We start from the raw sequence: 57,671 nt of genomic DNA, 5'->3' as shown, positions 1-57,671 counted from the left end.
GGGCGCGGAACCACCTGTGTGTATTTCGCAGCGAGCGAGCCGCCGATCGAAGGGCCGTATCTCGTGGTCAACGGCGAAGGGCGAGGGCGGATCAACAGTCTGCTGTGTCCGAGTAATCTCTCGGAGCACTATGCCCCGCGGGGCGAGAGCCTCGTCGCGGTCAACGTGCACGGCGCGGAGCACAACCCGGATGCGCTCGAGACCGATCTGCGTCGCGAGCTGATCGGCTGGTTCGGCGATCAGGTCCTCGCGTGGAAGCGCTTGGCGGTCTGTCGGCTGCCGCGTGCCTTGCCGGTTCAGTCGCCGCCCGTCCCCTATCCGGGTGCCGTGCGGCTGCGTCAATCCACGTGGCTCTGGACCTGCGGCGAGTATCGATCGGCGCCCTCGATCCAGTGGGCGTTGCACTCGGGGCGTCGGGCCGGAGAGGAGATCGCGAGCAGTCTGCTCGGCGGTCGCGCGGGAGATGTGGTCGGGCAGCCGGATCCCGCTCCGTGCACCACGAGCCTACCCTCGGCTGATCCCTGAGAGGCGGATTGTGCTCATGCTCGCGTTCGGGCGCAGCTCTGCCGCCGGACTTCGCCCGGACGGGTTCAGACCCTACCGAAAGAAGGGGCTCTGTCGGCAAGAAAACCCAAGATCCTGAACGGGTTGCACCTATGCGGCTGATCTCCTATCGTAGCCGCTCACGAGAACAATCATCCACCTGGAGTTTGGAGTATGAGCTCTCCCTTTCTGCGTGCGCTGGCTTTTTCACTGGCTTTCTCGGGCACCTTGGCCGTCACCCCTTCGGTCCTCGCCAGCACCTCCGATACGGAGGCGGAGGCGGCGCCGGATTTGGAGCTCGGTCAACGCCTGCATCGCCAGTGTGCGCTTTGCCACGGCCAGTATTCGCAGGGCATTCTGGGCGGAAAATATCCGCGTCTCGCCGGTTTGCCTGACTATTATCTGGTCAAGAGCCTGACCGACTATCGCGACGGCGTGCGCGAGCATGCGGCCATGACGGTGGTGGGCGGCCTGCGCACCCTATCGGACTCTGATCTGGCGAGTCTGTCGGCCTACATCGCGAGCATCGATCTGGATGCTGTCCATCCGCTCGATGTCCCGACCCCGGAAGGTGCGGACGTCGAGAATGGCGAAGAGATCTTTCAGAGCGACTGCAAGACCTGCCACGGACGCAAAGCCGAAGGGAACAAGCGTAAGGAAAGCCCCAAGCTCGCCGGCCAGTACGACGGCTATCTCTTCCGCCAGATCGAGAAGTTCAAGGCCGGCAAGCGGATGCACGCCAACGATCCGGACGACGAGACCTTCGTGGATTACAGCGATCAGGACATCCTCGATATCATCGGCTTCGTGACCACGGTCGACGACAAGAACTGAACGCCGAGTCGGACACATCCATAAGAATATCTTGAGGATACAAGAATGAAACATCTGAGCCTTGTCGTTGCACTCACCCTTCTCGCGTCCATGCCGCTGATTGCGGCCGAGGACGCTTCCCCCGAGATCCGCGTGTCGGACGTCGAGCACACCGTGCTCAAGGTCGGGCTGGCGCCCGGCGTAACCGCCGATGCCGCGGGCGAGGCCATGCTGTCGAAGGCGGTCGAGCTCAATATGCGCCTGGTCGCGCATCTCAATGTCGGGCAGGAGGTCGGAAATCGCGGCATCGATTCGATGCGCTTGGAGATCTTCGAGTTCTGCAATCCGGAAGACGCGGTCAAGATGGCGAGATTCAACACCATCTTTGCGGCCTACATGCCGTGCAGCATCGCGCTCGTGGAGGACAACGACGGCCGGATGTGGTTGCAGATGCTCAACCTGGACATGCTGATCAGCGCCTACGATCTGCCGCCCGAGCTTCAGGCACTGGCACTCGGCATCAACGGTCAGATGCTAGACATCATCACCGCCGGCGCCACCGGGGAATTCTGATCCACCGCTTGTCGGGTCAGGGCAACCTGACTCGACGATATCCCATCCAAGGTCGAAGCAGATACTGCATCCCCGCGACCCCCAACGCGACAGCGCCGAGCACGGCCAGGGGCATTGCAGCCGCGTGGTATCCCGCATCGTCGAAAAGCAACGTGGCCGCCGGAATCACGGCCAAGCTCACGACGGCGACATGAACCCATAGATTCGTTGCCGGCCCCGGCCACCGGGCTGCAAGTACGGCACCGAGCCAGGCCGCGAGTGCCCCCCCGAACACGCCGGCCGCCACATCGACCGGCCAGTGCACGCCGACCGCCACCCGGCTCAAACCGGCAAGCACGGCCAGCGCCAGGAACAGCGCCCGCAGCGCCGTCCAGCGTGTGTAGTAGATCAAGACCCCGAAAAAGACGGCTGCCGTCACGCTGTGACCCGACGGAAAGCTCGCGCGGGTGTGGCTCGGCCCGATGAGATTGAAGGCATCGGCTGCGAGCATGCCCGGCGGACGCGTGGTGTCGAACAGCGCCTTGAACCCTCGGCTGTAGGCTGCCGCGATCAGCGCCGCGAGCACCAGCGCCCACAAGACCCTCGGGTAGCGCAGCGCGAAGAGCAGCGCCAAGGCGAAGGGGACACGCTCGTCGCCGAGCACCGTCAAACACTGCCAAAGCCAGTCGGGGTATGCTGCCGTGGCGGCGTTGATCCGAATGAAACCGGCGTCGTACCCGACGGCAAGATAAAGGGTCAGGCCGACGATCAGGCAGACCAACGCCCAGCGCGACAACCAGACCGCGCCGCTCGGCGACCTGAACGGCGTTCGGTCGGCTCCCGTGACCAAACGCTCGCGAAGGGCGTGTTTCCAGAATGTGTAGAAATCAGTGCGCATCGTCATCGTCCGGGTTGAGTGCCGACGGCGCTCTTGTCGTCCGCTCGGCCCATGCGCACCAAGGCGACCGGACCTCGGCGATAGACGAGGTCGCGCTGCAGGCCGGGGAAATCAGTCGCCAAGGCGTCGAGCTTGTCGACACGCAGGAAGACCAGCTCGCCGGGCAAGGGCGGGCGATTCGGCGTGACGGCATCGCGATAGACGCTGAAGCTCGGCATGGAGGTGCGGTAGACCACGGTCGGGAGGTCCAGCTCTTTTGCCAGCAGCCCGGCCTCCTTCACGGGTGCCTGCATCACCTCGAAGACGCGCGGGACCAGGACGCCGTAGACCACCAGTGTTTGGATCACCCCGGCGAGAATCAGCCGCTGCCACAGCGGCGGGCGCGACCACAGCAGCAGACCGATCAGCGCGGCCAGACCGGCGAGCATGGCGCCCAGATAGTCGAGTCCCAGGACCCCGCGGGCCTCTTGGAACATGGCGATCTCATGCGCCCTGTCCGCTTGGGACTCGATCAGACCTATTACCCCGGGCAGCACCGCTAGAAGGCCGAGTAAGATCAGCGGCGGCGCGAAGGCAAGCCAGCGACCTTTCAGCAGATCGCGATGTTTGGCCATCAGGATGAACAGCGGCGTGGCCCCGTAGAGCAGGTAATGCGGCAGCTTGGTCCCCGAGAATGAGAAGAAGACGAAGACGGTGGCGAACCAGATCCAGAGGAAGCGCTCGAGCGGATCCGACCAAGCGGCACGCAGGCCCGGCAAGAGACGCAGGAACCAGCCGGTGAAGGGCAGCAGGATGATCGGCAGCATCACCAGGTAATAACCGGGAAACCCGGCATGGCCGTGCATGGCATCGCCGAAGCGCCCGGCGTTGTGCTCCAGGAAGAAGCTGCGGAAGAATCCCGGCCCGTCGTCGAGATAAACCGCGAGATACCAGGGCAGGGCGACGAGAACGAAGACCAGCCATCCCTTCGGCGCGAAGGCCGCCTGCGCCCAGCGACCCAGCGCGCGTTGCGACCCGAAGAAGAGCAGGCTGACCAGCACCGGGAAGAAGACCGCGACCGGCCCCTTGGTCAAGAAGCCAAGCCCCATCCAGAGGAAGGCACGCAGCACGAAGCGCCGGTTGGTTGCGGGGTTCGGGTCCAGGTAATAGCGATAGATCTCGAAGAAGGCGAGGGCGATGAAGAGGTTGAGCACCGCATCGGCGACCGCCCCCTTGGCGATCACCGAGACCTGCAGACTCAAGGCCATCACCAGCCCGGCGACAACCGCGCTCTCGCGATCCAGTCGTTCCCGTACGAAGCTCCAGACCGCGAGCACCCAGAGGGTTGCGGCCAGCGCCGAAGGCAGACGCAGCGCCAGCTCGTTGAACCCGAACGCCTGCGCCGAGGCCGCCTGCAGCCAGTAAATGAGGACCGGCTTGTCGTAGCGCGGCTCCCCGTCCTTGTGGGGCGTGATGAAGTTGCCGCTCGCGAGCATCTCGCGGGTCGCCTCGGTGAAGGCGCCTTCGTCCAGATCGTAGAGCGGCACCGCGCCCAACTGCCAGTAGAAGCTCAGGAGTACGACCGCGACGAGCAGCCAGGGCGAGGTCAGGATGCGCCCGAGTATCCCGCTCGGGCCGCGATCGGCGATGGTTTGGCTCATGCCGAGTGCCTCCAATCCGCGTGCTCGGGATCCGATTGCCAGCGAATCCGGTGGTGCGTGTGCTCGCCCGAGGCGTAGAAGGTGCGCGTCATCAGCTCGGCGAGCACCCCGGTGGTCAGAAACTGGATCGAGACGACCAGGAAGAGGATGGCTACGAAGAGCATCGGGCGTGTCCCGATGTGCTGTCCGAGCCCGAATTTCACCCAGAGCATGTCGGCCATCAGGATGCTCCCGACCACGCCGAAGAGGATCCCGATGGAGCCGAAGAAGTGCCCCGGTCGCGATCCGAACCGCAGGAAGAAAAAGGCCGAAAGGAGGTCCAGCAGCACCCGAAAGGTGCGCGAGATCCCGTACTTGGACGTCCCGAAGCGGCGCGCCTGATGGGCGACCTCAGTCTCGCCGATGCGCTCCGGCGCCGTGACGCCGGCGACCCAGACCGGGATGAAGCGGTGCATCTCCCCGAGCAGGGTGACCTCCTTGATCACCTCGGCGCGATAGACCTTGAGGCTGCAGCCGTAGTCGTGCAGCGCCACACCCGTGACCTTGCCGATCAGTGCGTTGGCGATCTTCGAGGGCAGCTTGCGCATGACCAGCGCATCCTGGCGCTGACGACGCCAGCCCTGCAGGAGATCCAGGTCGCGTGCGAGCAGCTCCTCGACCATGCGCGGGATGTCGGCGGGGTCGTTCTGCAGATCGCCGTCCAGGGTCGCGATCAGCTCGCCGCGGGCCGCGTCGAAGCCGGCCTGCATGGCCGCGGTCTGGCCGAAGTTGCGCCTCAGTCGGATCACCCGAACGTGTGGGCCATAGCGCTCGCCGACTTCACGCAGACGCTCGCCCGTGCCGTCGCGGCTGCCGTCGTCGACACAGATTAGCTCCCAGGCGCCCCGGTAGCCGGCAAGTCCCTCATGGACCCGCGACAACATGGGCTCGACGTTGTCGATCTCCTGATACATGGGGATGACGACGGAGAGCGACGGATAGTCCGTCGTGGGCTGTCCGGTCGCGTTCGCCGCCACAGGCGCCGGTTCAATCGCGGTGTTCATGTGAGCTCCAAATGGTCACAGCCAGCACATTCCAAGCCCCGAAAAAGCCCGTGACGCGTAGGATGGGTAGAGCGCAGCGAAACCCATCGTCCACGCTCCGACACCTCGGTTCCGGCAGGGGTAGAGCGCAGCGAAACCCATCGTTTACGCTCTGGACTCCAGGCTGTCGCGCAGGAAGCGGAACAGCTTGCGCGGTGCGTCGGGGCGGCCGCGCTCCTGATCGCGCTGTGCGGCGCGGATCAGCGTGCGCAGCTGCTGGCGGTCGACATCCGGGCACTCATCGATGAATTCGCTCAACGCACCCTCTTCGTCGGCAATGAGCCGTTCGCGCCAGCGCTCAAGCGCATGCAGGTGCGCCGCTGCCTCGCGCTCGCGATCCTCCGCCTGGTCGACCAAGGCATGCACGGCGGCCATGTCTTCGCGTTCCAACAGGTTGGCGATGCGCTTCCAGTGGCGACCGCGGGCGCGGATATCCTTGATCCGGGGTGTCTCGTCCAAGGCGGCCCAGGTCGCAGCGCTCAGGTTCAGACGCTCCAGCTCGGCCCGCGGCATCCCGGCCATGCGCTCGGCCAGGGCCTGCAGGGCCAGCTTCTCGCGTTTGAGCTGGCTCTTGCTCGGGCCGCGCTCTTCGTCCTGAAAGTCGTCTTCATCGTCGTCGATCGTATCGTTCATCCCGAAATCCAAATAGGCGGTTCGACAGTCTTCATGCGGCAGGCTCCAGATGTTCGAGGATCAATTGCGCGGAGCGGTTGCCTCGGTAGTCGTTGACATCCAATCGGTAGGCGAGACGCACGGCGCCGCCGGCCTCCGAGATCTGCTCGCCCAGGTTGAAGCCGATGGCCTCGATCGGCCCATCCTCGGCCGCGGGTCCGGCGAGACGGAGCTTTAGGTGACGCTCGCCCACCAGGCGTGCGCTCAAGACGTCGAAGGTGCCGTCGAAGCGGGGTTCCGGGAAGCCCTTGCCCCAAGGGCCGGCCACGCGCAGTGTCTCGGCGGTCTCCAGGTTCATGAGCCGCTGCGGAAGCGCACCGTCGGATGCGATCTCCGGCTGGGGCGGCCGATCGCCGACCACCGTGCGCACGGCCTCCGCAAAGGCCTCGCGGAACCGCGACAAGGCCTCCGGGCGAATGCTCAACCCCGCGGCCATCGCATGCCCGCCGAAGCGCTCGATCAGGCCTGGATCCTGCCGATCCACCAGTGCGATCAGGTCTCGGACATGGACCCCTTCGATCGATCGCGCCGAGCCTCGCAGAAATCCGTCGCCGCCGTTCGCAAAGGCGATCACGGGACGATGATACCGCTCGCGGATCCGCGCCGCGACGATCCCCGAGACGCCTTGATGCCAATCCTCGCCGAACAGGCAGAGTCCGGGCGGCAGTACGGCGCCGTCCAGACAGAGCCCCGCGAGGGAGGATTCGGCGGCGTCCTTCATCTCGCCCTCGATCTCGCGGCGTCGTCGGTTCAGCGCGTCGAGACGCGCGGCAAGATCCGCTGCGACCTGCGGGTCGTCGGTCAGGAGGCATTCCACTCCGACCGACATGTCCTCGATCCGCCCGGCGGCGTTGAGGCGGGGCGCGGCGACGAAGGCCAGATCGGTGGCCGTCGCCCGGCTCGAGTCCCGGCCGCCGATCGTCAGCAGTGCGCGCACGCCTGGACTGCATCGCCCGGCGCGGATGCGTCTGAGGCCCTGCTCGACCAGGATCCGGTTGTTGCGGTCCAGGGTAACCACGTCTGCGACCGTGCCCAAGGCGACCAGGTCCAGCAGGTCGGCGAGGTTGGGCTCGGCTCGCCCTGCACCGAACCAGCCTTGCTCGCGCAGACGTGCGCGCGCGGCGACCAGGAGATAAAAGACGACGCCCACACCGGCCAGGTGCTTGCTCGGAAAGGCGCAGCCCGGCTGATTGGGGTTGACGATGGCTGCGGCGTCCGGGAGCCGCTCGCCGGGCAGATGATGATCCGTCACCAGGACCGGGATGCCCAGCTCCGCCGCTCGCGCAACCCCGGTGAGACTGGCGATGCCGTTGTCGACCGTGATCAGCAGATCCGGTCGGCGCGGAGCAGCGGCGTCGACCACCGCTGGACTCAGTCCGTAGCCGAACGCGAACCGGCTCGGGATCAGATAGGAGACCTGTGTTGCGCCCAGGCTGCGCAGACCCCGGACCGCCAAGGCGCCGCCGGTCGCACCGTCCGCGTCGTAGTCCGAGACGATCAGCAGATGGCCGCCGCCCCGGATGTGGTGCACCAGCAGATCGACCGCTTCATCGATGCCGCGCAGCGCGCTTGCTGGGTGGAGCGCCGAGAGCCCAGGGGACGGCTCTTCTGCGCCATCCAGACCGCGATTCGAATAGAGTCTGGAGAGCAGCTCGGCCGGCGTGCGGGCGGCGGCGAGCACCGCGGCGCTCGTCGCGCGTCGAATCACGGGGCGGGACATCAGTCCAACACCGGCATAGGGACATGCAGCGCCGCGACGACAGCACGCAGCAGCTCGATCTCCGTCCGGTTGATCCCGGCCTGCTTCAGGGCCGCGATCAGTGCACGCAGCAGGCGCTGCTTCTCGTCCATGCGCAGGCGATCGAGCCGGGCGAGCGCACGGTCGAGCCGATCCGGCCAGTCCTCCGGTGCGATCGGGGCCAATTCGCGCGGACGCATCCCGAGCGACGCCAGTCCGACGGCGAAGGCGGTCCGCGCGGCGCGCTGATCCGGGTTGCCGTGAACCGCCAGGATGACCAGCAGATCGCGGATCTCGTCCTCGCAGCCGGAGAGGCGCGCCGTTCCGGCGCTGTGCGCATCGCTCGGGGTGATGGTGTCTTGGATCTGCTGCGCGAGCAGACGTGCAAGAACATACTCGAAGACATCGATCCGCCCGTCGGCATGGATCAGCCGATCGAGCAGCGCCATCAGGCGCGTCAGCTCGGTCTGCGGACGACGGCGCAGGGTCGGGAAGGCGATCTCGAGCAGCGGGATGCGCAGGTCTGCAGCGAGGCTCGGTACTGCGGAAAGGAGCGTGCTCACCTGACGCTCGCTCTCGCTGCCGAGCGTCTCGGCGACCATCAAGAGCTGGCGCTCGCGGATCTCGGGGTCCGGGTCGATCAGGAGATAGCAGGCGACCGTCATCACCCACTCGGTGGAGCGGGCGGCGCGCGCGAGCGGCTCCGGGATGGCCCGGTTCAGTCGAGCCGCCACCTGGATCCGTGCCGTATCGGGCCGCCCGATTGCGCCGACGATACGATCCGCATCGAGGTTCGACGGGCTCTGTCGACCTTCGATGGCAGGCCGGGACTCGGCGATCGACGCGACGATGCCGGCCTCGCTCGGCGCCTCCGGGGGCTGCATCGCCCGCATCGTCTCCAGCTCCGCGGGGTCGAAACCCGGCTCGATCGCCCGAATGCGATCGGCGATCGGCGGATGCGTGGCCAAGAGGCGACGCGTCAGCCCGGCTGCGAAGAGCATGTGCCCGATCTCCTCGCTGTCGGCCGCAAGCGCAGACCCGGCCGGCGCCGAGCCGATCTTTTTCAGGGCGCCCGCGATCCCCTCTGGCTCGCGGGTGAACTGAACGGCCGAGGCGTCGGCCAGGAACTCGCGTTGACGCGACACCGACGCCCGGATCAGCCGGCCGAAGAAAAGCCCGATATAGCCGGTGGCGACCAGGGCGAGGCCGATCATGGCGATCGCGGCGGTGTGCTTGCTGGTTTGGCCATGCCGCACCGAGAGCATGAGTCGGCCGATGATGGCGAGCACCAGGATCCCGAACAGGATCCCGATCAGCCGGATGTTGAGCCGCATATCGCCGTTGAGGATATGCGAGAACTCGTGTGCCACGACGCCCTGCAGCTCCGAGCGGCTCAGCGTCCGCAACGCGCCCCGGGTGACCGCGATCGCCGCATCGGCAGGCGAATAGCCCGCGGCAAAGGCGTTGATGCCGTCTTCCTGCTCCAATACATAGATCTGGGGCACCGGAACACCCGATGCGATGGCCATCTCCTCGACCACGTTGCGCAACCGCTGCAGCTGCGGATCCGTCGTGTCGGCATTCACCATCACACCGCCGAGCCCGCGCGCGACCGCCCCGCCGCCGTTGCGTAGGGTGAGGATGCGAAAGAGGCTGGCGAGGCCGATGGCGCCCGCGGTCAGCAGGGAGACCCAGATGAGCAGCGGGAGGCTCTCGCGAGCCAGAGTCCACGAGAACTCAGGCGAGACACCGAGACCGTCCGGATCCGAGCCGAACCCCAGGAACGCGAGGGCGACCAGGTCGACCACCGCCACGATGCTGACGACGGCGAGCACGAAGAGCACCACGAGGAGATGCGTACGCCGACGGGCTCGGTCCTGATGCGCGAAGAAGTCCAATTAAACTGCGTCCTTAACGTTCATGCGGGGTTTTCATTCGAGTTCGGTCTCGGAGGCTCTCTGCCGGCGTCGGCGCGGACGCAGTTTAAGTATATAAAAAATATAAAAATATTCTAAACCGCGCTCTGCCGTGGTTATGGGTCGCGGCGAGGTCGTTCCCGACCGCAACCCTTCCATAGACGCTCAAGCGCGGTTTAGAAGGCGACTGTGACGGCCTCGCGTTTCTCCGGCGCCTCAATCTCCAGCAACTGTGCGGCCGTGAATCCGAAGCGCTGGGCGATCAGATTGTTCGGGAAGACCTCGCGCAGGGTGTTGTAGCCCATGACGGCATCGTTGAAGGCTTGGCGCGCGAAGGCGACCCGGTTCTCGGTGCTGACCAGCTCCTCGGAGAGCTGCATCATGTTCTGATTGGCCTTGAGGTCGGGGTAGGCCTCGGAGAGCGCGAACAGCTTACCGAGTGCGCCGGCCACGCCCATCTCCGCTTGGGCCAGCATCGCCACCGCGGCGCCGTCGCTCGGATCGGCCGCGACCTGCTTGAGGCTGCCGACCGCTTGGTTGCGGGCCTGGATGACGGCTTCGAGGGTCTCGCGCTCGTGGGTCATGTAGCGCTCGGCGACCTTGACCAGATTCGGGATCAGGTCGTAGCGGCGCGTGAGCTGAACGTCGATCTGAGCAAAGGCGTTCTTGTAGCGATTGCGTCCGGCAACCAGACGGTTGTAGATGACGACGACGAGAATCGCGGCGAGCAGGATCAGGCCAAGCAGTGTCCATCCCATCGGTGTTCTCCCACGCTGATGACTGTCCCCCGAGCCCGACAGTCGCCGGGTCCGGTCTCCGGCCGAGGCCGGCGCGCGGCCTTCGGCAATGCGGCGGAAGGCTAACATACTCCCGCTGGGCAAGCAGGGGCGGGCACCTGAAGATCGACCCTGTCGCGCAGTGCGGACCGATCCGCCGTGTCGTGTCGGCTTGCCGATGCGGGTCGAGGGAGTACCATTGGCGTCCGTGCGGCAAGGGTGAATACCTTGATTCACGCGGATGGGTAGTGTTGAGGATGGGTTTCGCTGCGCTCTACCCATCCTACAGATTTCCGTTGTTTTTGAATCTTTCCTGAGGAGCTCCCCTCTTGCTTGAAATGATGTATGCCGGCGGTTGGTTGATGGTGCCGATCCTCGCCTGCTCGATCATCGCCACCGCCGTCGTGATCGAGCGTGGCTGGACGCTGCGCCGCTCGCGGATCATGCCGGCGAATCTGGTCACCCGGATCTGGGAGTGGCACCGTCGGGGCGAGCTCACGGATGCGCGGATCGAGGAGATTCGCACCGGCTCCCCGCTCGGGCGGCTGCTCGCGTCCGGACTCATCAACCGTAACCACTCGCGCGAGATCATGAAGGAGGCGATCGAGGATACCGGTCGTCAGGTGGTCGCCGAGCTGGAGCGCTTCCTGAGCAGCTTGGGTACGATCGCCTCGGTTGCGCCGCTGTTGGGCCTTTTGGGCACCGTTCTCGGTATGATCGACGTCTTCGGCGTCATCATGGACGCCGGTGTCGGCAACGCCGCCATGCTCGCGGGCGGGATCTCCAAGGCGTTGATCACGACGGCCGCCGGTCTTTCGGTGGCCATCCCGGCGCTGATGTTCCATCGCTTCTTCGACAACAAGGTCGCACGGCTCGCACTTGAGATGGAGGAGCAGTCGCTGCGCCTGGTGGAGGTCATGAAGGGCGAGCGCGAGGCCGGCGAGGTCTCCGCGTGAATCTGCGTCCGCACCGTCGCGACCCGGCCGACATCAACCTCACCCCGTTGATCGATGTCGTCTTTCTCCTGCTGATCTTCTTTATGGTCTCCACCACCTTCAAGGACGAGGCGCGGCTGCGCGTGCAGCTGCCGGAGGCGCAAGGCGAGGAGATCCCGGCCGAGGAGCCCGAGATGATCCGGCTCGTCATCGATCGGACCGGGTCCTTCAATGTCGACGATCGGGCCGTGCGCGATCGCGAGACCGAGACCCTAGTCGAGGTCTTGAAGGAACGTCTCGGTGAGCGCGAGCCTTTGCCCGTGCTGATCCAGGCCGATGCACAGACGCCGCATCAGGCGGTGATGACGGCGCTCGATGCGGCCAGTCAGGCCGGTCTGGTGCAGATCGCCTTCGCGGCGACCCGTGTCCCGCAGGCCGATTCCGAATCGGACCCGCCGTCGGCCGGCTTATCCGCCGGGCCATCCAAAGCAGAGGTTGCGGAATGACCGATGACGCATCCCGCCCCGAGGTCGAGGCCGGTCCCATCTACCGCCGGCTGCTCGGCTACGTCAAACCCTATTGGCGGATGTTCAGCGTTTCGATCGTCGCCATGATCGCCTTCGCGGCGACCGAGCCGCTCTTCGCGGCCATGATGCAGCCGCTGATCGACGGCAGCTTCGTGGATCGCAACGAGGAGATCGTGCGGCTCATGCCGTTCGTGTTGGTGGTACTCTTCGTGTTTCGCGGGATCGCCGGCTTCATCAACAACTACTGTCTGAGCTGGGTCGGGCGGCGCGTGGTTGCGGATCTGCGCCAACAGATGTTCGAGCATCTACTGCGTGCCCCGACCCGCTATTACGACAACCAGGGCTCGGGACACATCCTCGCGAAGCTCACCTACAACGTCGAAAACGTCGCCACGGCGGCCACCTCCGCCATCACCACCCTGGTTCGCGACGGCTTCACGGTCATCGGCCTGATGGCCTACATGCTCTATCTGAACGCCGCACTCTCGGCGATCTTTCTGGTGATCGGCCCGCTCATGGCGGGCGCGGTCAAGTACGCGACCAAGCGTTTTCGCCGCCACAGCCGGCGCATCCAAGACCGCGTCGGCGCCCTGACCCAGGTTGCCCAGGAGGCGATCGAGGCCCATCGGGTGGTCAAGGCGTTCGGCGGCCAGCCGCTCGAGGCGCGACGCTTCAGCGCCATCAACGAGAAGACCCGCTCGCTGCAGATGAAGATGATCGCCACCGAGGCGGCGAGCGTGCCCTTGGTTCAGCTGATCTCGGCCGTGGCGATCGCCGTCATCGTCTATCTCTCGACCATGCAGGGGCTGAAGGAAGACATCTCGGTCGGCACCTTCATGTCCTTCGTGGTCGCCATGGGTTTGCTCCTGCCGCCGGTGAAGCGTCTGACCTCGGTCAACGCCCATCTGCAGCGCGGCATCATCGCCGCCCAGAGCCTGTTCGAGCTGTTGGATGCGGAGGAGGAGCGCGATCAGGGACGTCGGACGTTGGAGCGCGCCGAGGGGCGCGTCGAGTACCGCGGCGTCACCCATGTCTATTCGCCCGACAAGCCGCCGGCGATCCGGGATCTCGACCTCGTTATCGCTCCGGGCGAGCGGGTCGCGTTGGTCGGGCGCTCCGGCAGCGGTAAAAGCACGGTCGCGAGCCTGCTCCCGCGCTTCTACGACGCAACCGCGGGCGAGATCCTGATCGACGGCATCCCGATCGGCGAGCTGACCTTGGCGAGTCTGCGCGCCCAGATCTCGCTGGTCAGTCAGGACGTGGTGCTCTTCAACGACAGCATCGCCAACAACATCGCCTATGGTCAGGCCGCACCGCCGAGCCGCGAGACCCTTGAGCGCGTCGCCGTGAATGCCCACGCGCTCGACTTCATCCAGGCGATGCCCGAGGGTTTCGACACGCGTATCGGCGATCGCGGCGTCATGCTCTCGGGCGGGCAGCGTCAGCGGCTCGCGATCGCGCGTGCGATGCTCAAGGATGCCCCGATCCTGATCCTGGACGAGGCGACCTCCGCACTCGACACCGAGTCCGAGCGCCATATCCAGGCCGCCCTGCAGGAGTTGATGGCGAACCGCACGACCCTGATGATCGCCCATCGTCTCTCCACCATCGAGAACGCCGACCGCATCCTGGTGATGGACAACGGACAGGTCGTCGAGCAGGGCACCCACGCCGAATTGCTGGCGCAGGACGGCTACTACGCCCGCCTGCACCGCCTGCAATTCCACGATGCCGGCGAGCCCCCGGCAGCGACGTAGGTTGTGCCGACGTCAGGAAGCACAACCCGCTCGGCAGTGCGTTGTGCCTCGCACGGCTCGGCACAACCTACGGTGCCGGCACGGGCTGCGGTTTCACGATGCCCACGCGCCCCCCGCCCCGTAGGTTGTGCTGACGCCGGGAAGCACAACCCGCTCGGCGCCGCGTCGAGCCTCCCGCGCCTCGACACAATCAAGCGGTCGGGCGGATCGAGGTGATGGACCCGAACCCGATCTGGTACGGCCGCCATCCGCTCGGCGTCATCCTCGCGCCGCTCTCCTGGCTCTACTGTTTGGTGGTCCAACTGCGTCGCCTGGGCTATCGCAAGGGCTGGCTCGCGAGCCGGCTCCTGCCGGTGCCCGTGGTGGTGGTCGGCAATCTCACCGTCGGCGGGACCGGCAAGACCCCGGCCGTTCTGAAGCTCGCGGAGCTGCTGCGGGCGCGCGGTTGGCGTCCAGGGATTATCACGAGAGGCTACCGTGGACGGGGCTCGATCACGCCGCGCCGGGTTCCTCCGGACGGTGAGCCCGCCGATTTCGGCGACGAGCCGGTGCTGCTGGCGCGTCGCAGCGGCTGTCCCGTCGTCGCCGGACCGGATCGCGTTGCCGCCGGTGCGCTCGCACTGTCCGGGGGCGACGTGGACATCCTGCTCGCCGACGACGGACTCCAACACTATCGGTTGGCGCGAGACATCGAGATTGCGGTCGTCGACGGCGCGCGCGGTTTGGGCAACGGGCGCTGCCTGCCCGCGGGGCCGTTGCGCGAGCCGCGCGGGCGTCTGACCACCGTCGATCTGGTGCTGACCAACGGTGACGGCGCGGGTGACGCCATGGGCGGCGGTTACCGCATGCGTTTGATTCCGGGTGCGGCGGTCAATCTCCGTGACCCCGCCGTCTCAAGGCCGATCGCCGACTTCATCGGGCGGCCCGTCTTCGCGGTCGCCGCGATCGGCAACCCCGAGCGCTTTTTCGCCATGCTTCGCGGTCTGGGTCTCGAGGTCGAAGGCCGCGTCTATCCGGATCACTATCCCTTCGCACCGTCTGATCTTATGGCTTGGCCGGCCGGCCCGGTGCTCATGACCGAGAAGGACGCGGTGAAGTGCGCTCGCTTCGCCAGCGAGGATCACTGGTTTCTGCCCGTGGAGGCCGAGCTGGATACGGCCTTCGTCGAGGCATTCTTTCGCACGCTGGAGGCACGGACCCATGTCTGATCGAACGATGTCCGATCAATCCGGAGGATTCAAGGTCGTCATCCCCGCGCGCTACGGCTCGACGCGGCTACCCGGCAAACCGCTCATAGCGATCGCCGGCAAGCCGATGATCCAACATGTCGTGGAACGCGCGCGAGAAAGTGCCGCCGAGGAAATCCTGGTCGCAACCGACGACCGGCGGATCGCCGAGGTCTGTCGCGGCTTCGGAGCCGAGGTGGTGATGACCGGAAGCGAGCACCGCAGCGGATCCGAGCGCATCACCGAGGTCATCGAGCTGCGCGGCTGGGACGACGACGTGGTGGTGGTCAACCTGCAGGGCGACGAGCCGGCGATGCCGGCGGCCTTGCTGGATCAGGTCGCGACCGACCTGGCCGGCATCGCCGATCTCGGCATGTCCACGCTGGCCGCGCGGATCTCCGAGCGCGCGACCCTCTTCGATCCACACGTGGTGAAGGTGGTCACGGACGCCCGAGGCTACGCGCTCTATTTCTCCCGCGCCCCGATGCCCTGGCACCGCGACGAGTTTCTCGCCGATCACGCCGAGTTGCCGACATCGGTCGCCTTTCTCCGTCACATCGGGCTCTATGCCTACCGCGTCGGCTTCCTCAAACGCTATTTGGCTTGGGCGCCGTCGCCTTTGGAGGTGGCGGAGTCGCTCGAACAGCTGCGCGTGCTCTGGCACGGCGAGCGTATCCATGTGGCGATCGCCACCGCCGAGCCGGGGCCGGGTGTGGATACGGCCTCCGATCTGTTGAGGGCCGAGCGGCATCTAGCCTAAACCGCGTCCTCTGCCCGGCGGGTCGTGTGGTGGTGGGCGATGCCTTTGCGCACAGATCGGCGTTGGCGTTGGCGCGGTTTTGATGTGAGAGTCTCGATTCGACGATCTTCGGGGACTCCCTGTCCGTTTGGCCGGACTGCGCTTCTTGACCGTGACTCAGGCACGGAGCGTCGATTGGAGGCATTCCAGGAGGTCTTGCATCTCGAGCGTGATTTCCCCTTCGACCGGGTCTAGGATTCGGACCTGCAGGATCGCGTTGGCGCGATGGCTGGCGCGGCCGTATTGGTCCATCTGGATCGGAGGTCGGGCGAGATCCGATTCCAGCACCGCGAGTCCCTCCTCGGGCAGGATGTCGATCAGGCGCCAGACCTGCCCGACGTGCTCGCAACGATGACCGAGCAGCGATCTGAGCTGTTGCAGCAACGCGGTATCGATTGCGTGGGTCTTTGCCATGTCGGCTCCTGCTGTTGAACGTGCGAGCACGCAACACCTGCGCGCTCCCGAATACACCAACATGGCAGTCGAAAAGGGAATTTTCATCCGGGCAAAAAAAACCCCGCTGACGCGGGGCGAATCACCACTGAGGAGGTCAGAGAACGAAACCGAAGGACGGAAGCGTCGTCTTAATCCCACTAATGCAGAACGGATGCCAATTTTCTGTTTCGAGCCTTGATCTCATCGAAACAATAGGTTACGAAGACGCAAGCCGGTGGCGTCGATGATGGGAGCCCAAGCATGCACAGGTTTCAGACGGTCGAAGGCCCCTGTCGCACCGCAACGGTGCGATATTCGCGACAAACGGCCTGTCTCTTTGTCGTCATCGCAACACTGTGGATGGCCATTCCGGTCGCTGCCGAGACGGACACGGCACGCGTGCAGGGGATTCAGGCGCAGCGGGCCGCCGCCGGTTGGTTGAGATTGCAGCAGGATCAACGAGCGGCGAGACAACAGACCGGCCCGCTGTCGCCGTCCGAGGCGGCGCGGCAGCAGTCGCTTGAGTGGAACGAGGCGATCCGTTATCGCGAGCTTCTTCAGCAACAAAATCGCGCACTCCACTCGGCCCGTCGGCAGGATCGGCTGGTGCCCCGTGGCGGGGCAGACGGCATGCCGGACGTTCGGGCCGGTCAGATCCGTATGCAGGGACAGTTGATGGAGTTGGAGGCGCAACAACAGAGCCAGCGGCTGCAGATGCAGATGGATCGGGCGCGCCGCAGTCAACCGGCGTCGGGGCGGATCGGCCGGGGTTCGAACAGCCGATAAGGCACGGGCCACGTTCATCTCGACTGCGCATGCGCGGAGGAACCGAAAGGGTTGTAGGTGCGAATTTATTCGCACACACGCCGGTTTCCCCGCGAGGCGCTCGGAGACGCCACCACCTAGGCTGTGCGAATAAATTCGCACCTACACGCCGGTCGTTCTTTTCTCGGACATGCCCTTAATTATCGGGCCGCGCATCCCCGGTGTGTCTGTAACACTCCTCGGATTCGTACCACATGACGTTGATGATGCCGAAGGCGAGGGCCAGCAGCACACCCAGGAGCCAAGCGAAATACCACATGGGATCGTCCTCTCGGTGATCGATGCTCATTGTCCGGGGTCGCCCGCGACGACCTCGGACCCCGACGTTTCTCGATGAACCCCTTAAACCGCGCACGGTGCGGTATGCGTCATTTGTCGGAATGGCTTGGCCGCGCCGGCTCCGACGACTATCGGAGCCGGCGCGGTTTAAAGCATTGAAAGTTTTCCCTTCTAAACCGCGTCTCGCTGGGATCGAGGATATCTGCGCAGCCAAACGCACAATGAAAACGACGCAAATCGCTCTGGACGCGGTTTAGTACGCCAAATGCTCCTGTTCCCGGATCTCCTCCACCGTCACCCGCCGCCACATCTTGGTATAGGTCCAAGTGGTGTAGGCCAGGATCAGCGGGATGAAGATGACCGCGGCCCAGAACATGACCGTCAGGGTCAGATGGCTGGAAACGGCATCCCAAACGATCAGGCTGCTGTTGGGATCGGTCCGCGAGGGCAGGATGAAGGGGAAGAGGCTCACCCCGGCGGTCACGATAATGCCGGTGATCGCCAGGCTGCCGCTCACCAGACCCCAGCCCGGACGATCGGCGGCGGCGAGCTTCATCGTCGCCCAGAGACCCGCGAAGCCGAGCACCGGGAAGAGCAGCGTCCAAGGATGGGTGCCGTAGTTGGCCAGCCAGGCCCAGGAATCCGCGACGACCTCCTTGGTCAGCGGGTTGGGTGTCGCATCGAGCGCGGGCATGGAGACCACCTTGAAGCCGTCGATGCCGATGATCAGCCAGATCCCGGCGAGCGCAAAGACCGCCATGCTGATCAGTGCGAAGATCCGAGCCGCTGCCTTTGCCCGCGAAGCGATCGGCTCTGCCGCCCGGATTTGAAGCCAGACCGCGCCGTGCATCGTCAGCATCGCCACGCTCAGGACGCCCGCCAACAGCGCGAACGGATGGAAGAGGCCGAAGAAGCTGCCGGTGTAGAAGGATCTGAGCATATCGTCGAGATGGAAGGGCACGCCGAGCAATAGATTGCCGAAGGCGACGCCGAAGACCAACGCCGGCACGACCCCGCCGATGAAGAGCCCCCAATCCCAGGCGCTGCGCCAGCGCGGATCGGCGATCTTGCTGCGGTAGTCGAAGCCGACCGGCCGGAAGAAGAGTGCGAAGAGCGCGAGCAGCATCGCAAAGTAGAACCCCGAAAAGGCGGTGGCATACACCAGCGGCCAGGCGGCGAAGATGGCGCCGCCGGCGGTGATCAGCCAGACCTGGTTGCCGTCCCAGTGCGGGCCGATGGTGTTGATGATGACGCGTCGCTCATCGTCGGTCTTGCCCAGGAAGGGCAGGAGTGCGCCGACGCCCATGTCCATTCCGTCGGTCACGGCGAAGCCGATCAAGAGCACGCCGACCAGCACCCACCAGATGAACTTCAGGACTTCGTAGTCGATGATCATGATCGGTCCCCTAGTCTTGCCGTTTCTGCGGTGCGAGCGCGGGTGCCGGACCGCCTGCGGTGGTTGAGCGGGACGCCGTGGCCGCCTCTTCATGGTGGTAGCGGCCCGTATGCAGCGAGCTGGGCCCCTGCCGCCCGAACTTGAACATCAAATACATCTCGATGATCAGGAGCACCGTGTAGAAGAGGATGAAGGCCGAGAGACTGATGATGAGGTCGCTCGGTGCCAGGCTCGAGGCGGCGATACTGGTGGGAAGGACCTCGCCGATCGCCCAAGGCTGACGGCCGAACTCGGCGACGAACCAGCCCGTCTCTGCCGCGATCCAGGGCACCGGGATGCTCCAGAGGAAGAGGCGCAGCAGCCAGCGTTTCTCTTGGATGACGCGTTTGGCGTTGAAGTAGAAGCCCAACAGCATCAAGGCGAGCATCCAGAACCCGGCCGCGACCATCACCCGGAAGCTCCAGAAGAGCGGCGCGACCTCGGGGATCGAGTCCTTGACCGCCATGCGGATCTGTTCTTCGGTCGCTTGACTCGGGTCGTCGATATAGCGCTTGAGCAGGAGCCCGTAGCCGAGATCGTCCTTGTGGTCCTCGAAGACCGCGCGGTTCTCCGGCGTGTCCTGATTCCCGCGCAGGCGCTGCAGATACTCGTAGGCGATCATGCCGCTGCGGATGCGGATCTCGTGGTCCACCATCAGGTCCTTCAGTCCCTTCACCTGGGTGTCGAGCGAGCGCGTAGCGATCAACCCCAAGAGCCAGGGGATCTTGACCGCCCCGTGGGTTTCCTCGTCCTCGTTGCTCGGGAAGCCGATGATCGTAAAGCCGGCCGGAGCCGGCTCGGAATGCCATTCCGCCTCGATCGCCGCGAGCTTCACCTTCTGCACGTCGCCGACCTCGTAGCCGGATTCGTCGCCGAGCAGGATGACCGAGAGGATGCCCGCCAAACCGAAGCCGATCGCGACCGAGAAGGAGCGCTTGGCGAAGGCCAGATCCCGCCCCTTGAGCATGTACCAGGAGCTGATGCCGAGCACGAACATGGATGCGGTCACGTAGCCGGCGGCCACCGTGTGCACGAACTTGACCTGCGCAACCGGGTTGAGCACGACATCCATGAAGTTGGTCATCTCCATGCGCATCGTCTCGTAGCTGAACTCGGCACCGACCGGGTTCTGCATCCAGCCGTTGGCGACCAGGATCCAGAGCGCCGAGAGGTTGGACGCCAGCGCCATCAGGAAGGTGACGGTCAGATGCTGGCGTTTGGACAAGCGCTCCCAGCCCAGAAAGAACAGACCGATGAAGGTCGATTCCAGGAAGAAGGCCATCAGGCCCTCGATGGCGAGTGGTGCGCCGAAGACGTCGCCGACATAGTGGCTGTAGTAGGCCCAGTTGGTCCCGAACTGGAACTCCATGGTCAGCCCGGTGGTGACGCCCAACGCGAAGTTGATGCCGAAGAGCTTGCCCCAGAACTTGGTCATGTCCCGGTAGATCTCGCGTCCGGTCATAACGTAGACGCTCTCCATGATCACCAGGATCCAGGCGAGGCCGAGTGTGAGGGGCACGAAGAGGAAGTGGTACATCGCGGTCATGGCGAATTGCCACCGCGAGAGCTCGATCATGGTGCTGTCAAGCATGGCGATCTTCCCGAGGTTGGAGATCAGGAACGGCAAGGAGGGCTGTCGGGTGCCGGGCAGGGTGTCGGCGATCGGGGAGATCGCCGACGGTCCGGATCAGGCTGGCCCGCCGGTCGGAAGTGCTTAGGCTAGGCCGGTCGTCACATGGCGGAAATGACGAATCGCAACCTGCTCTTCGGGAAAATTATCGCGTGCTCGAGGAGGCGATGCGGCCGGCGTCAATCGTGATGGTGTGCGCCTTCACCGGCCCCATGGTCATGGGTGTGCGGAGCCGCTGCGGGCAGCGGTTGTCCGGCGAGGATGGCCGACACGGCCTGCAGCGGGTCGGTCGCGCTGGTGGTGTAGACCTGGATTCCGTGGCGGGCCATCCGCTGGAGGAAGCCGGTTCCGGCACCCTGGGTGACGATCCCGTTGAGCTTGAGCTCGAACAGCGGGTGATCGTCGCCGTGATAGTCGTGCAGGGACAGCTCCATCGGCAGATCGAGCCGATCGACCTCGGTCGGATTGCCGTCGGCGTTTGCCTCGTAGACGATGAAGCGACGGCTCTTGCCGGCGTGTCCGGTGATGGTTCGGAAGTTCTGGCTGGTGACGGCGATACGCATGGATTTGCCGGTATTCAGAACGGCGAAGACGCTTCGATTGGTCATGGATTTCGGATCTCGTAGGGGGTGTTTGATTGGGTACCCTGCCGTGGGACTTAGGCCGGGGCCGCCTCTGTCTGACGCAGACGCAACGCCCAGTCCTCCATTGCCGCGTTCGCTACGGGCATGGGCGATTCAATGAAGGTGATCACGAAGCCGTCGTCGGTCTCCGCGATACCGATCGAGCGGGGACGCATGGCGAGTGCCTGCGGGTTCGGCAATGTGATGCCGAAGCAGAAGACTAGATTCTTGGCCGCTCGGATGCCTTCGCCGACGCGTCCGTCCGGCAGTGATCGGGTGTGTCGGAGGTGATCGAACTCCGCGATGAATACGGCCGACGGGTGTGCCTCGATGCAGGCCCTGAAATAACCGCAGACGCCGTCGACCGAGTCGAACGGTGTCTCCTCGCGGCCGATTTCCAACACGTAGACCGGAAACGACTCCTGCAGCACGGTCTGTTTCATGATCTGCCCTTCCCGGTCTCGGTCAAGCGGCGGTGCGGTACCGCGGAATAGGCCATCTTGGGGAGGAGCGGGGCTCGGGGCATTGAAATCGGTCAACCCGGCTGAACCGCGTCCGGGGCACGTCTCGAGCCGATTCGCGGGAGATGCCGAAGGATGATGCCAAGAGGGTCGGCGGGGCCGCGGTTCAGGATAATAAAATGAATTAATCTCTTGAAACGCATCTCTCGCGGCGCTCTCGGGTGTGCGCGATTCCGAGCCTGACCGAGAACGCGGCATATCGCACCGGACGCGTTTCAACCCTCCGCGATGCGCTTGAGGTTGGGGATGTCGAGCAAAAAGCGGTTGGGGTCGGTTTCGACCAGAAGGCTCTGGCGTTTGAACTCGGCGATGGTGCGGCTGGCGGTCTCGGTGGTGATGCCGAGCATGGCGCCCATGTCCTCGCGGCTGAACAATTGGCAGGCGCTGCTCTCGCGATCGCGCACCAAGCGCAGCAAGAGCCGGGCGATGCGCTGACGGGCGGATCCGGTGGAGAGCTCGGTGAGCCAGGCGTCGGCCTCGTTCAAGGCGCGTTGCCAGCGTGAGATCAGCTCACGGTGCAGATCCGGATTGTTGCAGCCCAGGTCGCGCACCAATCGGGCGGGGAAGCGGCAGACCTCGGTCGGCTGAAGGGCTATGGCGTCGTGCTGGTAGGTCCCGCCCTCGAGCATGGCCTCCAGGCCCAAGACGTCGGTGGTACGCGCGATCCGCACGATCCGCTGACTCCCGTCCGGGAGATACTGAACCAATTTCAGGACACCGGTTCGCACGGTGAACATGTGGTCTGCAGCGTCGCCCGTGCGGTAGAGACTGGTGCCGGGTTTCAAGGTGAATTGGTCGATCGGGTCGTGGATCTGCTCGAAATCCGATTCGGCCAGTCCCGCGAAGAGGACCGAGGTGCGAAGCGAGCAGTTGAGGCAGTCCGCCTCGCCGGACCAGGCTTCCCGCAGCGTGACACTTTTGACCATTGGGCTCGTCTGAATCTCGTCGTTCGGGGCGCCTGAAGCGCCTGATGGCCCAGTGTAGCCCATCGAACCGACGAGATCATTTCGCGCGCGGGGTTGCGCATCGTCGTCGCCCTCTCTAACGTGAGCCACCGGTGCTCGCCCGTCCGCCGCGCGCCGTCACTCACACGTCCTCTTCGACCAGGTATCCCGATGACCTTGCTCAGCCTCGACTCCGTCGCCCTCTCCTATGGCTTGCCGCCGCTTTTGGAGGACGTCTCCTTCAGCATCGAGCGAGGAGAGCGGATCTGTCTGATCGGCCGCAACGGCGCCGGCAAGTCGACCTTGCTGCGGATCATCGACGGGGAGATTCAGGCCGACTCCGGTCAGATCCGCGCGGCCGCGGGGCTGAAGGTGGCGCGCCTCACACAGGAGATCCCGCGCGGGGAAGAGGGCAGCGTCTTCGAGGTCGTCTCCGCCGGTCTGGGCGATCTCGGGGTGCTTCTGAGCGACTACTTCAAGCTCTCCCACGGCCTGGGTAGCGACCCGAGCGAAGAGGATCTGACCCGTCTGGCGCGGGTCCAGCAACAATTGGAGGACGGCGGCGGTTGGGCGATCGAGCAACGCACCGAGCGCGTCATCTCGCGGCTGGGGCTCGATGCCGAGGCGCGTTTCGCGGCGCTCTCGGGCGGTCTGCAACGGCGCGTCTTGCTTGCCCGCGCCCTGGTGATCGAGCCCGATCTGCTGTTGCTCGACGAGCCGACCAACCATCTGGACATCGATGCGATCGATTGGCTCGAAGACTTCCTGATCGACTTTCCGGGCTCTCTGCTCTTCGTGACCCATGATCGACGTTTCCTGCAGCGGGTCGCGACGCGGATCCTGGAGCTCGATCGCGGGCGGATCACCGACTGGCCCGGAGACTACGCCAACTATCTGCGGCGTCGCGAGGAGCGCCTGCATGCCGAGGCACAGGCCGCGGCGCAGTTCGACCGCAAGCTCGCCGAGGAGGAGGTCTGGATCCGCCAAGGCATCAAGGCGCGACGCACCCGCAACGAAGGCCGCGTGCGCGCGCTCGAATCCATGCGCCGCGAACGGCTCGAGCGGCGCGAGCTTCAGGGCACTGCGCGTCTGCGCCTGAGCGAGGCGGATCGCTCCGGCAAGCTGGTGGTCGAGGCCGAGGAGATCGGCTTCGCCTGGGGCGACACCCCGGTGATCCGTGACTTCAGCACCCTGATCCTGCGCGGCGACAAGATCGGCATCATCGGCCCGAACGGCGCCGGCAAGAGCACTTTGCTGAAGCTGCTGCTCGGCGATCTGGAGCCGCAGAGCGGGACGATTCGGCGCGGGACCAACCTGCAGGTCGCCTATTTCGATCAACTGCGCGCCCAGCTCGACCTGGATAGGAGCGTCCAGGACAACGTCGCGGGCGGCAGCGACAAGATCGAGGTCGACGGCCAGAGCCGTCATGTCCTCTCCTATCTCAAGGACTTTCTCTTTACCCCGGAGCGCGCGCGGCAGCCGGTCAAGGCGCTGTCCGGAGGCGAGCGTAATCGCCTGCTGCTGGCCAAGCTCTTCACACGCCCCGCCAATCTGCTGGTGCTCGACGAGCCGACCAATGACCTGGATACCGAGACACTCGAGCTGCTCGAAGACCTGCTGGTCGAGTTCCAGGGCACCCTCTTGCTGGTCTCCCACGACCGGGCACTGCTCGACAATGTCGCCACCAGCACACTGGTCTTCGAGGGCGAAGGGCGGGTCCGCGAGTATGTCGGCGGATACGAGGACTGGGTGCGTCAACGCGATCCGCGGCGCTCGGGCGAGTTCAAGACCAAACCGGCGGACCCCGCGACACAGCCGTCATCCCCCGCGGGCGGGACGAATCAGCCCAAGGCTGCACCCAAGGGCGAGAAGCTGAGCTTCAAAGAGGCGCGCGAGCTCGCCGAGCTGCCGGCGCGCATCGAGACGCTGGAGGGCGCGCAAGCCGAGCTGCACGCACGCCTGGCCGATCCGGCCTTCTATCAGGCCGCCCGCGAGGAGGTCGCTGCGGTCAAGGCGCGTCTGGAGGCGTTGGAGTCCGAGCTCGAGACCGCCTACGCGCGCTGGGAGGCGCTCGAGGCGCGGCGCTGATCCGGCGGGAGCGAAGGACGTACATGCGCAGCCGGACCGAGCGCCGGACCGCCGGACGGCGCGTTTGTCGCCGTCCGCGTCCTGAACTAACATCGCCGTTTGCTCCGGGTCGGCTCGCTGCCGGTTTCCGCTTGTCACCTGCGCTCGGTATGAGTCATTTGAACCGCGTCAGGCACGGTTTTCTCGGTCTCATCAAGCGGTCGTTTCCCGCCAAACATCGTTTGTCACTCAGGACGCGGTTCAATCCATGAAGTTCAAGGTCGATGAATTCCGCAGCTGGAAGCACAAGTGCATCACGCTGCTCGGGATGTCGGGGGTGGGCAAGACCTATCTCTCCGAGATGTTGCGCCGCAACGACTGGTTCCACTACTCCGGCGACTACCGGATCGGGACGCGTTATCTCAACGAGCACATCCTCGACCTGGTCAAAGCGCACGCGATGCGCGATCCCTTCCTGCGCGATCTCCTGCGCCACGATTGGGTCGCCATCCACAACAATATCAAGATCAAGGATCTGGGGCCGGTCCTGAGCTTCGTCGGCAAGCTCGGGAACCCCGAGCGCGGGGGGCTGCCGCTCGGCGAGTTCAACCGTCGCCAGGCGCTGTATCGCGAGGCGGAGATCGCGGCCATGATGGATGTGCCCGATTTCGTGCGAAAGGCGCAGGAGATCTACAGCTATCCGCATCTGATCAACGACGTCGGCGGGAGTCTCTGCGAGCTCGACGAGCCGCGAGTCATCGATCTGCTCGCCAAGCACAGCCTGATCCTCTACATCCGGGTCCCGGAGGCGGACGAGATCAAGCTCATTCAACGCGCACAGGCCGATCCCAAGCCGCTCTATTACCGCCCCGACTTCCTGCGTGCCGCGCTGAAGGACTATTTGTCGGTCCATGGTCTCGATTATGTCGCGCAGGTGGACCCGGACGATTTCACGCGCTGGGTCTTCCCGCGCCTCTTCCATTCGCGGGTGCCGCGTTACGAAGCGATCGCAAGGCCTCACGGCTACACGGTCTCGTCCGAGGATGTCGCGCGGGTGCGCGACGAGCAGGATTTTCTGCAGCTGATCGAATCGGCGATCGGACAGGCCGAGACGCCGGTCTTCGATCCCGAGATGCAGTAACCCGAACGACAGGACCGACCCCATGCCGATCGTCGCCCACAATGACCTGCCTACGTTCGAGCGTCTGCGCGAAGAGGGCCACAAGATCCTCGAGCCCGATCACGCGATTCAGCAGGATATCCGGGAGCTGCACATCGGCCTGCTGAACATGATGCCGGATGCCGCACTTGCGGCGACCGAGAGACAGTTCTTCCGCCTGATCGGTCAGAGCAATCAGATCGCGCAGTTCTACGTCCATCCCTTCACGCTCGACGCGCTCGATCGCGGCCCCATCACCCGGGAGTACGTCGAGCGCTACTACGAGCCGTTCGAGAAGATTCGTGCCGAGGGCCTGGACGCCTTGGTGATCACCGGGGCCAATGTCATGGGCCCGGACCTCGCGAGTCAGACCTTCTGGGAGCCGCTGATCGAGGTGGTCGACTGGGCCTACCACAACGTCAGCTCGACACTCTGCTCCTGCCTGGCGACCCATGCGGTGTTGCAGTTTCGCTACGGTCAGCGGCGCCGTCCGCTGGGCGAGAAGCGCTGGGGTGTCTACGTCCATCGCGTGATCGATCGCAGCCATCCCTTGGTGAGCAGTGTGAATACGCGCTTCGACGTGCCGCACTCGCGTTTCAACGAGATCGGTCGCGACCAGTTCGATGCGGCCGGCCTGCACATCCTGGCCGAAAGCGAGGAGGCCGGCGTTCATCTCGCGGTTAGCCCGGACGGCTTCCGCCAGGTGTTTTTCCAGGGTCATCCCGAGTACGACATCATCTCGCTGCTCAAGGAGTACAAGCGCGAGGTCAATCGTTTCGCCTCCGGAGAGCGCGATCAATACCCGCCTGTCCCCGAGAACTATTTCGGCGTTCAGTCGCGCGCCATTTTGGACGAGCACCGCGAGCGAATCCTCGATGCACTCGATCAGGGTCGCGAGCTGCCCGCCTTCCCCGAGCAGCACATCGTCGGCAGGCTCGACAACACCTGGCACGACAGCGGCGAAGGTGTGCTCGGCAACTGGATGGGATTGATCTATCAGGTCACCCACAACGACCGCAGGCTTCCCTTCATGTCGCACGTGGACCCCGACGATCCGCTTGCGCTCAGTTGGCGTCGACCCCGCGGCTAATATAGCGAGCGCACGTGTCGACGGTGGTTTTTCGCCACCGACGCGCGAACGGAACCCGATCGCGGGGCGTTTGATTGTCTCCGCGTTGCATCTCGACAACAGATGCGTCCTCCTGTTTTGAAAGATACCACTGATCGGCTCGATGACTTTTTTAACCCCCATGATCGATTTGGCGAAAAAAAGCCTGTTGCCTGGTTGTCGTTTGTTGCATTTTGATACTAAACTCAGCACATGAGATGCAGTGCGTGACGAAAAGGAAACAGTTGTTGTCTGCATGTTCCCTTTCGTTGCCGAGCGGGCAGCTCAACCGACTCTCCGGGGCGGGATGATCGGCATCCAAACAACAGATTCCACTGAGAAAAACATGTTCGAGCAAACCGAAAACGCAATCCGCTACAAATGGGATCCCAGGACCTACACCGGGTTCAAGCTGCGTTACGACGCCGAGGGTGCGGCCAAGGGCGGGCATTGCTGCTTCCACGTCGAGGACTGGACCTTCCGCAGTATCACGAACGAGTGGCCGTGCGAGGACCTCGACGAGGCACTGGAAGTGCTGAATCACTTCTTCGCGATCGACGTCATCCAAGAGCGCGAGCGTCTGGCCTCGTGGCTCCCGGTGACGCTGGCCGAAGCGGCCTAGCCCGCGACGTCGTTCGCGCCGGGCTCCGGCTCTCGTCGGGCTCGTCAAGACTCGCACCCTCGGGGCGACCGCCCCGGGGGTGCGAGCGCTCGTTTGCAGTGGATCGGGTTTCCGTCTCTCCTTCTTCCTACGCATTCAAAAGCAAGCGTCTCGATCGCCCCGTTTTCCGCCTACTACCGCTCCGTTCGGCGGGCTCCTGCTTGTTCCGGTCTCCCATTTCCCGGGTTGGCATCAAGTTTGAAAGATAGACAGCCGCAATATTAGAATGCGGTAATCGTCTGGCCCACTACCTCGCTCTTAAAGGTGCTCACATGCAGGATCCCATTGCTCACTCCGACAGCACGGTCGGGCGAGTCGAGGTCAAGGAAACCACCTGCTACATGTGTGCGTGCCGGTGCGGTATCAGGGTTCACATGCGGGACGGCGAGGTCCGCTATATCGACGGTAATCCCAACCACCCCCTGAACAAAGGGGTGATCTGCGCCAAGGGCAGCTCCGGGATCATGAAGCAGTACTCGCCCGGTCGCATCACCAAACCGCTGCGCCGCAAGGCGGGGGCGGAGCGGGGTACCTCCGAGTTCGAGTCGATCTCCTGGGACGAAGCCTTCCAGATGCTCGAGGAGCGTCTCGGGCGCCTGCGTGCGGAGGATCCGAAGAAGTTTGCGCTCTTCACCGGTCGCGATCAGATGCAGGCCCTCACGGGTCTCTTCGCCAAACAGTTCGGCACCCCGAACTACGCCGCTCACGGCGGCTTCTGCTCGGTCAACATGGCCGCGGGGCTGATCTATACCATCGGCGGCTCCTTCTGGGAGTTCGGCGGACCGGATCTGGATCGCGCCAAGCTCTTCGTGATGATCGGCACCGCCGAGGATCACCATTCCAACCCGCTGAAGATCGCCATCTCCGAGTTCAAACGACGCGGCGGCCGCTTCATCTCGGTCAATCCGATCCGCACCGGCTATTCGGCCATCGCAGACGAGTGGGTGCCGATCAAGCCCGGCACCGACGGTGCGCTGCTGATGGCGATCTCCCACGAGATCCTCAAGCAGGGTCTGTTCGATCGCGATTTCCTGGTTCGCTATACCAATTCCGCGGAGCTGGTCATCGATGCCCCGGCTCGCGACGATCACGGTCTCTTTTATCGTGCCGAGATGCACGTGGAAGAAGGCTGCTTCGATCCGGAGAACAAACTCTGGTGGGACCGCAACCTCGACGGCCCCATCAGCACCCATACACCGGGTGCGGATCCGCGCCTGATGGGCAGCTACAAGCTCGACATGGACGGCGGGATCCCGGTCAAACCGGCGTTCCAATTGCTCAAGGAGCGGCTCGAACCCTGCACGCCCGAGTGGGCCGCCGAGATCACCGGCATTCCGGCCGACACCATCCGTCGCCTTGCGCACGAGATGGGCGTCACCGCGCGCGATCAGAAGATCGAGCTGCCGATCCCCTGGACCGATTGCTGGGACGTCGAGCACCCGTCGGTGACCGGCAACCCGGTCGCCTTTCATGCGATGCGCGGGATGGCCGCCCATTCCAACGGTTTCCAGACCATCCGTGCGCTCGGCGTGCTCATGACCCTGCTCGGCACCATCGATCGGCCCGGCGGTTTCCGCCACAAGGCGCCCTTTCCGCGCCCGATTCCGCCCTGCGCCAAACCGCCCCACGGCCCCGAGGCCGTCCAGCCGAACACGCCGCTCGACGGCATGCCGCTCGGTTGGCCCGCCAAGCCCGAGGATCTCTTCGTCGACGCCGACGGCGGACCGGTGCGCATCGACAAGGCCTTCTCCTGGGAGTATCCGCTCTCGGTGCACGGGCTGATGCATAACGTCATCACCAACGCCTGGCGCGGCGACCCCTATCCGATCGACACCCTGTTCCTCTTCATGGCCAACATGGCGTGGAACTCCTCCATGAACACCAGCGAAACACGCAAGATGCTGGTGGACAAGGATGTCGAGGGGAAATACAAGATCCCCTTCATCGTCGTCTGCGACACCTTCGCCTCCGAGACCGTCGCCTTCGCCGATCTGGTGCTTCCGGATACCAGCTATCTGGAGCGCCACGACGCGCTCTCGATGCTTGACCGCCCGATCTCCGAGTTCGATGGTCCGGTCGACGCGGTTCGCATCCCGGTGCTGCCGCCGAAAGGCGACTGCAAGCCCTTCCAGGACGTGCTGATCGAGCTGGGATCGCGCCTGAAGCTGCCGGCCTTTGTCACCGCCGAGGGCGAGCGCAAGTACCGCGACTATCCCGACTTCATCGTCAATTACGAGACATCGCCCGGCTCGGGCATCGGCTTTCTGGCCGGCTGGCGCGGCAAGGACGGCGATCAGGTGCTCAAGGGCGAGCCCAATCCCAAGCAGTGGGAGATGTATGCCAAGAACGGCTGCGTTTTCCATCACGAGCTGCCGCCCAGCTACCAGTACATGCGCAACTGGAACAAGGGCTACCTTCACTGGGCGCGGGCGCACGGCATGATCCGTTATGCCGAGCCCATCACGATCCATCTCTATTCCGAGGTCCTGCAGAAGTTCCGGTTGGCCGCGCAGGGCAAGTGGCCCGGACGCCAGCCGCCGGATCGGCTGCGCGAGCGTGTCGAAACCTATTTCGACCCCTTGCCCTTCTTCCATCGTCCACTGGAAGATCAATTGGTCGACACAGTGCGCTTTCCGTTGAACGCACTGACCCAGCGTCCGATGGCCATGTATCACAGTTGGGACAGCCAGAACGCCTGGCTGCGTCAGATCCACAGCCACAACTATCTCTTCGTCAATCCGCTCGTGGGCAAGAAGCACGGCTTCGGCGACGGCGACTGGATCTGGGTGGAGTCGACGCTGAGCAAGGTGCGCTGCATGTGTCGCTTCTCCGAGGCGGTCGAGCCCGGCACGGTCTGGACCTGGAACGCGATCGGCAAGGCCAACGGCGCCTGGGGGCTCGGGAGCAACGCGGACGAGTCGCGCAAGGGCTTCCTGCTGAACCATCTGATCGCCGAGGAGCTGCCGCCCAGCGAGGCCGGCGATCATCTCTCCAACTCGGATCCGGTGACGGGTCAGGCTGCCTGGTTCGACGTGCGAGTTCGTGTCTACAAGGCAGGCCCCGACGAGCCGCGGGTGACCTCACCCCAGTTCGATGCCATGCCGCGCCTGCCCGGACAGGAGAAGCAGCGCGGCAAGTGGCAGGCCTACATGGCCGGCGTGTTCGGGAAGAAGTAGCTTCGGCCCTCAGCGGTCGGTTCCGGGCCCGGCGATGATATGCATCGTCGGCTCGCAAGCCGACGACCGATCCCGCGGCTGACGGCCGACAACGGAGAGAATTAGACATGACTCAACTTGCCCTGGTGATCGACCTGAACGTCTGCGTCGGTTGCCATGCCTGCGTGACGTCCTGCAAGGAGTGGAACACCTCCGGCTGGGCAGGCACGATGGTGGACCAGAACCCCTATGACGGCAGTCCGACCGGGACCTTCTTCAATCGGGTGCAGACCTTCGAGGTCGGCGTCTTCCCGAATACCGAGACGGTCCATTTCCCCAAGAGCTGCCTGCACTGCGAGGAGCCGCCTTGCGTCCCGGTCTGCCCGACCGGTGCCTCGCACAAACGGGCCGACAACGGCATCGTGCTGGTCGATTACGACAAGTGCATCGGCTGCAAGTATTGCGCTTGGGCCTGCCCCTACGGCGCGCGCGAGCTCGACGAGCAGCAGAAGGTGATGAAGAAATGCACCCTCTGTATCGATCGCATCACGGATGCCACGCTGTCCGAGCGCGATCGCCAGCCGGCTTGCGTGCTGGCCTGCCCGACCAGTGCCCGACTCTACGGCGACGTCCATGACCCGGACTCGGAGGTCTCGGTGGCGATCCGCGAGCGCGGCGGCTATCAGCTGATGCCCGAATGGGGTACCAAGCCGGCCAATCATTATCTGCCGCGTCAGAAGAACCGGATGTACATCAGTCCGGATGAGCTGACGCGTGTCGACAACCCGTTGCGCAAAGAGGATCTCACCACCTACACGGGCGAGGAGACCTTGGACGACGTGGCCTGGTAAGGATGCCGGACCCGGATCAAGCTCACTCGCCGACGCGACATTCGTTATAGGACAAAGGGATCCACCCATGCACCCCGCATTCTCCGTCATCTTTCTGACCACGCTGCTCGGTGCCGGTCAGGGTCTGTTTTTGGCCATGTTTACCGGTCAACTCTATGCGATTGCCCGGTTCCTCCCGGTGCAGGAGGACCAGTTCTATGCGATCGGCAGTCTGGTTGCCCTCTGGTTGCTCGTGGTCGGTCTCGGCGCCTCCTTCTTTCATCTCGGGCGTCCCGAGCGGGCCTGGCGCTCGGCCGCCATGTGGCGGACCTCTTGGTTGTCGCGCGAGGTCATCATCCTGCCGATCCTGATGGCGCTCGTGTTTGCCTACAGCGTCGCGCACTTGATGCATTGGACGCAGCCTTGGTTCCGCATCGGCGAGGTGCTCGGCGTCGATGCGACGCTGCTCTTGGGCTTGCTCGGGACGATCGCCTCCTTCGCACTCTTCGTCTCGACCGCCATGATCTATGCGAGCGTCAAGTTCCTCCAGGAATGGCACTCGACCTTCACCGTCGCCAACTTCACCCTCCTGGGTCTGGCCTCCGGGTTCATGCTGGCCGCCGCCTACTCGGCCTACCTCGGCAATCCCTTGGTGTCCTTTTTCGGCACCTGGGCCGTGGTGCTGACCTTGGGCGCACTGGTCTCGCGTGTCGCCCATCTCAGACGCAACGCCAGGCTCAAGCACAAGAGCACAGTGCAGACCGCTATCGGCGTGCGCCACACCGCCGTCGTGCAGAAGGCGCAGGGGGCGATGGGAGGCAGCTTCAATACGCGCGAGTTCTTCCACGGGCGCAGTCCCGAGACCGTTCGGCTCGTGCGCAACCTTTTTCTGATCTTGGTTTTCCCGATGCCGATCCTCTTGATCTCCGGCGCCTACCTGATCGAATCCACGACCTTGCCGATCCTTGCCTTCGTGATCCAGTACATCGGGCTCCTCGCCGAGCGCTGGTACTTCTTCGCCGAGGCCAAGCATCCGCAAAATCTCTACTACCAGAGCATCTCCTGACCGGCGAGCCGGTTCGGCGCTGCCCTGCGGTTCGGCAACTTAAACCGCGCCCGGCGCGGTATGCGATGTTTTTGGATGGGATCGGCTCCGGCAGACTTGACAACCGTTGGAGTCTGCGCGGTTTAAGATATTAAAAGATATATTATTTTAAACCGCGCCACCGCTAAGGGCCGTCGTTGCACCAAACGTCGAGCTCACTCGAAGATGAGCATCTCGCTCTGGGCGCGGTTTAGAGCCAGCGTTTGATGCGGAAGAACACCAGCATTCCCATGGCCAGGATCAGCATCAGCCCCAAGAGGCCGAAGTAGGCCCAGTGCCACGCAAGCTCCGGCATGTACTCGAAGTTCATGCCGTAGATGCCGGCCAGGAAGGTGAGCGGGATGAAGATGGTCGCCGTGATGGTCAAGACCTTCATCACCTCGTTCGTGCGATAGCTGATGCCCGAGAGATAGAGGTCGAGCATCCCCGAGATGATGTCGCGAAAGGTCTCGACCGTGTCGACGACCTGGACGGTGTGGTCGTAGACATCCCGCAGGAAGACCCGTGTGGTCTCGTCGACCAGCTTCGAATCCCCTCGCTGCAGACTGCCGATCAGCTCGCGTAACGGCCAGACCGACTTACGGAGCTGAATCATTTCACGCTTGAAGTTGTGGATCGACTCCAGGGTATTGGTGCCCGGGACGGCGAAGAGCTCCTGCTCGAGATCTTCGATGTCGTCGCCGATGCTCTCCAGCGTGGTGAAGTAGCGGTCGACCACGACATCGATCAGCGCATAGGCCAGATAATCCGGTCCCATCGCACGGCCACGAACCTTGCCGCTCCTCAATCGATCGCGAACGGCGTCGAAGATCGGACCGCTCTTCTCTTGGAACGAGAGCACGAAGGTCGGTCCCAGGATCAGGCTGACTTGCTCGACCCGGAATCCACCCTCCTTTTCGTAGAAGGGAATCTTCAGCACCAGAAACAGGTAGTCGCCGTAGTCCTCCAGTTTCGGCCTGTGATCGCTGTTGAGGATGTCTTCGAGCACCAAGGGATGAAGGCCGAAACAGGCGCCGAGGGTCTCGATGTGCTCGACGGCATGGATCCCGTTGATGTTGACCCAGGAGACCCCTCGAGCCTTGGCGAATCCGCAGCAGCGGTCGACCTCGCGGACGCCGAAAGTGACCTCGGAGAAGTGCTCGGCATCGTAGGTGACGACATCGAACGTGATGGGCTCCTGACTCGGCTCCCCGACATGCACCAGGGTTCCGGGCGGGGCCCCGATCTTACGATGCGGACGCTTTTTGAGCAGCTTCTTGCGGGCCATGCGGCGACTCCTCGCGGGGCGGAGCCCGAGAATAGGGCAGGGAGACGCCCCGGGTACAGCCTGTCGTCATCCGAAGCACGGCGGGGTCGAGGCTCATGCCCGGTGTGGCGGGATTCGCGCTTGCGTGTATACCCCGCCGGTCGCGTTTAGGACCGGGACGCATCGTCCGCCGATAGACGTCGGCTTCGCCGCCCGCGCCCTGCGACTTGCGGTTGGAGCCGGCCCCGGGGGCACTGCGGGGCGGTATCGAGCCCGGGTGTCGGAGGTCTGTTCCGGCCGTCGCGCCATCGCCATCGAAAACCACGCAACCCGTGAATTCCGCACACTTTCGGGCTGCCGTGCGCACGTGTCCCGGCGGGGAGAGACGCCTAATCTGGTTCCCGAGGCCAAGTGCCTCGCGAACCCCCGGTCACCGGGGATACCAGAAGAAGCATTCAGCGGAGGCCACCATCATGTCCATGCCACTCGTCGTCGTTCTTGTCGCCGCCACCACCGGCATCGCAGCGACCGTCGCGGTCTTTGACGGCAGGGTTGAATCCGCTCAGGTCGTCCCTGCGGTCACGGCGTCTGCCGATTCCGCGGAGGGTTGGACCAGACGCGGTGTGAGGCCAGTCGGCGCGGTCCAGCGTCCCGAGACCATCGGGACATCGAGCGCGGGACCGCGGCGCGGCATGCGGGGCAGCCCGGAGCGTACCCAAGTTGTCCCGGTTGCGGGCTCCGGTGACTGGACCCGGCGCGGGACCAGGAGTGTGCCGTCGAGCTGAGCGACGGCACGGGGCGGGTGCCCCCGCCCCGCACGTCTTGCTGCGCGGTGCGGGACTCGATTTCCCGCAAGGTCGGCTCTTGGGCCACAGCTGCCCTGGCGGCCTGGTCGGAAAGGAATGCAACAAAAAATAATCGAAATAAAACTTAAATCGCGTTGTGCACGGCGCCGGAAGGGCGACGAAAGGCCGGATAAACTCGATGACAGGTCATGTCCCACCGGACGCGATTTAACCCCCGAAGTTGTAGTTGACCGAAAGGGACAAGACATCCACATGACTGTCCGTTTCCCCGCGGAGCGCGATACTGGTCTCCAGCGGCGATCCGGCGTAGAAGGGGAGCGTCAGATCGATGTCGGCCCGCTCGAAGATCCCGTAGGCATAGCCGACATCGAGCCGGAGACGCTCGGAAACGCCGTAGGATGCACCGATCCCGAGCCACAACAGATCGCTGTCCGGAATGCTGGTGTTGCGCAGGGCGTCGGTGGTCGGGGATTGGTCATATTGGATGCCGCCGCGCAGCGTCCAGCGCGAATCGAGTGCGTACTCGGCCGCCAGGCCGACCGTGAAGGTGTTTTCGAAGCCTTGGGGACGGACCAGATCGGGACTGCCGTTCGCAAACCGCACCCGGATCTCGTCGAACGCATCCCAGCCGAACCACTGTACCTCGCCCATCAGCGTCAGCTGCGGGGTCACGGCCTGCGTGAGGCTCAGCGAGAGGATGTCGGGCAGGTCGAGTCGGGCTCGGGTGTCGCTGGACCCGTTGGCCGCGGCCAACGGACCGCTCAGACCGGTGATCGCCGCGCTGCCTTTCAGGTCGTGGCGCATGCCGGATCGATAGTGCAGCCCGACGCGGGTCTCCTCGCTCGGCTGGAAAAGCAGGCCGATGTTGAAGCCGGTGTCCCATCCGTCCCCGGTCAGCTTGGAGCGTCCATCGGTTGCGGGGGTCGGTCCGCCGGGGTTCAAGGGGTCGGGCAGGGCGCCGATCAGCTCGGCATCGGCGTACTGAACATCGATGCCGCCGCCGATGGACCAGGCGTCGTTGATCCGATAGGCGACCGTCGGGGCGATATCGAGGGTCTGAATGCTGTTGTCGTAGGAGTCGTAACGGCCGAACCATTCCCGGCCATAGTCCAGTTGAAGCCCGAACGGGGAGGTGACGGCGAGTCCCAGCCAGACCCTGCCGTCCATGAGCGGTGTGCCGAGAAAGAGGTTGGGGACGGGAATCCAACCGTCCCCGTGGCCTCGGCCTCCCGCATAAGGACGCTCGTGTCCTCCCGTGCCGAGCGTGCTGGCCTGCGAGCCGCGATTGTCGACGGCGATGTCGGCATTGATCGCATCGATGCCGATCTCGACGAAGGTTCCCCCGAGCCGAGTCATGCCGGCCGGGTTGTAGAAGAGCGTGCTGCCGTCGCGTGCCGAGGAGGTCAGGCCGACATTCGCCGACCCGGTTGCGGTCGCGCCTTTCATGGGGACGTAGATGCCGCCGGCGAGCAGGGTCGAGGGGAAGGCCATCAGGGCGAGGAGTGCGAACGTAGAGTCCGGACGCCGACAACGGAGAGGGGGGATGGGCATGAGGCTGGTTTCTCGATGCGGGTTGGACTGCAAGGGCGCGATCATAACGGGGATCGGGCGACCGCGTCGCCCGCAGGGTTTCGGTGCGCGGCGGTCGGGCTTGGGGTCCGACTCGATTCGCCGGTCCGCTGCGACCTCGGTGCGGGGCCTGTTCCGATGAGGTCGCCGCACGCCGTCGAGCGCGCGTTTCCGGACATCTCCACGGCGCCGTTCGCCGTGCCGTCCGGGGCCTCGCCCGAGCTGGTCGCCGATCAGATCGTGGCCTGCTTTCGGGCGGTCGCCGCACTGGATCGACCGGCCACCAAGGTTTTCGATGCCTTCACAGCCGGGGCAGGGCTCGACCCGCTTGACCCCCTGATCACCGCGGGCTCGCACATTGCCGCCGAGATCGACCGCGGTGTCGCGGGGCGAGCCCGCAACGCCTATCACAACAGCCAGCATCTTTGCGAGGTCGTCCTGTGCAGCCTTTTTCTGGGCCGTCAGGCGGGACTGTCGCATACTCGGCTGGCACGGGTCGTGGTCGCCGCGCTGGTGCATGATTTTCGCCACGACGGAACCACCAATGCCGGCCAACCCTTCCGACTGGAGCGACTGGCGGTGGCTTCTGCGCGACCTTACCTTGCACGAGCAGGTGTCGCGCCGGACGAGATCGAGCGCGTCGCCGCGATCGTGCTGGCGACCGATGTGACAAAGGGCGTCCCTTACGCGCGCCGTTGTTTCAGGTTTCAGCACCGGGTCGGCCCTCGTCCAGAGGCGCCGGAGGAGGCGACGGGTGACCTCGGTCCCCTCCGTCGGCTTGCGACCGACCCGGAAACGGCATTCGAGGCGGTTCTGGTCGCCGAGGCCGATCTGTTGCCGTCGGTGGCCTTGACCGACGAGCACAGCCTGTTGTGTCAGCAGCGGTTGGTCCGGGAGAATGGGCGTGTCGGCGCCGGACCGGCCGAGAAGCTCGCCTTTCTGGATCAACAATCCGGGGGCTTCTTGGTCTCCGGCTTCTTCGAGCCGAATTTCAACCGATTGCGGCGATCCATGGTCGCCGCACTGCCGGGGCGACCGCGGGAACAGAAGGCAATGAAAGAAGAAGCACGCGACATCCTGTTGGAGATCCCGTTGTTCGCGGGACTCGGCCGCGACCTGGTCGGCGATCTCGTCGATCAGGCTACGCTTCGCGCCTACCGCGCAAACACCGTCGTCATGCAGAAGGGCGACGAGGCCAGCGCCCTATACGTGCTGCTCTCCGGGCGGGTCAAAGTCTTCTCTGCGGACGACAACGGCAAGGAGATCGTGCTCAACGAGCTGGGGCCCGGCGACTATCTGGGTGAGCTCGCGCTGATTGAAGACTCCACGCGCTCGGCCTCCGTCATGACCGTTGCGCCGTCGCGTTTCCTGGTCATCCCGAAGGCGTCGTTCCAGGCATTCGTGATCTCGCGGCCCAGCGTGGCGCTGCACCTCATCGGCGCGCTTGCCACGCGGGTCCGCAAGCTGACGGAGGAGGTCGAGCGACTCGCCCTGCGCGACGTCTACAGTCGCCTCGCCGACACGCTCAATGCACGCGCCGTCGAAGAGGACGGACGCCTCGTCACCGATCCCCTGACGCAACGCGACCTCGCGGCACTGGTCGGCGCGTCCCGGGAGATGGTGAGCCGCATCCTCAAGGACCTGAAGGCGGGTGGCTACATCTCTCTCGACGGCAAGCGTATCGTCATCCATCGCAAGCTGCCCGAGCGCTGGTGAGCGATAGGACCTTCTATCCCGGCGAGCCTTGAGTCCCGCGTATCGGCACGAGGCAAGCGACACCTTGATGCGGCCAAACGACCCCGGAGGATGAAATGATCGACGCCATCCGTGATTATGGATTCCTGTACTGGGACCGCTTTCTTCGCAGTCGGCTCTTTATGGTCCTGCTGCGGCCCGTCATCATCACCCTCATTACGCTCAACTCCATCATCACCCGCCGACGCATGAGCCACGAGAACGGGCTCGTGGTTCGGGGGCAGGTGAAGATCCTCGACAATGTGGATCTGCCGCCCAACGGCTTCTTTACGCCCGGCAAGGTGTTTCCCTGTCGGCTGCGTCATGCCTCCGTCAGTTTTCTCGACGATGCCGCGTTGGCGGTGCGTGGTGCCTCGGTGAAGTTCGCCGACGAGGCCGTCGACAGCCCCTTCGACATGCTGATGAACAACGGCAACAGCACGCCGTTCTGGGACATGGACACCTTCTTCCAGTTTACGCTGGCGCGTATTCGGGGTGGACGCGCCCATTTGATCGATTATTTCAAGCGCAATCCGCGCTGTTACATGAACGTGCGCGATGCCTTGCGGCGCGATCCGTCGAGCTTCGCAAACCTCTATTACTATTCGCAGATCCCCTTGCGCTTCATCGCCGAAGATGCGGTCGAGCGCTATGCCAAATTTCGACTGATCCCTTGGGACGAGACGCCTGAGCGGGACGGGATCCCGGATGAGGATGATCTGCAGACGCCTTGGTTTCAGGAGGCGAAACCCAACGAGCGACGCGGGCGAAATTACCTCAAGGACGCGTACCGAAGGCGTCTCGACAAGCAACCCGTGCGCTATCGGTTTCAGATCCAGATCCTGAACTGGCGCGATTCGGATGATCGGGACTACGAGCTCTCCTCGCTGTATCCCTGGAACGAGGACGAATGTCCCTGGCGGGATCTCGCCGAGGTGATCATCACCGAGGCACTCGATGACGCCGAGGGCAACGAATGCCTGTTCAGCCTGCGTCACCTGCCCGCCGCCGTGTTGCAGACCATCCCGGCCCGGAACTTCCGAGACGGGCCGTCCATCGACTATCTGCGTCTGGCGGGGTGGTGGCCGCGGCGTGCGCGGCTCTTGATGTATCGCCTGCGGGGCCAGCCGCCGCGGATCCCCGACGAGCGCAGCGAGACGACCGAAGCCTATGCAGACGAGACGGTCTCGACGGTCGAGTCCGACGATGTTTACAGGCGACCCTGTCTGCCGCAACGCGACACCCCCGAGCGCCGCGAGGAGCGCAGGGAGCAGCTGGAGCAGGCACGCGGTATCTATCAATACCTGCACGGCTACATCGAGACCGAGCCGACCGGCGAGCAGCCCGCATGGCATCCGCCGCCCTGGTATCGAGGCGTGTTCAGGATCTACGAACCCAACCCCGGCGATCGCAAGACGGTGCCGATCCCCCTGCCGCCCTTCGTTCGCGAGCTGCCTTCCGGCGAGCGTTACAGCCGTGTTGTTCAGGGGCGGATATACGGGACCCTCGCGGTCTCCTACCTGGCCTTGGCGTTGAGTCGGTTCGAGAACTGGCTCGCCAAGCGCCACGGTCTCGACATCTATCGCTTTCTGCTCTGGGGCTTTCGCGACAAGCCGCTGACCATGGCGCATTGGCGCGAGGATGCCGAGTTCGCCCGCCAGCGGCTGGCCGGTGTCAATCCGCGCATCATCCGGCGCTTCACCGAGATCCCCGCCAATTTCCCGGTGACCGACGCGACCCTGGCCGGCCTGCTCAACGCGGGCGAGACATTGGCCTCGGCTATGGAGAAGCGCCGGCTCTATTGGTGCAACTACGGGGTGCTCGAAGGCATTTCGGTGAAGCCCGGCCGCTATCTAGCGCATCCCATTGCACTCTTCTACGTGAACGGCGAGGGACGTTTGATGCCCATCGCCATCCAGCTCTTCCAGCGTCCCGAGGATGGGCCGATCTTTACGCCCAAAGATGATCCGGGGCTTTGGCTGGCGGTGAAGACCTTCACGCAATCCGCCGACGCTCAGGTCCACGAGGTGGTGGAGCATCTGCTGCGCACCCATCTGATCATTGAGCTTTTCGGTGTGGCCATGCGTCGGACCCTGCCGGAGGCCCACCCCATCAACGCCCTCCTGTCGCCCCACCTGGCCGACACCATGGCGGTCAACACCTCGGCGCGCACGGCATTGCTGGCGCCGGGCGGCCCGATCGATTCCACCATGGCCGTCGGCTCGAAGGGGGCCTTCGAGCTGATGGGTCGGGTCTGGCACGATCACCGGATCCTTGACTCGCAGGATGTGCCGCTCGATCTGAAGGAGCGCGGCGTGGACGATGTCGAGGCATTGCCCGACTATCCCTGGCGCGACGATGCTCTTAAACTTTGGGCGGTCGTCCAACGCTATGTCGCCGCCATGGTCGAGCATTTCTACGCGAGCGACGAGGATGTCGCCGAGGACGACGAGCTGCAGGCCTTCCATGCCGAGATTCGCGATCCGCGGGGAGGCAACGTCCGAGACATGCCGGGCGGTGAAGTGGGTTTTCGGACCCGCGACGAGCTGAGCGGGTTTCTCACCCGGGTCGTCTATACGGCGTCCGCGGGCCATGCGGCGGTGAACAACGGCCAGTACGACTGTTTCGGCTTTATTCCGAACGTCCCGGGCGCGCTCTACCGTCCGCCGCCGCGGGACAAGGATCTGACCTGGAGCGAGAGGGATCTCGAACGTGCGCTGCCCGATCTGCGCACTGCATCCACGCAGATCCTCATGGTCAGGTTGCTGTCGCGGCGTACCGAGATACCGATCGGGCGCTACGCCCCGGCCTTTTTCGCCGGAACCCAGTCGGTGCTGCCGATCGTCACCCGTTTTCGCCGCGACTTGCACGCCTTGAGCCTCGAGATCGAGGCGCGCAACCTCGGTCGCGAGGTTCCTTACACCTACCTGGATCCGAAGCAGGTCCCCCAAAGTATCGTGACATGATCCAGCCGGCCATCTCCGCACGGGCGCCTCCACCGACATTGCTGGATCCGATTCGCCGTGGCCAGACCTTCACGGTTTACGAAGGCAGGCTTACCGACGGGCAAGCGGTCATCTGCAAGACGGTGAGCGGGCGGCGTTGGACCCCTGACGCCATCGCACGCCTTGAGAACGAGTACGCCATCACGCGTGGACTGACCCACCCCGGTCAAATCGTGGCGCGCGCCCTGATCCGAACCGATCAGGGGCCTATGCTGGTGTCCGACGATCCGGGCGATCGTTCTCTGGACTCGATCGCGACCCTGCCGCTCCCCCCCGAGACGGTGTTGCGCATCGCGGTGGAGCTTGCGCGGATCCTGGCCGACCTCCACCAAGTCCACGGCATCGTCCATCGCGACATCAAGCCGTCCAACCTGATCGTCGATGCGGGCTTCAACAGGGTTAGACTGATCGACTACTGTCTGGCCATTCGGGCCGCCAACCTCGCCGAGGAACCGGCCGGTGCCTTCGCGGCGAAAGGCACGCTGGCCTACATGGCGCCTGAGCAGTCCGGCCGCATGAACCGTCAGGTCGACTGGCGTGCGGACCTTTACGCCTTCGGCATCCTGCTCTACGAGCTGTTGACCGGGCGGGTGCCCTTCGCGGACCCGGACCCCGCGACCCTGATCCACCGACACCTGACCGAGATCCCGCCGGCACCGCGCGATCTGTGCGACGCCATCCCGCCCGCATTGTCCGACGCGGTGATGAGGCTGATCCGCAAGAACCCGGAGGATCGGTTCCAGACGGCGACGGACTTCATCAATGCCGTCGAGCGCCCGGACGACGGCGTGGCTCCGGTGCCCAGCACCTTGCGGATCCCGGACCGGCTCTACGGCCGCGAGGCGATGATCGAGCGGTTGACCGGGCTCATGGCCCGCCAAGCCGAGGGCCAGCACGGCAGCAGCCTGCTGCGCATTGCGGGACAGTCGGGCATCGGCAAGTCCGCGCTGGTCGAGCGTCTGGTGGCGCCGATCGTCGCCGCCGGTGGTCACTTCATCCAGGGCAAGTTCGACCAGACCGAACGGGCGCGCCCTTACGCGCCCTTTGTCCAGGCCTTCAACGCCCTGTTGCGCAGTCTGCTGGCGGGGACGACCGAGCAGGTGGATGCCTGGCGCGCCCATCTGCTCGATGCGCTCAGCCCCAACGCCCGGGTGCTGCTCGACATCCTGCCGGGCTACGAGGCACTGCTCGGTCCTCAGCCGCCCGTGGCCAAGCTGGGTCTGAACGAGGCCCAGATCCGCATGTCGTTGGTGTTTCGTCGATTCGTGGGAGCCTTGGCGCGTGCAGACTCGCCCCTGGTGATCTTCATCGACGACCTGCAGTGGTCCGACAGCGCCTCGCGCTCGCTGATCGAGCTGCTTCTGACCGACCCCGAGATCCGTCATCTGACGATTCTGACCGCCTATCGAGACAACGAGATCGGGGCCGGACACCCGGTCGCCGGGCTGTTCGCGACGCTGGAGGAGAAGCTCGGGCTTCCCCCCGTCATCGAGGTGGGACCGCTCGGGCAGGCGGCGGTGTCCGAGCTCTTGGCCGACGCCTTGGGGCACCCGACGGCCGAGGTGGAGGGTCTGGCGGCGCGCGTGGTCGCCAAGACGGGCGGCAATCCCTTCTTCGTGCAGCAGTTCCTACGGGCGCTGCAGCGCAAGCGGCTGCTCCTCTACGATGCGGCGACCGGGCGTTGGCAGTGGGATCTCGCTGCGGTCGACCTGGAGCAGATCACCGACAACGTCGCCGATCTGGTCATCGAGCGGATCCTCGAGCTGCCCGCGCCGACCCGGGACATGGTCCAGATCGCGGCCTGTCACGGCAATCTCTTCGAGACCGAGATCCTGGCCCTGGCTGCCGAGCGCGATTCGAGCGAGATCGTGCGGCTGCTCGGCCCGGCGCTCGAGGCCGATATCCTGCTCCGGGCCGACGAGGAGGCACTGGAGCAGGGCCTGCTGCAGCGTTATCGCTTCCAGCACGACCGGGTCCAGCAGGCGGCCCACGATCTGCTCTCGCACGACCTGCGCGAGCAGATCCACGCCCGCATCGGTGTCCTGCTGCTCGAGAAGATCCCGGATCCGGCCGCCGTCGGGCGCCTGACCGAGATCACGGACCATCTGATCGCGGGGCAGCACCGGCTCGACCCCCAAGGGCGCTTGCGCCTGCGCGATCTGGCCCTAAAGTCGGCGCGCCTGACCAAGTCGGCCATCGCCTACGATGCGGCGCTCCAATATCTGGATGTCGCCGAGGCCATGTTGGGCGAGGACGCCTGGCAGCGCGAGCCCGATTTGGCCTTCGAGATTGCGCTCGAGAAGGCGCAGGCGGCCTATCTGCAGGACCGCACCGACCTCGCCGAGGAAATCGCCGACGGGCTGCTCGGGCGCGGTCGTCCGGAGCTGGACCAGGTCCGGGTGCTCGGCTTGATGGTTCTGCTCCACACCTCTCGGATGGCCTACGGCCGGGCACTGGATGTGGGCCTGCGCGCACTGGCGCTGCTCGGCGAGAAGCTGCCGCGTCGGGTTCACCTGCTTCGGGTCCTGGCGGAGCTTGCGAGCGCCAAGCTGCGTCTCGCCGGTCGCACTACCCGTGACCTGGCGGAGGGGCCTCGGATGCAGGATCCGCGCAAGCTTGCCGCCATGCAGATCATGGTCCTGCTGGCGCCGCCGGCTTATTTCAGCGCGCCCAATCTGCTGCCCCTGATCGCGCTGCGCATGGTCCAGATGTCGGTTCGCTACGGCAATGCGGCCGAGTCCGCCTACGCCTACGTCCTCTACGGCATGCTGCATTGCGCCGTCTTGGCGGATCCGGTGCGCGGTCTGGCCTACGGCGATCTGGCACGGCAGCTCGCCGTCGATCTGGATGCCCGGGATCTCGAAGGCCGCATTCTCATGGTCTATGCCGGCTTCATTCAGCACTGGTCCGCCCCCTTGGTCGAGACCCTGCCGATCTTCCTGGAAGGGGCCGAGAAAGCGATCAGCGCGGGTGACCTGGAGCATCACGGCTACCATCACTACGGACATGCCTCCTACGCCTTCATGGGCGGGCTGCCGCTGGCGAAGGTGTCGGATTATCTCGAGAGTCATCAGGCCGCTGAGGGCGATGCCCGGCATGAAAAGACCAGACGCATCATGCGCATGGCCGGCTTCAGCATCGCGCGCATGCGGGGTCTGGCGGATGCGGTCCACGCGGGCGAGGGCGAGCGCGAGAGCGAAGACGAGAGTTTTGCGGTCTGGACCGAGCAGCGCGACGCGACCTCGCTTGCCTATTTCCATAAGTACCGGATGCTCGATGCCCTGATGCGCGACGATTTCCGCGAGGTGCTCGCGCGCGCTCGGGGCATGGAGGCGAATCTGAACGGCATCGTTTCCATGGCCTACGAGCCCTTCTACCAGTTCTACGAGGCCCTGGCGCTAATCGAGCTGCATGCGGTCGACGGCGCTGCGACCTCGGTCTTGCGGCGTAACCGGGCGTGGCGGCTCACGCGACGGCTGGAGCGTTGGGCCCGCCATGCTCCCGACAACTTCGCCCATCGAGCGGCTCTGTTGCGGGCCGAGCTGGCTGCGGCCGGCGGTCGGTCGAGCCGGGCCATCGGGGGCTTCGACGCCGCCGTGGCGGCCGCCCGCCGGGCCGGCGCTCTGCATGACGTCGGCCTCTTCCTGGAGCGAGCGGCGCGTTTCTATCTCAAGCGCGGCGCTGACACGGCGGCGGCCGGCTATCTCGCGGAGGCCGTCGATGCCTTCGAGGTCTGGGGCGCGAGCGCTTGGTCGCAGGTCCTGGCCGAGCGCTACGGCGATCTGGTGCAGCCGCGGACGAGCCGGGTGGCGGACCCCTCGGAGACCCGCTCGAGCAGCAGCAGCCATGGACAGATCGTCGACAGCGCAACCCTGATCCGGGCCGCTGCGGCACTGGCCCGCAAGGTCTCGCTCAAGGACGTGGTGACCGAGGTCATGCGCGCCATGGTGATCAATGCCGGTGCGACCCGCGGCGTTCTGCTGCTCGATGTCGACAACCGGTTGCAGGTGGCGGCCGAGGGCGATGCCAAGGGCGAGGTGCGGGTTCTGGCCGACGGCTCGGCCATAGAGCTTCACGGGCTTCCGACCGGTTTGGTGAGCTTTGTCCGGCGCGCGCGGGAGCGTGTCGTGATGGACGACGCCTGCGTCGATCTCACCTTCCGGTCCGATCCGCACATCCGGGCGCACCCGGCCTTGTCGATTCTCTGTGTGCCGCTCTTGTCCAAGGGCGACGTCGTCGGGATGGTCTATCTGGAGAATGCCGGCGTGCGCGGGGCCTTCTCGGCGGATCGGTGCATCACGGTCGAGACCTTGGGGGCACAAGCCGCCGTCTCCATCGAGAACGCCCGTCTCTACGACTCGCTGCGGAGCTCGCTGGAGCGCCAGGCCGAGCTGACCTTCGCACACGCCCGCTTCGTGCCTCATCAGTTCCTCGAAACCCTGGGCCGTCCGTCCATCGGCGACATCAAGCTCGGCGACCACGTTCTGACCAAGGCATCCATCCTCTTCTCGGATATCCGCGGCTTCACTTCGCTCGTCGAGGGCATGGCGCCGGTGGACGCGATCCACTTCATCAACACCTATCTCTCCCGAATGGAGCCGGCGGTGCTGGCCGAAGGCGGATTCATCGACAACTATGTCGGCGACGCCATCATGGCGGTGTTCGATCGCGGCGCCGATGCGTCGGTAAGCGCCGGCATCGCCATGCTGCGCAGTCTCGGCGACTGGGCGCGAACCCGCGAGCGGCAAGGTCAGTCACCGATCCGCATCGGCGTGGGCATTGCGACCGGGGAGATGATCTTCGGCACCATCGGCGCAGCCAACCGGCTCAAATGCGGTGTGGTCGGGGATACCGTCAATCTCGCGGCCCGGATCGAGGGACTGACCAAACATTACGGGCTTGGGCTGCTGATCGGGGGCAACACCTACGCGTCGCTCGACGACCCGGAGCGTTATCTGATCCGGGAGATCGATCTCGTCACCGTGGTCGGTCGGGAGACCCCGGTGCGTCTCTACGAGGTCTTCGATGCGGATCCCGAGCCCCTGCGGGAGCAAAAACAGCGAACCCGGGATGCCTTGTCGGACGGGCTTCGTCTCTATCGGGCCGGCCATGACGATCAAGCCGCGCGGAACTTCGGGCTCTGTCGAGACCTTGCGCCGGATGATCCGCTGCCCGTGCTGTTGGCCGAGCGCTGCGGCCGCCTCCACGACCCCTCGGCCGCGTCCGCATGGGACGGGATCGAAAGGATCGGACTCAAATAGCGTGACCGCCGAATCGATTCGGGTCCGCGGCCTGGTCCAGGGCGTGGGCTTTCGCCCCACCGTCTGGCGACTGGCCCGCGCCTGCGGCCTGCGCGGCGATGTGCGCAACGACGGCGAGGGTGTGCTGATTCGGGTGTGCGGGAACATCGCCGGGGACGATGCCGGCGTGAACGGGTTTCTGACGCGATTGCGCGAGGAGTGCCCGCCGCTGGCCCGGATCGATACGATCGAGCGGTGTCCGATCGCCGATCCGCAGGCGCTGGCGGACCTCGCTCACCGGCAGGACTTCGTCATCCTGGAGAGCGCGGCGACCGCCGTGCACACCGGGATCGTCGCCGACGCCGCGACCTGCGCGGCCTGTGTCGCCGAGATCCGGGATCCCGCCGACCGGCGCCATCGCTATCCCTTCACCAACTGCACCCACTGCGGTCCGCGTCTGAGCATCGTCGCCGGCATCCCCTACGACCGTGCGCGGACCAGCATGGCGGCCTTTCCCATGTGCCCGGACTGCGCGGCGGAGTACAAGGATCCCGCGGACCGACGCTTCCATGCGCAGCCGAACGCCTGTCCTGTCTGCGGCCCCAAGGTCTGGCTGCAGGATGCCGCCGGGTGCGTCCTGGATCCAACGGCGCTCGATGCGGAGGATGCCATCGCCGCGGCGAGCCGGCTGCTGGCCGAGGGGCGGATCCTCGCCATCAAGGGGATCGGCGGCTTCCATCTCGCGTGCGACGCGACCGACCCCGATGCGGTCGCCGAGCTGCGTCGGCGCAAGCGGCGCTATGCCAAGCCGCTTGCACTCATGGCGCGCGATCTGGATGTGATCCGGGGCTATTGTCGGGTGACGGGGCGGGATGCGGCGCTGCTCTCGGGTCCGGCTGCGCCGATCCTGCTCTTGGATCGGGTCGGTTCGCGCGGGGCGGAGCGGGACGGCGAACGGCCGCGACCCTTGGCGCCGGATGTTGCCCCCGGTCAGACGACCTTGGGGGTCATGCTGCCCTACAGCCCGATCCACCATCTGCTCTTGGCGGACTGGGATCGGCCCCTGGTGATGACGAGCGGCAATCTGAGCGAGGAGCCTCAGTGTATCGACAACGCCGATGCGCTCGGGCGGCTCGGGCAGCTTGCCGATCATCTACTGCTGCACGACCGGGCGATCCTCAACCGGGTCGACGACTCGGTGGTTCGGGTGATGGCGGGAGAGGCGCGCCTGCTCCGGCGTGCGCGCGGCTTTGCCCCCACACCCTTGCCGTTGCCGCCCGGCTTCGAGGCCGCACCGCCGCTGCTCGCACTCGGCGGCGAGCTCAAGAACACCTTCTGTCTGGTCCGCGACGGCCAGGCGATCCTCTCCCAGCATCTCGGCGACCTGGAAGACGCCAAGACGGCGCGCGAGTACGAGCGGACCCTCGCCCTCTATCTCGATCTCTTCCAGGTCGTCCCCGAGGCGCTTGCCGTCGATCTGCACCCGGACTACCGCTCCAGCCTCATCGGGCGCGACCGAGCGGCTCGCGACGGCTTGCCGCTGATCGGCGTTCAGCATCACCACGCCCACCTCGCCTCGACGCTGGCGGACAACGGCTGGCCCTTGGACGCCGGACCTGTGCTCGGCATCCTCCTCGACGGACTCGGCTACGGCAGCGACGGCACACTCTGGGGCGGCGAGTTTCTGCTCGGGGACTATCTGGACTTCGAGCGGGTCGCCCATCTCAAGGCGGTGGCCATGCCCGGCGGGATACGCGCGATCCTGGAGCCCTGGCGCAACCTCTATGCGCACCTGGAGAGCGCGGGCGGCTGGGACGCTTGGCGCGCGCGCTTCGCCGGGCTCGAGCCGATCGAGCGGCTCGACGGCAAACCGCTTGAGATCCTCGGCACACTGATCGCGCGCGGCCTCAACGCACCGCTCTCGAGTTCGACCGGGCGGCTCTTCGATGCGGTCGCCGCGGCGCTTGGCGTCGGCGGCGAGGTGCTGACCTACGAAGGGCAGGCCGCCATCGCGCTGGAATCGCTTGCAGCCGTCGCTATGGATCGAGTCGGCGAGGGTTATCCGTTCGCCCGATTGACTGGACCAGCCGGCGAGCTGGTGCTGGATCCGACGCCGCTCTGGGGCGCCCTGATCACGGACATCTCCCGCGGTTGTCCGCCCGAGGAAATCGCTGCCGCCTTCCATGTCGGACTCGCGACGGCGCTCAGTGCACTGGCCCTTGATCTGACGAGTCGTTGCGGGATTTCGACCGTCGCACTCTCTGGCGGCGTCTTCCAGAACCGACTGCTGCTCGAATCGGTCACGAGAAGTTTTGAGGTCGCCGGACTCCGAGTGCTGTTGCAGCGGCAGGTGCCCGCCAACGACGGGGGGGTCTCGTTGGGTCAGGCGGCGGCGGCGGCGGCGCGTGTATTGAGGGGCATTTCCGGTGCCTGAGCGCGACCTAAAAGTTCGGTCTTGGGCTGATCCGAAGGCGACATCCAATGACCCTGGAATCCCCCGGATTTGCTTAAACTGATCGCTCGCGATCAGAGCGCGTGGGTGCAGACCGTAGCCCGTATCTGTCCGTATGCCAAAGATTGAGTCCGCGGGCAGCCTGTGGCGCCTGTCGTCGGTGTTGTCTGCGGGTTCACCATCTGCTAGCGTCTCCACGCAGAATACCGTGTATGGCCATTGCACACGCTGCGAGACGTTAGGCGAGTCGGCCATGCTTCGGCTAGACAGAATCTGCCTATCTCACCTGACCGACACTCTGTCTAATCAACTGTAGAGCACTCAACGGATTATGAGTTCACTAGAATACAGCCTCTTCCGCGCTAAGTTTATAAGGCCGCAACAATCGACCCTTTTTGGGAGTGACATTACTTCTAAAGAAGCGTTCCTTGAAGCTTTATCCAGCCGCCCATCCGCCGAACTGCGCAAGAATCACATCTGGCACATTGGTAATTTGAGGTACTTCAACGATCATACCGGTTACTTTGCCGTCGGCCGCACAAAAAAGGCTACGATCGAAAAGTTCAACGAAATCACCGGCGATTTTGTCGAAGAAGACCAAGAGGAAAGCCCTTACACACACTGCGTATTTGACGCCCAAGCTGGCTTCATGGGCATCGCTAAGAAACAGAGCCTAGCCAGCACAACGAAAGGAATTGCCTCTCGAATCGAGCAACTATTCGCCAACACAACCGTTGTGGCTGAGAACAGCTTGTCTGTAGAGATTCGCCCTATTCCAGATCCAGAAGGCTTCATACGAGCGCTGCACTCTGCGTATCGGGTGTATCGATTTACGGCGAGCTTCCGAGGTCCGAATCCTTTCGACGCCGATGAGCATTTCCAGAAACCACTTTCTGTATATTTGTCGTCCGCAAACGGAGAGAAAGGCAAGGCGCAGATAAACGGCGACGACCTGAACAGAGATGTGTTGGAATCCGTGACGAGGAGTACTGCCGCTACGGGAAACGATGCGTCAGCGAGAGTGGCCAAGACAGACACGCAAAAACCTATAACAATAAACCTCAAGGGTGACCCAATAAAAAAGCGGTACCATGAGGAGGAGCACGTTCCCGAGGTTGTACTTTCCGACCTTACAAACTTGTATCGTCGGGTGCGGCATGATTAATGAGCAGACAGTTAAATCTGTCGCAGAATTGATAGACTGCCTCAACAGTTTACCTAATCACTATGTGTACCGAGGGCATGCCAACGCGCAGTGGAAGCTCGAGTCCTCCCTCGAACGTGTAATTGGCAAAGATTGGTCGGGGGAAAGCGCAAATAAGTTTGAGGAGTTCTCCCTCACAGAGTTTCAATCGAAGTTCCATTTATACGACCATGAAAACATTCAGCCTTTTTCCAAATTGGCGTGGCTCTCGATCATGCAGCACTACGGAGTACCGACCCGCTTACTGGACTTCACCGCGAGCCCTTATGTTGCTTTATACTTCGCTCTTGAGTCATACAACCCACAGCTGAAGTGGGATTTTGCTGTTTATGCGCTAGACTACTCCGCAATATTGGACAGGTCAATTCAGCACATAGCTTCTAAGGATGCCGCTTTCCAGCAAACCAGGACGACAATCCACCAAAATCAGGATGCGATTTTTGACGCAGTAGTCGACCGATTTTCATATGACATTGCATGGATCGCTGAGCCGCAATTACTGAACACTCGCCTTGATCGGCAGGCTGGCTCCTTTCTTCTGTCCGGAAATCGAGAACTGCAGATCGAAGGAGTTCTTGAGGGTGAGATTTACCGAGGTGTGCAAATGACGAAGCTTTGCATTCCAAGTTCACTCTATGAGGGTGTGTTCGTCCTGTTGCGAAAGATGAATATCACCAGCAAGAGTCTATATGGCGATCTGGACGGATTGGCAAGGTCGATCCGCATGAGCATGCAGGTATACTCGGTTTAACGAGTGCACAAGCCCGACCGCTTGCTGGTCCGTCGCAGCTGATGCCGGCGGCTGGCCAGCAAGCGCCGGGCTGGGCGTAACGGAGTTCCGGAGTTCCGGAGTGAGTTCCGGGGACAGTTTACTCAATTCTAGAAACAAGATCGGAGAATACGGGGCCACGCCGAATATCTGCGATCGGGGATAATCGGGGACGTATCCGTGGTTTCCACCGCGGCCCCAATGTCCCGAGATTTAGCCGGTGTCGGGGAGATCCCGTCCGGCAGTCTGTTCCGCCAGTCATACTGATCGGGAGAGGGCGTGACAGATAAGGGTCTCATGTATCGCTGATAGTAAAGAAATGACTAATCGGCAGGCGAAAAACCACCCAAATGCGCGCGCACAGCTCCGCGGATGTGCTGTAGGTTGCGCCAGCGCGTGGTCTGGGTTTCTCGACTCATCTCAATGCCCGAAACACACAGAGGTGAACCATGTCCGCTGTGAAAGAAAGAATAGCTGATGTGATACAGAGTCAGCCTGAAGATGCAACGTATGAAGAAATTCTCAGAGAGCTCGCGTTTGAGAAGATGGTGTTGTCAGGGTTAAACGATTCGAGGGAGGGGAAGACAATCTCGAATGACGAAATGAAGCGAAGGATTGGCGGAGAATAAGGGGCCACTCTCGAATATTTGCGACCAGAGAGAAAGAAATTGCCTTACCACGGCGTAAAAAGCGAACTCGGCCAGCGCGTTCGAGTTCGGTACGCGTTGGCCAGCGTCAGTAGGCGAGTCCTTATGCGAAAAGGATCAAACCCAAAGGTTTCGGTAGATGCCGACAGGTCTCCGAATGGGTCCATACAGAATGTTCTTCTACGCGGGTGATCGAGATGAACCGCCGCATATCCATGTGGAAAGAGACGAGGAGGTCTGTAAATTCTGGCTAAATCCGATAAGACTACAGAGAAGCGGAGGCTTCAGCCGCGCAGAGATTCGCCGAGTCCATGATCTCGTACAAACGCATCACGAAGAACTGCTGGAGGGCTGGAATGACTACTTTGGCAGTTCAGATTGAAACGCCGACCGCAAGCAACGTGTCCATTTCAGAGGATACCCTTAGCGTCGATCTTTCGGATGGCAGAACCATATCGGTTCCTATTGAATGGTTTCCCCGTCTTGTACATGCAACCCCCAACGAACGGATGAGATGGAGGCTTATTGGTAACGGGCAAGGTATCCACTGGGAAGATATCGATGAAGATGTCAGCGTAGGGGGTCTTCTGGCGGGAAAACCATCCGGGGAAAGCCAAACCTCTCTGAGGCGGTGGCTAAGTCGCAGGGCTGGAATAACAAGCGGCTAAGCCAAAACCCGGTTCTGCCGCGCGGTGCGGCAGGTCGGGCGATCTCGCCGCCGGCCAGTGCCCGTCTCGGCGGATCCCGCCCGAGCAGAACAGGAATCGCCATCTTCCCGTAAATGAGCTTGACCACTTTGCTTAAGGGGTGGTCACGACATCCAGTGCGGCGCGTACTTCGTCGGCGGTTTGCGGGATGATCAATCTCCTCGTCGGCGAGCCATCTGCATCGAAAATGACCACGATGGCATCCTCCATGTCATGTCTCCGAGCGAATGCCTGCCCATCAGGATGGCCGAGATGGGCCGCGAGAAATGCGACCCTGCCCTCGTACTCCGGCCGAATGGTGTTGATCAGGTCCATCACCTCGCCGCCCGCGAGATAGTTCTTGTCACGGGCCACCACGAGTGCGGGGGTCCCTCCCCTGGCCGATGCCCGACAGGTCGGTCGAAAAGGCCCCGCGAGGGAGTTGAGTCACGAGCAGTGCCAATGCACCGACGACCACGGACAGGGTGATCAGCACCCTGGGCCAGCGCGGTTTTTTGGGCGTCGGTTTTGTCTTGTTGTCCATCGATCCACCTCTGTATCCGTCGCCTTTCCGTCATTCTTCCTTCTCGACCTTCGAAAGCCTCGTCGCGGAGTGTACCTCTCTCGACCGACGCGATGGACCCCGCGCCCGCCGGGTTCATACCGATGTCATCGCCCCGGCCCACGGCCGCGACGGACTCCGGATCGCCACGTTTCGATGTAACGAAACGTTATCGGAGGCGAAGGCTCGTGACAGGCTTTCGGGTTCGGACGGGGCGCTCAGTCTGTCATGCGAGATCGTAAATATTTGAATAAAAATAGTTTATCTGCGAATAAGAGGATTGGCGCGGCGGCTGCGATAAGAGGGTCAAGCCGCCACAGATGACCGCGGTGGCTCCCGAGTCAACGACCCAGAATCCGGAGAAAGACCATGACCAAGTATACCCTCGCCATCGCCGCCTCCATCTTCGCGACCACTGCCTTTGCGTCCACAGCCATCGCCGATGACGTCTATCACGGCTTGGCCCGGGGCAACGCCGACCTGTTCGACGGCCACCGGGACAGCCAGAACCTCGTCGGGGTACAGCCCGGCGTCGGCGACCGCGGCGTCATCTACGCCGGCCTCGCCGGCGGCAACAGTGACCTTTTCAGTCGCGTCGAAGCGACCTCGGACAGCGGTTCGCGCCCGGACATCTACAAAGGCTTCGAGGGGAGCGCCGACCTGAGCTACTGATTGCGGAGCAGGGCAGCCGGCCCCGGATCCCGACGCGGTCCGGACGCCCGGCGGCATCGATCCCCGATCCTCGCACATCGTGGCACTCGACATCCCGGAGATGACCTATGACAACCGCTTCACATCGGACTATCGCTGAAGACCTTGCTCGGGTGCGATAGACTGAGATGCAGCCCGCGCCATCGGGCTTGACGCGACACCCGATCTACGCCGCCAACCCACACCGAGCCCGCCATGCCCCGTCCGATCCGTGCCCGCATTCATCTGGATGCGGTCCGCCACAACTACCGTCAAGCCAAAGCCCTGGCGCCGGGTGCGCGGGCGCTCGCCGTGGTCAAGGCCAACGGCTACGGGCACGGCGCGGTGGCGGTCGCGCGTGCCCTTGCCGAGGAGGCGGACGGTTTCGCGGTCGCCTATGTCGATGAGGGGCTGGAACTGCGCGAGTCCGGCATCCGCGCGCCCATCCTGCTGTTGGACGGGATCTTCTCGCCCGACGAGATGACGATTCTGGATCGCGCCGGCCTGACGCCGGTGATCCATAGTCGTCTGCAATTGGACTGGCTGCTCGACGCCCGGCCCGAGCGTCCGCTCGATTGCTGGCTCAAGATGGACTCCGGGATGCACCGGATGGGGTTTGCGCCGGAGGATTTCGCCGCGGCTTATGCCGAGCTGGCGGATTGCCCGCATGTGCGGAGCCTGGTCCTGATGTCGCACTTCGCCCGCGCCGACGAGCCGGGTCATGACTACACCGAGCAGCAGATGCGGGTCTTCGAGCAGGCGACTGCGGCAATGCACGCGCCGCGTAGCCTCTCCAACTCGGCGGCCGTGCTCGCCTGGCCGCGGGCGCATGGCGACTGGACCCGTCCGGGGATCATGCTCTACGGCGCGTCGCCGTTCGAGGGCGCGTCTCCGTCCGCCGCATCGCTGCGACCGGCGATGACGCTGGAGTCCGCGCTCATTTCGGTGCGGGATCTCGCCCCCGGCGAGCCGGTGGGCTACGGCGGTCGCTTTGTCTGCGAGCGACCGACCCGCGTCGGCGTTGCCGCCATCGGCTACGCGGACGGTTATCCGCGTCATGCCCCGGACGGGACTCCGGTCGCGGTCAGGGGCCGCATGACCCGTATCGTCGGCCGTGTGTCCATGGATCTCGTGACCCTTGATTTGACGGGGATCGAGGATGCCGCGATCGGCGATCCGGTCGAGCTCTGGGGTGGACAGGTTTCGGCGAACGCGGTTGCCGAAGCCAGCGGGACGATCGCCTATCAACTCTTCACCAACATCAACCGACGCGTCCCTCTGGTCTACGACGATGATTAAACCACGCCCGGTGCGGTATGCGTCGTTTCTTGGATTGGCTTGGCCACGCCAGCACCGACAACTGTCGGAGCCAGAGCGGTTTCAGAGGTCTTGCCAGCGCAGCGGAAGAATCGCATAATGCGCGCCGCTCTCCGATGGGTCCGTTGCGATATGGTCCCGAGAGCACGTGTTCGGCCACAGAGGCTTGCTTTATTTATGGACAGTTGGAGTCGACAGCAGACAGGCGTGAAGGTCAGCCATGACCCGGCGCGCGCGTCGCACCAGCGTCTTTCGGACGAGCCCTCCAGCACGGTCATCTGACCCGACACTCGGCTCGACCGGACGTGCGGCCACCTCGCCGGCACGGATGGAAGAGCATCCATCGGATCCAAAGCCAAGCCGATATCCATGCGGTTCCCGCCCGAGACGGCGGACCAGGATCGATCACGGCATTCCGCTCCAAGCGGTCTTTGGATCTCGCCAGCCGTTCCGGCTGCCGATCTCTCGCCCTGTTCTACTCGAGACTCCAGCATCCGACTGGGTGCCGGCGTTTGCCGGCTTTGGTTGTCCTGAATGCGCGCGTCGAGCCGCTTGAGGGTCGACGGTCGCCTTTTCAGGCTCAATGGTCCTCGGAGCGCGCCTTGCGGCGTCGAGGAGAATCCGGTGATGGAGTTGATGAACAACACCTTGAATCGTAGTGAGCAGTTCACCGCCCCCGTGGCGTCCGAATCGCGTTCCGACGAGTCTGCGGAGCAGGATGCCGTGACGGTGCGTCGCGCCTGCGGTCGCGGGGAGTACGACGCGGCGCGTCTGCGGTTTCTGCGCTTGCGCGAGCCTTCCCAGGTCCAACTCCTGGAAGATATCCCGCGCTCCGAGGCGGTGCGACTCGCCGGCGGGCTGCCGTCCTACACGGTGGCGCGTCTGTGCGAGCGGGTACCCAAGAACTTGCGTCGGGCGATCGTGCAGGCACTGCCCGAGGTCAAGCGGCACGGAGTGTCGGTCATCCTCGACTACCGGCGGCGCATCTAGCGCGTATGCATAGCTTCGTCCCCGGCCAGCGCTGGTTGAGCGAGACACAAGGGGAGCTTGGGCTCGGCCTGGTGGTTGCCGTCGACGGGCGTCGAGTCGAGATCGCCTATCGGGCGACCGGCGAGGAACGCATCTATGCCCTGCCGGACCCGCCCTTGGTGCGTCTGGAGCTAGCGGCGGGCGAGCATGTGCGCGATCGAGAGGGTCGGGATCTCACGATCCTCTCGGTCGCGAGCGACGCGGGCGTCAACACGTATCGCTGCGAAGACCTGAATGGCGCGGTCGTCGCGCTTCGCGAGTCCGAGCTGGACGACCGGCTCAGGTTCAACCGGCCGCATCAGCGTCTCATGTCCGGGCGGCTCGATCCCGATCACTGGTTTGATCTGCGCTGGCGGACCTGGTTGCAGGGGATGGGTGAAGCCGACTCGCCGGTGCGGGGGCTGGTCGGCGCACGGGTCGGGCTGATCCCGCATCAGCTCGAGATCGCGGCCGAGGTGGCGCGGCGCGATTTCCCGCGCGTGCTTTTGGCCGACGAGGTCGGGCTCGGCAAGACCATCGAGGCTGGGCTGATCCTGCATCGGATGCTGCTGACGGGCCGAGCGCAACGGGTGCTGGTGATCACGCCCGAGCCCTTGCTCCACCAATGGCTGGTGGAGATGCGGCGTCGCTTTAACCTGCGCTTCGCGCTGTTCGATGACGAGCGCTTCGAGTCCATCTCCGAGCCCAATCCCTTTCTCGCCGATCAGCAGGTGCTCTGCAGCCTCGATTGGATCATCCGCTCGGCGCCCGCAAAACGCGCGCTCGTCGATGGCCAATGGGACCTGCTCGTGGTCGACGAGGCACACCATCTGGATTGGTTGGAAGCCGCCGCCAGCCTCGAGTATCGCTTGGTGGCGGATCTGGCCGAGCGCACGCCGGGCGTGCTTCTGCTCACGGCGACACCCGAGCAGTTGGGTCGCGAGGGTCATTTCGGCCGGCTGCGGCTTCTGGATCCGCAGCGTTTTCGGGACTATCCCTCCTTTCTTGCCGAGGAGGCGGGCTATGCGCCCGTCGCGGCTGCGGCCGCGCACCTGCTCGAGGGTCGGGCGCTCGGCGATGCGGATCTGGCCCTGATCGGCTCGCTCTTGGGCGACCTGGACGGGCTGGATGCGGAGACCATCATCCAGCGTCTGCTCGATCGCCACGGCACCGGGCGGGTCATGTTCCGCAACACCCGCGCGGCCATCCCCGGTTTTCCGGGGCGCGACCTGCTGCCCTATCCCTTGCCGGAGCCCGACGCATACCGGGCGCTTGCGGGCGACACGGCCGCGCGTCTTGCACCCGAGCGCGCGCATGGTCCTGACTGGTCGGAGATCGACCCGCGTGTGGACTGGCTCATCGACCTCTTGCGACGGCTCCGCCCCGAAAAGCTGCTGCTCATCTGTGCCGCGGCCGACACCGTCCTGGATCTGCGGGATGTGCTGCTGCGGCGTGCCGGCATCCACGCGGCCGTCTTCCACGAGGAAATGGAGATCCGCGAGCGCGACCGGGCGGCGGCCTATTTCGCGTCCGCGGAGGATGGGACCCAGATCCTGCTCTGCTCGGAGATCGGCAGCGAGGGGCGCAATTTCCAGTTCGCCCATCATCTGGTGCTGTTCGACCTGCCGCTGGATCCCGACCTGCTCGAGCAGCGCATCGGGCGGCTCGATCGGATCGGGCAGACGCGGCGGGTGCAGATCCACGTTCCCTATCTCGCAGGCGGCCCGGGCGAGGTCCTGTTCCGGTGGTATGCCGAGGGGTTGCATGCCTTCTCGGCCATCTGTCCCGCCGCGCCGGTTGTCTACGCGCGGCTGCGCGACGCTTTGACGGAGGCGCTGGCCGATCCGCAAGGTGCCGACGTGCTGATCGTCGAGGCCCGGGCGCTGAGCGCACGCATCAATGGCGATCTGGCTGCGGGGCGCGACCGTCTTCTCGAGCTGCACTCGCACCGTCCCGAGCGCTCCGCCGCCTTGGTCGAGGCCATCGAGCGGGCCGACGCCGACGGTGACTTGGCCGACTATCTCAAGCGCTTCTGGGACGGATTCGGTGTCGAGCACGAGTCCGCGCCCGGTTATGGGTTGGTGG

General features: G+C 64.4%; 47 protein-coding genes (2 of these 47 only partly in view). 29 read left to right on the top strand and 18 right to left on the bottom strand.

Annotated elements, in window-relative coordinates:
• From BLV04_RS04095 to BLV04_RS04085, 3 genes are all read left to right on the top strand, one after another.
• On the top strand, positions 1 to 525 hold the end of the coding sequence (locus tag BLV04_RS04095) for a protoporphyrinogen/coproporphyrinogen oxidase (RefSeq protein WP_093028384.1). The gene continues 798 nt to the left of window position 1, outside the view; only the last 525 of its 1,323 coding nucleotides appear in the window; the start codon falls outside the window, past its left edge; its stop codon occupies positions 523 to 525.
• A gap of 192 nt (positions 526 to 717) precedes the next feature.
• Complete coding sequence (locus BLV04_RS04090) at positions 718 to 1,377, top strand: c-type cytochrome (RefSeq protein ID WP_093028382.1); 660 nt, start codon at positions 718 to 720, stop codon at positions 1,375 to 1,377.
• A gap of 45 nt (positions 1,378 to 1,422) precedes the next feature.
• Positions 1,423 to 1,929, top strand: coding sequence for a DUF302 domain-containing protein (locus BLV04_RS04085; RefSeq protein WP_093028380.1), 507 nt, complete (start codon positions 1,423 to 1,425; stop codon positions 1,927 to 1,929).
• A 16-nt stretch (positions 1,930 to 1,945) separates the two neighbouring features.
• Here the strand turns inward: BLV04_RS04085 and BLV04_RS04080 are convergent, their stop codons facing one another.
• The 7 genes from BLV04_RS04080 to BLV04_RS04050 form a co-directional block, all read right to left on the bottom strand.
• Positions 1,946 to 2,806, bottom strand: coding sequence for a phosphatase PAP2 family protein (locus tag BLV04_RS04080; RefSeq protein ID WP_093028378.1), 861 nt, complete (start codon positions 2,804 to 2,806; stop codon positions 1,946 to 1,948).
• Positions 2,807 to 2,808: 2 nt separating this feature from the next.
• Entirely contained in the window at positions 2,809 to 4,446 is a 1,638-nt protein-coding gene (locus tag BLV04_RS04075; protein WP_093028461.1) for an ArnT family glycosyltransferase, read from the bottom strand.
• Complete coding sequence (locus BLV04_RS04070; protein WP_093028376.1) at positions 4,443 to 5,489, bottom strand: glycosyltransferase family 2 protein; 1,047 nt, start codon at positions 5,487 to 5,489, stop codon at positions 4,443 to 4,445. The genes BLV04_RS04075 and BLV04_RS04070 overlap by 4 nt, the downstream gene beginning before the upstream one ends.
• A 144-nt stretch (positions 5,490 to 5,633) precedes the next feature.
• Positions 5,634 to 6,161: a ribosome biogenesis factor YjgA gene (gene yjgA / locus BLV04_RS04065; protein WP_093028374.1), complete on the bottom strand. Its 528-nt coding sequence runs from the start codon at positions 6,159 to 6,161 to the stop codon at positions 5,634 to 5,636.
• 31 nt (positions 6,162 to 6,192) lie between these two features.
• Positions 6,193 to 7,920, bottom strand: a complete 1,728-nt coding sequence (gene recJ, locus BLV04_RS04060; protein WP_093028372.1) for a single-stranded-DNA-specific exonuclease RecJ — start codon at positions 7,918 to 7,920, stop codon at positions 6,193 to 6,195.
• The gene (locus BLV04_RS04055) at positions 7,920 to 9,836 is read right to left on the bottom strand and encodes a M48 family metallopeptidase (RefSeq protein ID WP_093028370.1); all 1,917 of its coding nucleotides are present in this window, start codon (positions 9,834 to 9,836) and stop codon (positions 7,920 to 7,922) included. Before BLV04_RS04055 ends, recJ begins: the two co-directional genes overlap by 1 nt.
• Before the next feature lie 194 nt (positions 9,837 to 10,030).
• The gene (locus BLV04_RS04050; protein ID WP_093028368.1) at positions 10,031 to 10,612 is read right to left on the bottom strand and encodes a LemA family protein; all 582 of its coding nucleotides are present in this window, start codon (positions 10,610 to 10,612) and stop codon (positions 10,031 to 10,033) included.
• A gap of 347 nt (positions 10,613 to 10,959) precedes the next feature.
• Between BLV04_RS04050 and BLV04_RS04045 the strand changes: the two genes are divergently transcribed.
• The 5 genes from BLV04_RS04045 to kdsB all read left to right on the top strand — a co-directional run bounded on the left by BLV04_RS04045 (position 10,960) and on the right by kdsB (position 15,835).
• Positions 10,960 to 11,586 (top strand): MotA/TolQ/ExbB proton channel family protein, encoded by a 627-nt coding sequence (locus BLV04_RS04045; protein WP_093028366.1) that lies wholly within the window; start codon positions 10,960 to 10,962, stop codon positions 11,584 to 11,586.
• Positions 11,583 to 12,071 (top strand): ExbD/TolR family protein, encoded by a 489-nt coding sequence (locus BLV04_RS04040; protein WP_093028364.1) that lies wholly within the window; start codon positions 11,583 to 11,585, stop codon positions 12,069 to 12,071. The genes BLV04_RS04045 and BLV04_RS04040 overlap by 4 nt, the downstream gene beginning before the upstream one ends.
• The gene (msbA, locus tag BLV04_RS04035) at positions 12,068 to 13,849 is read left to right on the top strand and encodes a lipid A export permease/ATP-binding protein MsbA (RefSeq protein ID WP_093028362.1); all 1,782 of its coding nucleotides are present in this window, start codon (positions 12,068 to 12,070) and stop codon (positions 13,847 to 13,849) included. The genes BLV04_RS04040 and msbA overlap by 4 nt, the downstream gene beginning before the upstream one ends.
• A gap of 215 nt (positions 13,850 to 14,064) precedes the next feature.
• Entirely contained in the window at positions 14,065 to 15,057 is a 993-nt protein-coding gene (gene lpxK, locus BLV04_RS04030) for a tetraacyldisaccharide 4'-kinase (RefSeq protein WP_093028360.1), read from the top strand.
• Positions 15,050 to 15,835 carry a 3-deoxy-manno-octulosonate cytidylyltransferase gene (kdsB, locus tag BLV04_RS04025; RefSeq protein ID WP_093028358.1) on the top strand — a complete coding sequence of 262 codons (786 nt, stop codon included), beginning with the start codon at positions 15,050 to 15,052 and terminating at the stop codon, positions 15,833 to 15,835. Before lpxK ends, kdsB begins: the two co-directional genes overlap by 8 nt.
• Positions 15,836 to 15,991: 156 nt before the next feature.
• Here kdsB and BLV04_RS04020 read toward each other — a convergent pair whose 3' ends face one another.
• Entirely contained in the window at positions 15,992 to 16,288 is a 297-nt protein-coding gene (locus BLV04_RS04020; RefSeq protein ID WP_093028356.1) for a hypothetical protein, read from the bottom strand.
• Positions 16,289 to 16,570: 282 nt separating this feature from the next.
• On the opposite strand from BLV04_RS04020, the gene BLV04_RS04015 reads away from it, so the two are divergent.
• On the top strand, positions 16,571 to 17,095 hold the full coding sequence (locus BLV04_RS04015; RefSeq protein ID WP_093028354.1) for a hypothetical protein: 525 nt from the start codon (positions 16,571 to 16,573) through the stop codon (positions 17,093 to 17,095).
• Positions 17,096 to 17,270: 175 nt separating this feature from the next.
• Here BLV04_RS04015 and cydX read toward each other — a convergent pair whose 3' ends face one another.
• From cydX to BLV04_RS03985, 6 genes are all read right to left on the bottom strand, one after another.
• On the bottom strand, positions 17,271 to 17,393 hold the full coding sequence (cydX, locus tag BLV04_RS04010) for a cytochrome bd-I oxidase subunit CydX (RefSeq protein WP_093028459.1): 123 nt from the start codon (positions 17,391 to 17,393) through the stop codon (positions 17,271 to 17,273).
• A gap of 273 nt (positions 17,394 to 17,666) precedes the next feature.
• A complete protein-coding gene (gene cydB, locus BLV04_RS04005) occupies positions 17,667 to 18,809 on the bottom strand; it encodes a cytochrome d ubiquinol oxidase subunit II (protein WP_093028352.1) in 1,143 nt (380 codons plus the stop codon).
• Positions 18,810 to 18,819: 10 nt separating this feature from the next.
• Positions 18,820 to 20,439, bottom strand: a complete 1,620-nt coding sequence (locus BLV04_RS04000) for a cytochrome ubiquinol oxidase subunit I (RefSeq protein ID WP_093028457.1) — start codon at positions 20,437 to 20,439, stop codon at positions 18,820 to 18,822.
• Positions 20,440 to 20,657: 218 nt separating this feature from the next.
• Positions 20,658 to 21,086: a NifB/NifX family molybdenum-iron cluster-binding protein gene (locus tag BLV04_RS03995; protein WP_093028350.1), complete on the bottom strand. Its 429-nt coding sequence runs from the start codon at positions 21,084 to 21,086 to the stop codon at positions 20,658 to 20,660.
• Between the two features lie 50 nt (positions 21,087 to 21,136).
• Positions 21,137 to 21,544: a DUF6858 family protein gene (locus BLV04_RS03990; RefSeq protein WP_093028348.1), complete on the bottom strand. Its 408-nt coding sequence runs from the start codon at positions 21,542 to 21,544 to the stop codon at positions 21,137 to 21,139.
• Positions 21,545 to 21,837: 293 nt separating this feature from the next.
• Positions 21,838 to 22,548, bottom strand: coding sequence for a Crp/Fnr family transcriptional regulator (locus tag BLV04_RS03985; RefSeq protein WP_093028346.1), 711 nt, complete (start codon positions 22,546 to 22,548; stop codon positions 21,838 to 21,840).
• 189 nt (positions 22,549 to 22,737) lie between these two features.
• Between BLV04_RS03985 and BLV04_RS03980 the strand changes: the two genes are divergently transcribed.
• From BLV04_RS03980 to soeC, 7 genes are all read left to right on the top strand, one after another.
• Complete coding sequence (locus BLV04_RS03980) at positions 22,738 to 24,654, top strand: ATP-binding cassette domain-containing protein (RefSeq protein WP_093028344.1); 1,917 nt, start codon at positions 22,738 to 22,740, stop codon at positions 24,652 to 24,654.
• 247 nt (positions 24,655 to 24,901) lie between these two features.
• Positions 24,902 to 25,774, top strand: coding sequence for an ATPase (locus BLV04_RS03975; RefSeq protein ID WP_093028342.1), 873 nt, complete (start codon positions 24,902 to 24,904; stop codon positions 25,772 to 25,774).
• 22 nt (positions 25,775 to 25,796) lie between these two features.
• A complete protein-coding gene (gene metA / locus BLV04_RS03970) occupies positions 25,797 to 26,882 on the top strand; it encodes a homoserine O-succinyltransferase MetA (protein ID WP_093028340.1) in 1,086 nt (361 codons plus the stop codon).
• A gap of 364 nt (positions 26,883 to 27,246) precedes the next feature.
• Entirely contained in the window at positions 27,247 to 27,522 is a 276-nt protein-coding gene (locus tag BLV04_RS03965; RefSeq protein WP_093028338.1) for a hypothetical protein, read from the top strand.
• 311 nt (positions 27,523 to 27,833) lie between these two features.
• Positions 27,834 to 30,737, top strand: a complete 2,904-nt coding sequence (gene soeA / locus BLV04_RS03960) for a sulfite dehydrogenase subunit SoeA (protein WP_093028336.1) — start codon at positions 27,834 to 27,836, stop codon at positions 30,735 to 30,737.
• 107 nt (positions 30,738 to 30,844) lie between these two features.
• The gene (gene soeB, locus BLV04_RS03955) at positions 30,845 to 31,567 is read left to right on the top strand and encodes a sulfite dehydrogenase subunit SoeB (protein ID WP_093028334.1); all 723 of its coding nucleotides are present in this window, start codon (positions 30,845 to 30,847) and stop codon (positions 31,565 to 31,567) included.
• Between the two features lie 67 nt (positions 31,568 to 31,634).
• Positions 31,635 to 32,612, top strand: a complete 978-nt coding sequence (gene soeC, locus BLV04_RS03950; protein ID WP_093028332.1) for a sulfite dehydrogenase subunit SoeC — start codon at positions 31,635 to 31,637, stop codon at positions 32,610 to 32,612.
• A gap of 229 nt (positions 32,613 to 32,841) precedes the next feature.
• Here the strand turns inward: soeC and corA are convergent, their stop codons facing one another.
• Positions 32,842 to 33,918: a magnesium/cobalt transporter CorA gene (gene corA, locus BLV04_RS03945; RefSeq protein WP_093028331.1), complete on the bottom strand. Its 1,077-nt coding sequence runs from the start codon at positions 33,916 to 33,918 to the stop codon at positions 32,842 to 32,844.
• Positions 33,919 to 34,370: 452 nt separating this feature from the next.
• On the opposite strand from corA, the gene BLV04_RS03940 reads away from it, so the two are divergent.
• Complete coding sequence (locus BLV04_RS03940; protein WP_093028329.1) at positions 34,371 to 34,682, top strand: hypothetical protein; 312 nt, start codon at positions 34,371 to 34,373, stop codon at positions 34,680 to 34,682.
• A 228-nt stretch (positions 34,683 to 34,910) separates the two neighbouring features.
• On the opposite strand, the gene BLV04_RS03935 is transcribed toward BLV04_RS03940, so the two are convergent.
• Entirely contained in the window at positions 34,911 to 36,254 is a 1,344-nt protein-coding gene (locus tag BLV04_RS03935; RefSeq protein ID WP_175534488.1) for an OmpP1/FadL family transporter, read from the bottom strand.
• Between the two features lie 156 nt (positions 36,255 to 36,410).
• On the opposite strand from BLV04_RS03935, the gene BLV04_RS25220 reads away from it, so the two are divergent.
• The 8 genes from BLV04_RS25220 to BLV04_RS03890 all read left to right on the top strand — a co-directional run bounded on the left by BLV04_RS25220 (position 36,411) and on the right by BLV04_RS03890 (position 51,991).
• Entirely contained in the window at positions 36,411 to 37,988 is a 1,578-nt protein-coding gene (locus BLV04_RS25220) for a Crp/Fnr family transcriptional regulator (RefSeq protein WP_217633650.1), read from the top strand.
• A gap of 95 nt (positions 37,989 to 38,083) precedes the next feature.
• Complete coding sequence (locus BLV04_RS03925) at positions 38,084 to 40,972, top strand: lipoxygenase family protein (protein ID WP_093028325.1); 2,889 nt, start codon at positions 38,084 to 38,086, stop codon at positions 40,970 to 40,972.
• Positions 40,969 to 46,272 (top strand): AAA family ATPase, encoded by a 5,304-nt coding sequence (locus tag BLV04_RS03920; RefSeq protein ID WP_093028323.1) that lies wholly within the window; start codon positions 40,969 to 40,971, stop codon positions 46,270 to 46,272. The genes BLV04_RS03925 and BLV04_RS03920 overlap by 4 nt, the downstream gene beginning before the upstream one ends.
• Before the next feature lies 1 nt (position 46,273).
• Positions 46,274 to 48,685 carry a carbamoyltransferase HypF gene (gene hypF, locus BLV04_RS03915; RefSeq protein WP_093028321.1) on the top strand — a complete coding sequence of 804 codons (2,412 nt, stop codon included), beginning with the start codon at positions 46,274 to 46,276 and terminating at the stop codon, positions 48,683 to 48,685.
• 349 nt (positions 48,686 to 49,034) lie between these two features.
• Entirely contained in the window at positions 49,035 to 49,868 is an 834-nt protein-coding gene (locus BLV04_RS03910; protein WP_093028319.1) for a hypothetical protein, read from the top strand.
• On the top strand, positions 49,861 to 50,658 hold the full coding sequence (locus BLV04_RS03905) for an FRG domain-containing protein (protein ID WP_093028317.1): 798 nt from the start codon (positions 49,861 to 49,863) through the stop codon (positions 50,656 to 50,658). Before BLV04_RS03910 ends, BLV04_RS03905 begins: the two co-directional genes overlap by 8 nt.
• An 804-nt stretch (positions 50,659 to 51,462) precedes the next feature.
• Positions 51,463 to 51,705, top strand: a complete 243-nt coding sequence (locus tag BLV04_RS03895; protein WP_093028313.1) for a DUF4160 domain-containing protein — start codon at positions 51,463 to 51,465, stop codon at positions 51,703 to 51,705.
• Positions 51,635 to 51,991 (top strand): DUF2442 domain-containing protein, encoded by a 357-nt coding sequence (locus tag BLV04_RS03890; protein ID WP_342721888.1) that lies wholly within the window; start codon positions 51,635 to 51,637, stop codon positions 51,989 to 51,991. The genes BLV04_RS03895 and BLV04_RS03890 overlap by 71 nt, the downstream gene beginning before the upstream one ends.
• Positions 51,992 to 52,123: 132 nt before the next feature.
• Here BLV04_RS03890 and BLV04_RS25465 read toward each other — a convergent pair whose 3' ends face one another.
• A complete protein-coding gene (locus tag BLV04_RS25465) occupies positions 52,124 to 52,384 on the bottom strand; it encodes a hypothetical protein (protein ID WP_245731700.1) in 261 nt (86 codons plus the stop codon).
• Positions 52,374 to 52,553 carry a hypothetical protein gene (locus BLV04_RS25460; RefSeq protein ID WP_245731699.1) on the bottom strand — a complete coding sequence of 60 codons (180 nt, stop codon included), beginning with the start codon at positions 52,551 to 52,553 and terminating at the stop codon, positions 52,374 to 52,376. The genes BLV04_RS25465 and BLV04_RS25460 overlap by 11 nt, the downstream gene beginning before the upstream one ends.
• Before the next feature lie 387 nt (positions 52,554 to 52,940).
• On the opposite strand from BLV04_RS25460, the gene BLV04_RS03880 reads away from it, so the two are divergent.
• From BLV04_RS03880 to rapA, 4 genes are all read left to right on the top strand, one after another.
• Positions 52,941 to 53,243: a hypothetical protein gene (locus tag BLV04_RS03880; protein WP_093028309.1), complete on the top strand. Its 303-nt coding sequence runs from the start codon at positions 52,941 to 52,943 to the stop codon at positions 53,241 to 53,243.
• 234 nt (positions 53,244 to 53,477) lie between these two features.
• Positions 53,478 to 54,560, top strand: a complete 1,083-nt coding sequence (gene alr, locus BLV04_RS03875; protein ID WP_093028307.1) for an alanine racemase — start codon at positions 53,478 to 53,480, stop codon at positions 54,558 to 54,560.
• Between the two features lie 645 nt (positions 54,561 to 55,205).
• Entirely contained in the window at positions 55,206 to 55,568 is a 363-nt protein-coding gene (locus BLV04_RS03870) for a magnesium transporter MgtE N-terminal domain-containing protein (protein ID WP_093028305.1), read from the top strand.
• 5 nt (positions 55,569 to 55,573) lie between these two features.
• Positions 55,574 to 57,671 carry the 5' portion of an RNA polymerase-associated protein RapA gene (rapA, locus tag BLV04_RS03865; RefSeq protein WP_093028303.1) on the top strand. 683 nt of this gene lie beyond the right edge of the window, so the window shows 2,098 of its 2,781 coding nt (coding positions 1-2,098); it begins with the start codon at positions 55,574 to 55,576; its stop codon lies beyond the right edge, outside the window.

Origin of the sequence: Thiocapsa roseopersicina (assembly GCF_900106925.1) — a bacterium.
Lineage (GTDB): Bacteria > Pseudomonadota > Gammaproteobacteria > Chromatiales > Chromatiaceae > Thiocapsa > Thiocapsa roseopersicina.
The sequence above is the reverse complement of the archived record's forward strand: the minus strand, read 5'-3'. Positions and strand labels throughout refer to the sequence as shown.

What these genes read in the sequence shown, in the direction of transcription:
- BLV04_RS03890 (WP_342721888.1), top strand. Translation starts at nt 51,635, where the DNA reads ATGATCTCGTACAAACGCATCACGAAGAACTGCTGGAGGGCTGGAATG.
- BLV04_RS03895 (WP_093028313.1), top strand. Translation starts at nt 51,463, where the DNA reads ATGCCGACAGGTCTCCGAATGGGTCCATACAGAATGTTCTTCTACGCG.
- BLV04_RS03965 (WP_093028338.1), top strand. Translation starts at nt 27,247, where the DNA reads ATGTTCGAGCAAACCGAAAACGCAATCCGCTACAAATGGGATCCCAGG.
- BLV04_RS03920 (WP_093028323.1), top strand. Translation starts at nt 40,969, where the DNA reads ATGATCCAGCCGGCCATCTCCGCACGGGCGCCTCCACCGACATTGCTG.
- soeA (WP_093028336.1), top strand. Translation starts at nt 27,834, where the DNA reads ATGCAGGATCCCATTGCTCACTCCGACAGCACGGTCGGGCGAGTCGAG.
- BLV04_RS04085 (WP_093028380.1), top strand. Translation starts at nt 1,423, where the DNA reads ATGAAACATCTGAGCCTTGTCGTTGCACTCACCCTTCTCGCGTCCATG.
- recJ (WP_093028372.1), bottom strand. Translation starts at nt 7,920, where the DNA reads ATGTCCCGCCCCGTGATTCGACGCGCGACGAGCGCCGCGGTGCTCGCC.
- BLV04_RS03935 (WP_175534488.1), bottom strand. Translation starts at nt 36,254, where the DNA reads ATGCCCATCCCCCCTCTCCGTTGTCGGCGTCCGGACTCTACGTTCGCA.
- soeB (WP_093028334.1), top strand. Translation starts at nt 30,845, where the DNA reads ATGACTCAACTTGCCCTGGTGATCGACCTGAACGTCTGCGTCGGTTGC.
- alr (WP_093028307.1), top strand. Translation starts at nt 53,478, where the DNA reads ATGCCCCGTCCGATCCGTGCCCGCATTCATCTGGATGCGGTCCGCCAC.
- BLV04_RS03880 (WP_093028309.1), top strand. Translation starts at nt 52,941, where the DNA reads ATGACCAAGTATACCCTCGCCATCGCCGCCTCCATCTTCGCGACCACT.
- BLV04_RS04070 (WP_093028376.1), bottom strand. Translation starts at nt 5,489, where the DNA reads ATGAACACCGCGATTGAACCGGCGCCTGTGGCGGCGAACGCGACCGGA.
- corA (WP_093028331.1), bottom strand. Translation starts at nt 33,918, where the DNA reads ATGGCCCGCAAGAAGCTGCTCAAAAAGCGTCCGCATCGTAAGATCGGG.
- BLV04_RS03870 (WP_093028305.1), top strand. Translation starts at nt 55,206, where the DNA reads ATGGAGTTGATGAACAACACCTTGAATCGTAGTGAGCAGTTCACCGCC.
- BLV04_RS03910 (WP_093028319.1), top strand. Translation starts at nt 49,035, where the DNA reads ATGAGTTCACTAGAATACAGCCTCTTCCGCGCTAAGTTTATAAGGCCG.
- BLV04_RS03975 (WP_093028342.1), top strand. Translation starts at nt 24,902, where the DNA reads ATGAAGTTCAAGGTCGATGAATTCCGCAGCTGGAAGCACAAGTGCATC.
- BLV04_RS03925 (WP_093028325.1), top strand. Translation starts at nt 38,084, where the DNA reads ATGATCGACGCCATCCGTGATTATGGATTCCTGTACTGGGACCGCTTT.
- BLV04_RS03980 (WP_093028344.1), top strand. Translation starts at nt 22,738, where the DNA reads ATGACCTTGCTCAGCCTCGACTCCGTCGCCCTCTCCTATGGCTTGCCG.
- lpxK (WP_093028360.1), top strand. Translation starts at nt 14,065, where the DNA reads ATGGACCCGAACCCGATCTGGTACGGCCGCCATCCGCTCGGCGTCATC.
- kdsB (WP_093028358.1), top strand. Translation starts at nt 15,050, where the DNA reads ATGTCTGATCGAACGATGTCCGATCAATCCGGAGGATTCAAGGTCGTC.
- metA (WP_093028340.1), top strand. Translation starts at nt 25,797, where the DNA reads ATGCCGATCGTCGCCCACAATGACCTGCCTACGTTCGAGCGTCTGCGC.
- cydB (WP_093028352.1), bottom strand. Translation starts at nt 18,809, where the DNA reads ATGATCATCGACTACGAAGTCCTGAAGTTCATCTGGTGGGTGCTGGTC.
- BLV04_RS04050 (WP_093028368.1), bottom strand. Translation starts at nt 10,612, where the DNA reads ATGGGATGGACACTGCTTGGCCTGATCCTGCTCGCCGCGATTCTCGTC.
- BLV04_RS03940 (WP_093028329.1), top strand. Translation starts at nt 34,371, where the DNA reads ATGTCCATGCCACTCGTCGTCGTTCTTGTCGCCGCCACCACCGGCATC.
- BLV04_RS04015 (WP_093028354.1), top strand. Translation starts at nt 16,571, where the DNA reads ATGCACAGGTTTCAGACGGTCGAAGGCCCCTGTCGCACCGCAACGGTG.
- BLV04_RS03990 (WP_093028348.1), bottom strand. Translation starts at nt 21,544, where the DNA reads ATGAAACAGACCGTGCTGCAGGAGTCGTTTCCGGTCTACGTGTTGGAA.
- soeC (WP_093028332.1), top strand. Translation starts at nt 31,635, where the DNA reads ATGCACCCCGCATTCTCCGTCATCTTTCTGACCACGCTGCTCGGTGCC.
- cydX (WP_093028459.1), bottom strand. Translation starts at nt 17,393, where the DNA reads ATGTGGTATTTCGCTTGGCTCCTGGGTGTGCTGCTGGCCCTCGCCTTC.
- BLV04_RS03905 (WP_093028317.1), top strand. Translation starts at nt 49,861, where the DNA reads ATGATTAATGAGCAGACAGTTAAATCTGTCGCAGAATTGATAGACTGC.
- BLV04_RS25460 (WP_245731699.1), bottom strand. Translation starts at nt 52,553, where the DNA reads ATGGACAACAAGACAAAACCGACGCCCAAAAAACCGCGCTGGCCCAGG.
- BLV04_RS04020 (WP_093028356.1), bottom strand. Translation starts at nt 16,288, where the DNA reads ATGGCAAAGACCCACGCAATCGATACCGCGTTGCTGCAACAGCTCAGA.
- yjgA (WP_093028374.1), bottom strand. Translation starts at nt 6,161, where the DNA reads ATGAACGATACGATCGACGACGATGAAGACGACTTTCAGGACGAAGAG.
- BLV04_RS04075 (WP_093028461.1), bottom strand. Translation starts at nt 4,446, where the DNA reads ATGAGCCAAACCATCGCCGATCGCGGCCCGAGCGGGATACTCGGGCGC.
- BLV04_RS04090 (WP_093028382.1), top strand. Translation starts at nt 718, where the DNA reads ATGAGCTCTCCCTTTCTGCGTGCGCTGGCTTTTTCACTGGCTTTCTCG.
- BLV04_RS04000 (WP_093028457.1), bottom strand. Translation starts at nt 20,439, where the DNA reads ATGCTTGACAGCACCATGATCGAGCTCTCGCGGTGGCAATTCGCCATG.
- BLV04_RS25220 (WP_217633650.1), top strand. Translation starts at nt 36,411, where the DNA reads ATGAGGTCGCCGCACGCCGTCGAGCGCGCGTTTCCGGACATCTCCACG.
- BLV04_RS03985 (WP_093028346.1), bottom strand. Translation starts at nt 22,548, where the DNA reads ATGGTCAAAAGTGTCACGCTGCGGGAAGCCTGGTCCGGCGAGGCGGAC.
- msbA (WP_093028362.1), top strand. Translation starts at nt 12,068, where the DNA reads ATGACCGATGACGCATCCCGCCCCGAGGTCGAGGCCGGTCCCATCTAC.
- BLV04_RS03995 (WP_093028350.1), bottom strand. Translation starts at nt 21,086, where the DNA reads ATGACCAATCGAAGCGTCTTCGCCGTTCTGAATACCGGCAAATCCATG.
- BLV04_RS04080 (WP_093028378.1), bottom strand. Translation starts at nt 2,806, where the DNA reads ATGCGCACTGATTTCTACACATTCTGGAAACACGCCCTTCGCGAGCGT.